This window comes from Clostridium sp. ZBS2 (genome assembly GCF_023845855.1).
Classification (GTDB): Bacteria; Bacillota; Clostridia; order Clostridiales; family Clostridiaceae; genus Clostridium; species Clostridium aquiflavi.
On record NZ_JAMQIF010000010.1, the window covers coordinates 96,015 to 153,685 of the forward strand.

The 57,671-nt window shown below is 26.4% G+C and carries 63 protein-coding genes, 1 tRNA gene and 1 riboswitch (1 of these 65 only partly in view); of the genes, 15 read left to right on the top strand and 49 right to left on the bottom strand.

The features are described from left to right. The first annotated feature begins 208 nt into the window (after positions 1-208). Positions 209-832: a sporulation membrane protein YtaF gene (gene ytaF, locus NG918_RS06800; protein WP_252213851.1), complete on the top strand. Its 624-nt coding sequence runs from the start codon at positions 209-211 to the stop codon at positions 830-832. A 67-nt stretch (positions 833-899) separates the two neighbouring features. Here the strand turns inward: ytaF and NG918_RS06805 are convergent, their stop codons facing one another. The 24 genes from NG918_RS06805 to NG918_RS06920 all read right to left on the bottom strand — a co-directional run bounded on the left by NG918_RS06805 (position 900) and on the right by NG918_RS06920 (position 22,999). Beyond that, positions 900-2,405 carry a cobyric acid synthase gene (locus tag NG918_RS06805; protein ID WP_252225456.1) on the bottom strand — a complete coding sequence of 502 codons (1,506 nt, stop codon included), beginning with the start codon at positions 2,403-2,405 and terminating at the stop codon, positions 900-902. A 111-nt stretch (positions 2,406-2,516) separates the two neighbouring features. After that, positions 2,517-3,593 (bottom strand): threonine-phosphate decarboxylase CobD, encoded by a 1,077-nt coding sequence (gene cobD, locus NG918_RS06810; protein ID WP_252213855.1) that lies wholly within the window; start codon positions 3,591-3,593, stop codon positions 2,517-2,519. Beyond that, a complete protein-coding gene (gene cbiB / locus NG918_RS06815) occupies positions 3,586-4,536 on the bottom strand; it encodes an adenosylcobinamide-phosphate synthase CbiB (RefSeq protein WP_252213857.1) in 951 nt (316 codons plus the stop codon). Before cbiB ends, cobD begins: the two co-directional genes overlap by 8 nt. Before the next feature lie 35 nt (positions 4,537-4,571). Continuing rightward, positions 4,572-5,180, bottom strand: coding sequence for a histidine phosphatase family protein (locus NG918_RS06820; protein WP_252213859.1), 609 nt, complete (start codon positions 5,178-5,180; stop codon positions 4,572-4,574). Continuing rightward, the gene (locus NG918_RS06825; protein WP_252213861.1) at positions 5,173-5,553 is read right to left on the bottom strand and encodes a bifunctional adenosylcobinamide kinase/adenosylcobinamide-phosphate guanylyltransferase; all 381 of its coding nucleotides are present in this window, start codon (positions 5,551-5,553) and stop codon (positions 5,173-5,175) included. The genes NG918_RS06820 and NG918_RS06825 overlap by 8 nt, the downstream gene beginning before the upstream one ends. A gap of 257 nt (positions 5,554-5,810) precedes the next feature. Further along, positions 5,811-6,569, bottom strand: coding sequence for an adenosylcobinamide-GDP ribazoletransferase (locus tag NG918_RS06830; protein WP_252213863.1), 759 nt, complete (start codon positions 6,567-6,569; stop codon positions 5,811-5,813). Positions 6,570-6,577: 8 nt separating this feature from the next. After that, positions 6,578-7,132 (bottom strand): bifunctional adenosylcobinamide kinase/adenosylcobinamide-phosphate guanylyltransferase, encoded by a 555-nt coding sequence (locus NG918_RS06835; protein ID WP_252213865.1) that lies wholly within the window; start codon positions 7,130-7,132, stop codon positions 6,578-6,580. A gap of 1 nt (position 7,133) precedes the next feature. Further along, the gene (locus NG918_RS06840) at positions 7,134-7,664 is read right to left on the bottom strand and encodes a cob(I)yrinic acid a,c-diamide adenosyltransferase (RefSeq protein ID WP_252213867.1); all 531 of its coding nucleotides are present in this window, start codon (positions 7,662-7,664) and stop codon (positions 7,134-7,136) included. 291 nt (positions 7,665-7,955) lie between these two features. Beyond that, the gene (locus NG918_RS06845) at positions 7,956-9,527 is read right to left on the bottom strand and encodes an ABC transporter permease/substrate-binding protein (protein WP_252213869.1); all 1,572 of its coding nucleotides are present in this window, start codon (positions 9,525-9,527) and stop codon (positions 7,956-7,958) included. A 2-nt stretch (positions 9,528-9,529) separates the two neighbouring features. Beyond that, positions 9,530-10,657 carry an ABC transporter ATP-binding protein gene (locus NG918_RS06850; protein ID WP_252213871.1) on the bottom strand — a complete coding sequence of 376 codons (1,128 nt, stop codon included), beginning with the start codon at positions 10,655-10,657 and terminating at the stop codon, positions 9,530-9,532. Between the two features lie 105 nt (positions 10,658-10,762). Then, on the bottom strand, positions 10,763-11,389 hold the full coding sequence (locus NG918_RS06855) for a GntR family transcriptional regulator (RefSeq protein WP_252213873.1): 627 nt from the start codon (positions 11,387-11,389) through the stop codon (positions 10,763-10,765). A 178-nt stretch (positions 11,390-11,567) separates the two neighbouring features. Beyond that, positions 11,568-12,068 (bottom strand): hypothetical protein, encoded by a 501-nt coding sequence (locus NG918_RS06860; protein ID WP_252213875.1) that lies wholly within the window; start codon positions 12,066-12,068, stop codon positions 11,568-11,570. A gap of 176 nt (positions 12,069-12,244) precedes the next feature. Beyond that, positions 12,245-13,333, bottom strand: coding sequence for a nicotinate-nucleotide--dimethylbenzimidazole phosphoribosyltransferase (cobT, locus tag NG918_RS06865; RefSeq protein WP_252225457.1), 1,089 nt, complete (start codon positions 13,331-13,333; stop codon positions 12,245-12,247). Positions 13,334-13,477: 144 nt separating this feature from the next. Then, on the bottom strand, positions 13,478-14,242 hold the full coding sequence (locus tag NG918_RS06870; protein WP_252225458.1) for a cobalt-precorrin-6A reductase: 765 nt from the start codon (positions 14,240-14,242) through the stop codon (positions 13,478-13,480). Beyond that, positions 14,242-14,979: a precorrin-3B C(17)-methyltransferase gene (cobJ, locus tag NG918_RS06875; RefSeq protein WP_252213881.1), complete on the bottom strand. Its 738-nt coding sequence runs from the start codon at positions 14,977-14,979 to the stop codon at positions 14,242-14,244. Before cobJ ends, NG918_RS06870 begins: the two co-directional genes overlap by 1 nt. A gap of 12 nt (positions 14,980-14,991) precedes the next feature. Continuing rightward, positions 14,992-16,050, bottom strand: a complete 1,059-nt coding sequence (gene cbiG / locus NG918_RS06880) for a cobalt-precorrin 5A hydrolase (RefSeq protein ID WP_252225459.1) — start codon at positions 16,048-16,050, stop codon at positions 14,992-14,994. Further along, a complete protein-coding gene (gene cobM / locus NG918_RS06885) occupies positions 16,047-16,805 on the bottom strand; it encodes a precorrin-4 C(11)-methyltransferase (protein WP_252213884.1) in 759 nt (252 codons plus the stop codon). Before cobM ends, cbiG begins: the two co-directional genes overlap by 4 nt. A gap of 36 nt (positions 16,806-16,841) precedes the next feature. Continuing rightward, a complete protein-coding gene (locus NG918_RS06890) occupies positions 16,842-17,504 on the bottom strand; it encodes a cobalt-factor II C(20)-methyltransferase (RefSeq protein ID WP_252213885.1) in 663 nt (220 codons plus the stop codon). A 1-nt stretch (position 17,505) separates the two neighbouring features. Beyond that, complete coding sequence (gene cbiT, locus NG918_RS06895; RefSeq protein WP_252213887.1) at positions 17,506-18,087, bottom strand: precorrin-6Y C5,15-methyltransferase (decarboxylating) subunit CbiT; 582 nt, start codon at positions 18,085-18,087, stop codon at positions 17,506-17,508. Positions 18,088-18,143: 56 nt separating this feature from the next. Beyond that, positions 18,144-18,758 carry a precorrin-6y C5,15-methyltransferase (decarboxylating) subunit CbiE gene (cbiE, locus tag NG918_RS06900; protein WP_252213889.1) on the bottom strand — a complete coding sequence of 205 codons (615 nt, stop codon included), beginning with the start codon at positions 18,756-18,758 and terminating at the stop codon, positions 18,144-18,146. Positions 18,759-18,765: 7 nt separating this feature from the next. Further along, entirely contained in the window at positions 18,766-19,911 is a 1,146-nt protein-coding gene (gene cbiD, locus NG918_RS06905) for a cobalt-precorrin-5B (C(1))-methyltransferase CbiD (protein ID WP_252225460.1), read from the bottom strand. A gap of 119 nt (positions 19,912-20,030) precedes the next feature. Continuing rightward, positions 20,031-20,654 carry a precorrin-8X methylmutase gene (locus tag NG918_RS06910; RefSeq protein WP_252213893.1) on the bottom strand — a complete coding sequence of 208 codons (624 nt, stop codon included), beginning with the start codon at positions 20,652-20,654 and terminating at the stop codon, positions 20,031-20,033. Positions 20,655-20,794: 140 nt separating this feature from the next. After that, positions 20,795-22,108 (bottom strand): cobyrinic acid a,c-diamide synthase CobB, encoded by a 1,314-nt coding sequence (locus tag NG918_RS06915; RefSeq protein ID WP_252225461.1) that lies wholly within the window; start codon positions 22,106-22,108, stop codon positions 20,795-20,797. 54 nt (positions 22,109-22,162) lie between these two features. Beyond that, positions 22,163-22,999 carry a sirohydrochlorin cobaltochelatase gene (locus NG918_RS06920; protein WP_252225462.1) on the bottom strand — a complete coding sequence of 279 codons (837 nt, stop codon included), beginning with the start codon at positions 22,997-22,999 and terminating at the stop codon, positions 22,163-22,165. Positions 23,000-23,177: 178 nt separating this feature from the next. Further along, positions 23,178-23,376, bottom strand: a riboswitch (cobalamin riboswitch). A 126-nt stretch (positions 23,377-23,502) separates the two neighbouring features. Between NG918_RS06920 and NG918_RS06925 the strand changes: the two genes are divergently transcribed. Then, entirely contained in the window at positions 23,503-24,075 is a 573-nt protein-coding gene (locus tag NG918_RS06925) for a hypothetical protein (RefSeq protein ID WP_252213898.1), read from the top strand. An 86-nt stretch (positions 24,076-24,161) separates the two neighbouring features. On the opposite strand, the gene NG918_RS06930 is transcribed toward NG918_RS06925, so the two are convergent. Together NG918_RS06930 and NG918_RS06935 are read right to left on the bottom strand one after the other, a co-directional pair. After that, positions 24,162-25,475, bottom strand: coding sequence for a sodium-dependent transporter (locus NG918_RS06930; RefSeq protein WP_252225463.1), 1,314 nt, complete (start codon positions 25,473-25,475; stop codon positions 24,162-24,164). A 267-nt stretch (positions 25,476-25,742) separates the two neighbouring features. After that, entirely contained in the window at positions 25,743-25,907 is a 165-nt protein-coding gene (locus NG918_RS06935) for a hypothetical protein (RefSeq protein ID WP_252213901.1), read from the bottom strand. A gap of 223 nt (positions 25,908-26,130) precedes the next feature. Between NG918_RS06935 and NG918_RS06940 the strand changes: the two genes are divergently transcribed. Then, positions 26,131-26,205, top strand: a tRNA-Glu gene (locus NG918_RS06940). A 163-nt stretch (positions 26,206-26,368) separates the two neighbouring features. Here NG918_RS06940 and NG918_RS06945 read toward each other — a convergent pair. The 4 genes from NG918_RS06945 to NG918_RS06960 form a co-directional block, all read right to left on the bottom strand. Further along, positions 26,369-27,445, bottom strand: a complete 1,077-nt coding sequence (locus NG918_RS06945; RefSeq protein WP_252225464.1) for a ComEC/Rec2 family competence protein — start codon at positions 27,443-27,445, stop codon at positions 26,369-26,371. A gap of 27 nt (positions 27,446-27,472) precedes the next feature. Further along, the gene (locus NG918_RS06950; protein WP_252225465.1) at positions 27,473-27,718 is read right to left on the bottom strand and encodes a hypothetical protein; all 246 of its coding nucleotides are present in this window, start codon (positions 27,716-27,718) and stop codon (positions 27,473-27,475) included. Between the two features lie 144 nt (positions 27,719-27,862). Further along, positions 27,863-28,351 (bottom strand): cell wall-binding protein, encoded by a 489-nt coding sequence (locus tag NG918_RS06955; protein ID WP_252225466.1) that lies wholly within the window; start codon positions 28,349-28,351, stop codon positions 27,863-27,865. Between the two features lie 327 nt (positions 28,352-28,678). Continuing rightward, positions 28,679-29,380 (bottom strand): N-acetylmuramoyl-L-alanine amidase, encoded by a 702-nt coding sequence (locus NG918_RS06960; protein WP_252225467.1) that lies wholly within the window; start codon positions 29,378-29,380, stop codon positions 28,679-28,681. A 115-nt stretch (positions 29,381-29,495) separates the two neighbouring features. On the opposite strand from NG918_RS06960, the gene NG918_RS06965 reads away from it, so the two are divergent. Continuing rightward, positions 29,496-30,086, top strand: a complete 591-nt coding sequence (locus tag NG918_RS06965; protein ID WP_252225468.1) for a sigma-70 family RNA polymerase sigma factor — start codon at positions 29,496-29,498, stop codon at positions 30,084-30,086. 62 nt (positions 30,087-30,148) lie between these two features. On the opposite strand, the gene NG918_RS06970 is transcribed toward NG918_RS06965, so the two are convergent. From NG918_RS06970 to NG918_RS06985, 4 genes are all read right to left on the bottom strand, one after another. Continuing rightward, the gene (locus tag NG918_RS06970) at positions 30,149-30,922 is read right to left on the bottom strand and encodes a hypothetical protein (RefSeq protein WP_252225469.1); all 774 of its coding nucleotides are present in this window, start codon (positions 30,920-30,922) and stop codon (positions 30,149-30,151) included. Beyond that, the gene (locus NG918_RS06975) at positions 30,912-31,286 is read right to left on the bottom strand and encodes a hypothetical protein (protein ID WP_252225470.1); all 375 of its coding nucleotides are present in this window, start codon (positions 31,284-31,286) and stop codon (positions 30,912-30,914) included. Before NG918_RS06975 ends, NG918_RS06970 begins: the two co-directional genes overlap by 11 nt. Further along, entirely contained in the window at positions 31,234-32,340 is a 1,107-nt protein-coding gene (locus NG918_RS06980; RefSeq protein WP_252225471.1) for a hypothetical protein, read from the bottom strand. Before NG918_RS06980 ends, NG918_RS06975 begins: the two co-directional genes overlap by 53 nt. 1,102 nt (positions 32,341-33,442) lie before the next feature. After that, complete coding sequence (locus tag NG918_RS06985) at positions 33,443-33,685, bottom strand: hypothetical protein (RefSeq protein WP_252225472.1); 243 nt, start codon at positions 33,683-33,685, stop codon at positions 33,443-33,445. 404 nt (positions 33,686-34,089) lie between these two features. Here NG918_RS06985 and NG918_RS06990 point away from each other — a divergent pair, with 404 nt between their 5' ends. Together NG918_RS06990 and NG918_RS06995 are read left to right on the top strand one after the other, a co-directional pair. After that, positions 34,090-34,569 carry a hypothetical protein gene (locus tag NG918_RS06990; RefSeq protein WP_252225473.1) on the top strand — a complete coding sequence of 160 codons (480 nt, stop codon included), beginning with the start codon at positions 34,090-34,092 and terminating at the stop codon, positions 34,567-34,569. A gap of 439 nt (positions 34,570-35,008) precedes the next feature. Beyond that, positions 35,009-35,209, top strand: a complete 201-nt coding sequence (locus NG918_RS06995) for a YvrJ family protein (protein WP_085294453.1) — start codon at positions 35,009-35,011, stop codon at positions 35,207-35,209. Positions 35,210-35,486: 277 nt separating this feature from the next. Here the strand turns inward: NG918_RS06995 and NG918_RS07000 are convergent, their stop codons facing one another. Beyond that, positions 35,487-35,840 carry a hypothetical protein gene (locus NG918_RS07000; RefSeq protein WP_252225474.1) on the bottom strand — a complete coding sequence of 118 codons (354 nt, stop codon included), beginning with the start codon at positions 35,838-35,840 and terminating at the stop codon, positions 35,487-35,489. A gap of 156 nt (positions 35,841-35,996) precedes the next feature. Between NG918_RS07000 and NG918_RS07005 the strand changes: the two genes are divergently transcribed. Continuing rightward, entirely contained in the window at positions 35,997-36,512 is a 516-nt protein-coding gene (locus NG918_RS07005) for an antirestriction protein ArdA (RefSeq protein ID WP_252225475.1), read from the top strand. A 1,545-nt stretch (positions 36,513-38,057) separates the two neighbouring features. Here NG918_RS07005 and NG918_RS07010 read toward each other — a convergent pair. Then, complete coding sequence (locus NG918_RS07010; RefSeq protein ID WP_252225476.1) at positions 38,058-38,324, bottom strand: hypothetical protein; 267 nt, start codon at positions 38,322-38,324, stop codon at positions 38,058-38,060. A gap of 243 nt (positions 38,325-38,567) precedes the next feature. Here NG918_RS07010 and NG918_RS07015 point away from each other — a divergent pair, with 243 nt between their 5' ends. Next, positions 38,568-40,298, top strand: a complete 1,731-nt coding sequence (locus NG918_RS07015) for a hypothetical protein (RefSeq protein WP_252225477.1) — start codon at positions 38,568-38,570, stop codon at positions 40,296-40,298. Beyond that, positions 40,291-41,349: a 4Fe-4S binding protein gene (locus NG918_RS07020; protein ID WP_252225478.1), complete on the top strand. Its 1,059-nt coding sequence runs from the start codon at positions 40,291-40,293 to the stop codon at positions 41,347-41,349. The genes NG918_RS07015 and NG918_RS07020 overlap by 8 nt, the downstream gene beginning before the upstream one ends. 23 nt (positions 41,350-41,372) lie before the next feature. Here the strand turns inward: NG918_RS07020 and NG918_RS07025 are convergent, their stop codons facing one another. Both NG918_RS07025 and NG918_RS07030 read right to left on the bottom strand, forming a co-directional pair. After that, positions 41,373-42,194 (bottom strand): DNA-methyltransferase, encoded by an 822-nt coding sequence (locus NG918_RS07025; protein ID WP_252225479.1) that lies wholly within the window; start codon positions 42,192-42,194, stop codon positions 41,373-41,375. Beyond that, positions 42,178-43,290: a DNA methyltransferase gene (locus NG918_RS07030; RefSeq protein WP_252225480.1), complete on the bottom strand. Its 1,113-nt coding sequence runs from the start codon at positions 43,288-43,290 to the stop codon at positions 42,178-42,180. The genes NG918_RS07025 and NG918_RS07030 overlap by 17 nt, the downstream gene beginning before the upstream one ends. Before the next feature lie 503 nt (positions 43,291-43,793). Here NG918_RS07030 and NG918_RS07035 point away from each other — a divergent pair. Then, positions 43,794-44,018, top strand: coding sequence for a DUF1659 domain-containing protein (locus NG918_RS07035; RefSeq protein WP_252225481.1), 225 nt, complete (start codon positions 43,794-43,796; stop codon positions 44,016-44,018). Positions 44,019-44,062: 44 nt separating this feature from the next. Beyond that, positions 44,063-44,281, top strand: coding sequence for a DUF2922 domain-containing protein (locus NG918_RS07040; RefSeq protein WP_252225482.1), 219 nt, complete (start codon positions 44,063-44,065; stop codon positions 44,279-44,281). A gap of 144 nt (positions 44,282-44,425) precedes the next feature. Here NG918_RS07040 and NG918_RS07045 read toward each other — a convergent pair whose 3' ends face one another. The 4 genes from NG918_RS07045 to NG918_RS07060 form a co-directional block, all read right to left on the bottom strand. Next, on the bottom strand, positions 44,426-45,595 hold the full coding sequence (locus tag NG918_RS07045) for an SH3 domain-containing protein (protein ID WP_252225483.1): 1,170 nt from the start codon (positions 45,593-45,595) through the stop codon (positions 44,426-44,428). A 147-nt stretch (positions 45,596-45,742) separates the two neighbouring features. Further along, on the bottom strand, positions 45,743-46,573 hold the full coding sequence (locus NG918_RS07050; protein ID WP_252225484.1) for a hypothetical protein: 831 nt from the start codon (positions 46,571-46,573) through the stop codon (positions 45,743-45,745). Positions 46,574-46,799: 226 nt separating this feature from the next. Further along, complete coding sequence (locus NG918_RS07055; RefSeq protein WP_252225485.1) at positions 46,800-47,051, bottom strand: MerR family transcriptional regulator; 252 nt, start codon at positions 47,049-47,051, stop codon at positions 46,800-46,802. A 115-nt stretch (positions 47,052-47,166) separates the two neighbouring features. Next, positions 47,167-47,364 (bottom strand): DUF739 family protein, encoded by a 198-nt coding sequence (locus NG918_RS07060; RefSeq protein ID WP_035793886.1) that lies wholly within the window; start codon positions 47,362-47,364, stop codon positions 47,167-47,169. Positions 47,365-47,567: 203 nt separating this feature from the next. Here NG918_RS07060 and NG918_RS07065 point away from each other — a divergent pair, with 203 nt between their 5' ends. Both NG918_RS07065 and NG918_RS07070 read left to right on the top strand, forming a co-directional pair. Next, the gene (locus NG918_RS07065) at positions 47,568-47,906 is read left to right on the top strand and encodes a helix-turn-helix domain-containing protein (RefSeq protein WP_252225486.1); all 339 of its coding nucleotides are present in this window, start codon (positions 47,568-47,570) and stop codon (positions 47,904-47,906) included. Positions 47,907-48,107: 201 nt separating this feature from the next. Continuing rightward, positions 48,108-49,274 (top strand): tyrosine-type recombinase/integrase, encoded by a 1,167-nt coding sequence (locus tag NG918_RS07070; RefSeq protein ID WP_252225487.1) that lies wholly within the window; start codon positions 48,108-48,110, stop codon positions 49,272-49,274. A gap of 529 nt (positions 49,275-49,803) precedes the next feature. Here the strand turns inward: NG918_RS07070 and NG918_RS07075 are convergent. The 4 genes from NG918_RS07075 to NG918_RS17195 form a co-directional block, all read right to left on the bottom strand. Continuing rightward, the gene (locus tag NG918_RS07075; RefSeq protein WP_252213903.1) at positions 49,804-50,250 is read right to left on the bottom strand and encodes a hypothetical protein; all 447 of its coding nucleotides are present in this window, start codon (positions 50,248-50,250) and stop codon (positions 49,804-49,806) included. A 261-nt stretch (positions 50,251-50,511) separates the two neighbouring features. Beyond that, complete coding sequence (gene mntA / locus NG918_RS07080) at positions 50,512-50,805, bottom strand: type VII toxin-antitoxin system MntA family adenylyltransferase antitoxin (RefSeq protein ID WP_252225488.1); 294 nt, start codon at positions 50,803-50,805, stop codon at positions 50,512-50,514. 112 nt (positions 50,806-50,917) lie between these two features. Continuing rightward, positions 50,918-51,598, bottom strand: a complete 681-nt coding sequence (locus NG918_RS07085) for an RpnC/YadD family protein (protein WP_502801309.1) — start codon at positions 51,596-51,598, stop codon at positions 50,918-50,920. 27 nt (positions 51,599-51,625) lie between these two features. Next, positions 51,626-51,763 carry a hypothetical protein gene (locus NG918_RS17195; RefSeq protein WP_502801310.1) on the bottom strand — a complete coding sequence of 46 codons (138 nt, stop codon included), beginning with the start codon at positions 51,761-51,763 and terminating at the stop codon, positions 51,626-51,628. Positions 51,764-52,191: 428 nt separating this feature from the next. On the opposite strand from NG918_RS17195, the gene NG918_RS07090 reads away from it, so the two are divergent. Continuing rightward, positions 52,192-52,392: a YvrJ family protein gene (locus NG918_RS07090; protein WP_252225489.1), complete on the top strand. Its 201-nt coding sequence runs from the start codon at positions 52,192-52,194 to the stop codon at positions 52,390-52,392. Positions 52,393-52,643: 251 nt separating this feature from the next. Here the strand turns inward: NG918_RS07090 and NG918_RS07095 are convergent, their stop codons facing one another. From NG918_RS07095 to NG918_RS07110, 3 genes are all read right to left on the bottom strand, one after another. Further along, positions 52,644-53,447, bottom strand: coding sequence for a hypothetical protein (locus tag NG918_RS07095; RefSeq protein ID WP_252225490.1), 804 nt, complete (start codon positions 53,445-53,447; stop codon positions 52,644-52,646). Between the two features lie 727 nt (positions 53,448-54,174). Beyond that, positions 54,175-54,717, bottom strand: a complete 543-nt coding sequence (locus tag NG918_RS07105) for an SUKH-3 domain-containing protein (protein WP_061313642.1) — start codon at positions 54,715-54,717, stop codon at positions 54,175-54,177. 1,311 nt (positions 54,718-56,028) lie between these two features. Further along, a complete protein-coding gene (locus NG918_RS07110) occupies positions 56,029-57,234 on the bottom strand; it encodes a DNA-methyltransferase (protein WP_252225492.1) in 1,206 nt (401 codons plus the stop codon). Positions 57,235-57,377: 143 nt separating this feature from the next. Between NG918_RS07110 and NG918_RS07115 the strand changes: the two genes are divergently transcribed. Beyond that, a protein-coding gene (locus NG918_RS07115; RefSeq protein WP_252225493.1) for a PDDEXK family nuclease crosses the window boundary here: on the top strand, positions 57,378-57,671 show its beginning. The gene runs 309 nt beyond the window's last position; only the first 294 of its 603 coding nucleotides appear in the window; it begins with the start codon at positions 57,378-57,380; its stop codon lies off the right edge, out of view.

Consider the following 57,671-nt stretch of genomic DNA (forward strand, 5'->3'; position numbering starts at 1 on the left):
TTAGCATTCCTAAGTTCAATTACTCCGCTCACTTTGCTTATGCATATATCAACACTCTGCTAAAACAGAGCCTAAATAAAAAATACTAATCTTAGATAAATTTAATCATGTAATATTTATTACATTTCACTCACATTTTGTAACTAATATCGTATTTCTTCATAATATAAAATATATATAAGTATGTATTAGTTATCGAGGTATTACTATGCTTGAATCAATTTTATTAGTATCATCTATCTGTATAGATTCTTTTGTTGCAAGCATTGCTTATGGTACATCTAAAATTAAAATCCCGCCAATATCTGCTTTAATAATAAATTTGGTATCTACATGTACACTAGGTATTTCCTTATTACTTGGAGCTATCGTAAAAAAATTTTTACCAGGTAATCTGCCTATGTTGATAGGATTTGTTCTTTTAATGGGACTGGGTATATATCGTTTATTTGAATGCATATTTAAATCTTATATATCTAAGTGCTCTCAAATAGATACCCCTTTAACATTTAAATTATTTGATTTTAAATTTGTACTTGAGGTTTATGCTGATGAGACAAAAGCTGACTTTGATAAATCAAAAACTTTAAGTCCAAAAGAATCATTTTATCTAGCTCTTGCACTTTCATTAGATAGCTTAGCAGTTGGATTTGGTTCTAGTTTGACAAGTATAAATTATATTCAGGTCATAATTCTTAGTTTCATAATTGGCTTTTTAGCTGTATCAATTGGTGTTATAATTGGTAAAAAATTAGCTGACAATATAAACGTTGAACTCTCCTGGCTATCTGGCGTGCTTCTTATAATACTAGCTATTATAAAATTTCTATAAATCCTATCTATGAAAGAGCTATATCAAAATAATTCATAAAATTATTTTAATACAGCTCTTTTATATTTTAAATACCCATTATTTCTTTTATTTTGTTTACATCTATATTTTCTGAAAACACTTTTGCTAATTTTTCATATTGCTCATTTTTATAATCAGATATCTTATTTAATTCATCATCTTCTGATAAATTAAAATTGTTATTCTTCTTTAATGCATTAATAAATGCATTAGTAAATTCCTCCGAATCAAAAATTCCATGCAAGTAAGTTCCTGCAACAGATCCCTCTTTATCACAAACTCCAATGACTTTTCCTTTAGAATCCTTTATAAATGGTTTTACATTTTTTCCAACTTTACTTATCCCATTGTGTATTTCATATCCTACTAATGATTTATTTTCTATTTCATTAATATCTTTTAAATTTGATACTACTTGAGCCTCAACTTGCTTAGTTACTTTTCTTTCATTAAATCTAGTCTTTATATCAAGTAAACCTAATCCTTCTTCTTGAAAAGTATTTCCTTCTACACCCTGTTGATCAAGAAGTAACTTTCCTAGCATTTGATATCCGCCACAAATTCCCAATACTAATGTGCCATTATCATGCAATTTAATTATCTCATCTGCAAGTTTACTTTCCTTTAAGATTCTCAAATCTTCAATTGTATTTTTAGTTCCTGGTATAATAATCACATCTGGATCTTTTAAATACTTTGTACTTTCTACATACCTTATATTAACTCCATTTATTCTGTTAAGTACATTAAAATCTGTAAAATTAGACATATGAGAAAGTCTTATTATAGCTATATCTATATTTTTTCCTTCAGTAGATTCTTTATTACTTATCTTTTCTGTAACACTATCTTCATCCTCAATATCAAAGTATTCATATGGCATTACTCCAAGAACAGGTATTTTTATTATGTCTTCCAATTGTTTTACACCAGGTTCAAAGTATTCTTTCTTTCCTCTAAATTTGTTTATTATAACACCTTTAACTCTTTGTCTTTCATTTTCTGTTAGCAACTGAAGTGTACCAACTATTGTGGCAAACACTCCACCCCTGTCAATATCAGCAACTAATACAACTGGTGCATCAACACTTTCAGCCATATTCATATTAGCTATATCACTGTCTTTTAAATTTATTTCAGCACAGCCTCCAGAGCCTTCTAATACTATTAATTCATACTCATTACTTAGTTCATCATATGATTCTTTTACAATACCTTTTAACTTCTTGTTTAGTTCTTTGTATTTATAAGGTTCTATATTATCATAAACTTTTCCATTTACTATAACTTGAGTATGTCCTCCACTTGGTTTTAATAATATAGGGTTCATTAAAGCACTAGGTTCTATTTTAGATGCTTCAGCTTGTACGACTTGAGCTCTTCCCATTTCCGCACCATCTTTGGTTACATAGGAATTCAACGAGATATTCATTGCTTTAAAAGGAGCCACTTTAAACTCTTCATTTTTTAGCACTCTACATAGTGCTGCTACTAAAGTACTCTTTCCTACTGAAGATGCTGTACCTAAAAACATTATATTTTTTTTATTCATACTACCCTCCAAAAACATCTTTTGCAGTTTTTAACATAATACTTTAACTGCTTATTTTATTATTAAATATCCATAGTTATCTAAAATCTACTTTTCTATTATTTAAAAATTCTATTCATTATTACCAAGTATATTTTTTATACAAGAAATTAATTTAGTATTATCTTCTCTACTTTTAACTGCTACTCTATAATAATATTCATTTAAACAATCGTAGTTACTACAACTTCTTATTAAAATATTGTGTTTTAGTAGTTCTGATTTTAAATTAATATCTAAATTGCTTTTAAAAAATATAAAATTCACACTAGGCTCATATACCTTTAAGCTTTTAAACGTCTTTAGACTATTATATAGGAAAGCTTTCTCTTTTTCCATATATTGTATTGTTTTTCTCATATAATTTTTATCTTGTAAAGAAACTCTCGTTGCTACATCTGCCAGTGTATTTATATTCCAAGCTGGAGTTATCTTATAAACTTCACTTGTAAAATCCTTATTTGAACATAAACCATATCCTATTCTCAATCCCGGTATAGCAAAAAATTTAGTAAGCGACTTTAGTATAATTAAATTATCAAAAGCCTCTATAGTATTAACCATTGAAAAATCTCCTATTGTAAAATCCATAAAAGATTCATCAATTAAAACTTTACTATTGTTCTCTTTAGACTTTATTAAAATTTTCATTAATAATTCTCTATTCGTTAATACTCCTGTTGGATTATTAGGATTACATATAAAAACCAAGTCAATTTCTTCTGTAATTTTATCTAAAATATCCTCACATATTTTAAAAGAATTATTTTCACTCATTTTATATAATTCAACTTTTGAATTTACACATTCTACAGCTTCTTTATATTCTGAAAAGGTTGGCACAGGTATTAATACTTTTTTAGGATTTAATGCTTTAACTATATTAAATAGCACTTCAGCAGCACCATTACCTAACATTAAATACGATTTATCAATTTGTTCATATTCAGATATTGATTTTTTTAATTCCATGTAACTTATATCAGGATATTTTTTAATATCATCCATTGAATCTATTATAGCTCTCTTTACTTCATTTGACATACCTAAAGGATTAATATTAGATGAAAAATCTATTATATTATTATAATCAATTCCCTTTTGTCTTGCTATTTCTTTTATATTTCCACCATGTCCTATATTAGCCATAGATATGTCCTCCAATAAAAATTAATATGATTGATAATATGTATGATAAAATAGTACTACAATAAAGTACTTTTGACGTTTTATCTACATCCAAAATCTCTATTTCCTTAATACTATCTCCTATAGTTTGTTTTTTGACTAATTTTCCAAAATAATAGTTTGCTCCCCCAAGTTGAATTCCTAATATGCCTGCCATTGCAGCTTCTGGATGAGCGCTATTAGGACTTGAATGATTATATCTATCTCTTTTATATATTTTAAAACTACGTTTATAATCATATCCTAAAATCATAGCTGATAATACTATTAAAATTCCTGTAATTCTTGCTGGAATATAATTAAATACATCATCTAATTTTGCAGAAAAGTATCCAAACTCCATATATTTATCATTTTTATATCCAAACATAGAATCTAAAGTATTTACTGATTTATATGCCATAGCTAATGGTGCGCCTCCAAGTCCTGCATAAAAAATTGGTGCTATAATCCCATCTGACATATTTTCTGCAATTGTCTCTATCACGGCTCTTATAATATCTTGTTTATCTAAATTTTCAGTGTCTCTTCCTACTATAAAGGCTAATTGCTTTCTAGCAGCATTAATATCATCTTTCCTTACTAATGAAATAACCCTATATCCTTCTGTCACTAATCCTTTAGCAGAAATACAGAAATATATTACTACTCCACCTAAAAGTATACCTAAATACTTATTAAAATCACTTACAATCTTTAATATAAAAAAGTTAAATAAAAATGTAGTACTTATAATTATTAACCAAGTAATAAGGCCACCTATCTTTAAATAATTCTTAAATAACTTTCTAGATATTTTTTCTAATTTACTGGCAAAATTTCCAATTATTCTAACGGGATGTATCGGATTTTCTGGATCTCCAATTATTAGATCCAAAATAAATCCAATAGTTAATTCTATCATTCTATAAACCACCCTTAATCTTTTGAATTTTAAAATTACATCTTAAAAATTTCTTTAACACTTGTTATTTCTACATCATTTTCTAGTGATATTATAAGTTTATATCCATCTCCACCTTGTGGTTGCCACTCTATAAAGCTTTTTTTATTGTCATATAATTCTTCTAATAACATTCCTATAGTGCCTCCATGCAAAACAGCTAATGCACTTTTAATATTTTCATTACTCAATTCACATATTAAATTAAAAAAGCCTTTTAATATTCTTTCTTTAAATTCTTTTTTACTCTCCCCATTAGGACATTTAACTTCTCCAACCTCATCCATAATCCATTCTTGATATTTAGGATTTTCTTTTAAATCTTCATAAGATTTTAACTCAAATTCACCAAAATTATATTCACACAATTCTGGTACTAAATAATATTCTTCATTTGGATATAAAATTTCAAAAGTTTCATTAGCTCTCTTTAAACCACTAGTAAAATATTTTTCACATAAAGGATATATATAGTTTTTCTTCTTATCTATAAGATCTATAATACCTTCATCACATAATGAGACATCTGTTTTGCCATAATATAATTTTTCTTTATTACAATATGTCTTCCCGTGTCTAATTAGGTACAATTCAATTTTACTCATCTTTTAATACTTCCTCCAGTCCAAAAAATATTCTACATACCTTATTTGAATTTTGTGATAAAAATTGTAGTACTTTTCCACATTCTTCTCTCCATAATCTATCTTCTCTATTTAAAGGTACGATTCCAGAGCCTATTTCATCGCATACAATTATCTTATCCTGAAGAATATCTAAATTTTCTTTTATTATCTCTAAAGTATCAATTTTTTTTAAAACACAATCTTTTATAAACATATGTAATCCCATTATAACTTTATATGAAAAATCTAAATTCGAATTATTGCAATAAAATAAATCTTTATTTTCTAAGTTATATTTCTTTTTAACAAATTCATTTTTTCCATTATATGCTCCACCATAAATTAAAATCATATCTCCTATTTCCTTTCATTGATACCTTATATAAGTATTCACATAATGTTAGAACAAAGTGGCTGTACCAACCTTTTTTTAGTTAAGAGTGGATAATTGAAAGTTGAAAGTTTTTGTTGAAAGTCCTAAAGACTTTCTGAAAAAGTATTATATTTGAAAAATTCCATCAAAGAATTTTTTTCCTCAACTCTCCACTCTTCACTCTCAATTCTCAACTCTTATTTACTTTAACTTAGATTTTATCAGCTTTTCATTCTTTAAAAAAATATACATGCTGAAAACAGTCCTACTAATTCTCCAACAACAAGAGAAAATCCTGCTACATCACCAGATATTCCACCAAATTCATTAATGCATTTTTTCACACATAAGCTTATAGCCACTGCAACAATTAGTAAAATTGCTATTCCAGTATATCCAAGTATAATTCCAAACAATATACATACCAAGACTAACTCTAATATTAAAATAACCTTGTCTTTAATGTTTGTCCCTTTTGTAAAATAGCTTCCTAATGTACTTTCTTTAATTGTAATTATAGTAATAAAAAAATATGCTACTATATTTCTACTTATTATAGGTAAAAATATCAATATATATGGATTTTTATTATATTCTAAAAATGAATAAACTGCACCAAATTGTATAAAAAATAAAATAATAACAGATATAACTGAAAATGCTCCTGTTGTAGAATCTTTTAATATTCTTAATTTTTCTTCTTTATCTCTTCTTGATAAAATAGCATCACATACATCCATAAATCCATCTAAATGTAACATTCCAGTAATTATGAATGGTATTATCATTATTAATGCACTTTTTAAAACTATAGATATATTTAAATAATTTATTAATTTATATCCTAGAAACCATACGCATCCTACAATAAGGCCTATAATTGGATAACACTTCATCATGTTTTTAGCTCCATCTTCATCCCATTCTACATATGGCATTGGAATTATAGTAAACATACTTAAAGACATCATAAACCCTTTAAATAAATTTTTCATCTCTTTATTTATCCCTTCTTAGCTAATTCACTTAATAAATTATTTCCTTTATGTACTTTTACATTACTAAAGCTACATTCAATAACTGTATCACATATCTTAGCTAGTTCTTTATTTATTTTACCAAGTTCTCTCTTATAATTTTCACTTATCTCATCATATTCTATAGAATCATTAAATATGTAGTCTGATATAATTACAACATTTTTAACAGTATCTATTATTTCTTTAATATTACTTATTATTTTTAATGAAGGACATTTTATTATATCATTTTTTATAAACATTTCATTAGTTAAAAGTGAAGTTATACTATCAATTAAGATTGTATCTTTTTCATTTATATATTTTATTGTTTCATTTAAATCTCTAAATTGTTCTAAAGTAACAAAACCTAATCCAAATCTGCTAATAATATGTTTTTCTATTCTTTTTTTATCTTCATCATCATAAGGACTCATAGTAGCTATATATATAACCTTATCTTTATTTAAAGATAAAGCTATTTTTTCACCTGTGTTAGATTTGCCACTTTTAGATCCCCCTATTATTAAACAATTCATATTACTTTTCTATTCCTATTCTTGATTTAATACCTTTTTTATAAGGATGTTTTATTGCTTGAATTTCAGAAACATAATCTGCAAGTTCTATTAATTTTTCATTTGGATTTCTTCCTGTTAATACTACTTCAAGACCTTTAGGTTTACTCTTTAAAAAATCTATAACAATATTTAAAGGTATCAATTCTAAATTAGTGGCTGCAATAATTTCATCTAATATAAGAATATCAAAATTTTCTTCTATAGCTTTTAAAGTTAAATCTTTAAACCTTTTTTCATGTTCTAATTTTGTGTGTTTTTGTTCTTCCTCTGTCATAAATTTAAAAAACTTTTTAACAGGTTCTCCCTTTACTATTTGAAAATTTTGTCCAATTTTATCTATAGAAATTAATTCACCTGTATTATTATCTTTTAAAAACTGAGTAAGAAGTACTTTTTTATCTCTTCCTGCACCTCTCATACCGAGCCCCATAGCTGCTGTAGTTTTTCCTTTTCCATCTCCACAATAAATATGTATCAGTCCTAAATCCATTCTCTTCATTCCTCACTTTTTGTTATAAGTTTTAAGTACTTTATAATTTTAAGTTTTCTATATAATGAAAAGTTCTTATATCTAAAATAGTCTTTTAATAGAATTACCTAACTTTTAACTATACTCACTTAGCATTTATATATTAGATATCTTATCATTATATTATATAAATTATATGTATTAAATTCAAAATAATTATAACATAAGCCAATGATATATTAATTAATATCATTGGCTTATTTATCTTTTCCTTAATCATATTATTTTATTATATATGTCTTTATAAAAATTTTATAGCAAATTATTTTCTTTTAAAAACTCTATTGCAACATCTTTTGGATCTTTTCTTAACTCATCTACTTGATAATTTAAATCTATCATTACTTCATTAGTTAATAAAGGTGCTATCTCTTCAACTATAGGAGTTATTTCTGGATATTTTTCTAATGTTTCTCCTTTAACTAGTGGTATAGCATAGTATGGTGGAAAGAACTTTTTATCATCTTTTAAGACAGCTAAATCAAATTTCTTTAATAATCCATCAGTTAAAAATGCATCTATAACATCACTTTCATTATTCATTAATGCTGTATATTTGGGACTTCCATCAATTCCAATTTCATCTTTAAAGTTAAAATTATATGTTCTTTTTAATCCAATAATTCCATCTTCTCTATTAAGAAATTCTAGACTTGGAGATATTGTTAACTCATCTCCTACTTTTGCAATATCACTTATTGTTTTTAAATTATATTTTTCAGCAGTATCTTTCTTAACTGCTAAAGTGTAAGTATTATTAAATCCCATTTGGTTTAATACTTCAATATTAAACTTATCTTTAAAATCAGTTTTAACTGTGTCATAAACCTTTTCTACATCAGATATAGGTGTATATTTTAATGTATCTCCATAGCATGTACCACTATAATCCACATACATATCAATATCGCCACTTTTTAACGCAGAAAAACAAATTTGTGTGCCTCCAAGAGCACTTTTACGTTTAACAGAAATATCTGTATTTTTCTCTATAGCTTCAGAAAAAATATTACAAAGTATCTCTTGTTCTGTGTAATCCTTACTTCCAATTGTAATGGTCTTACCATTGCTTTTAGCTGATATATTAGTTACTATAAATATTCCTAATATTATACAAGCTGTAAGTGCAAGAATACTTTTTTGTCTTTTATTCTTTTTTACTTTGGAAATTCCTTGTTTAGAATTTCCCTTTTGAATACTTACAGGTGTAACTAAATTTTCAATTAATCCAAATAAAAAATCAACTGCTAATGCTAATATACACGCTGGAATTGCACCTGCTAAAATTTGATAATTATTAACTGTTCTTATTCCTGAAAATACTAAATATCCTAGTCCCCCTCCACCAATGAAGGCAGCCATTGTCATAAGACCCACTGCTGTAACAGCAGATATTCTAACCCCTGACATAATAACAGGTAAAGCTAACGGTAATTGAACTTTTACTAAAATTTGAAACTTTGTAAGTCCAATTCCTCTAGCTGCCTCTAGTGTCAGTGGATTTATACTTTTAATTCCTGTATTTGTATTCTTTATTATTGGCAAAAGTGAATATAAAACAACCATTACAATGGCTGGTGTTGTTCCTATCCCTAAAAACGGTATTGCAATCCCTAAAAGTGCCATGCTAGGAATTGCCTGAATTATATTAGCTATTGCTATAACAGGCTTGTTCATTTTCTTTATATAACTTATACATATACCTAATGGCATTGCAATTATAATTGCTAATCCTACAGATACTGAAGTAAGTTTTATATGCTCAATCAATAACATAAAAATTTGAGATTTAGCTTCCATTAAATAATTTAAAAATCCCATCATTTTTATTCCACCTCCTCAGTATCTAAAAATTGCTCACTTAGCGTTGTAACTAAGCTACTTTTCGTTATTATACCTTTTAAGCATCCACACTCATCAACAACTGGTAATCTTGATATTTTATTTTCTTTAACAAGTTCCAATATATCTATAATTGTATCCTCTGGAAATGCCTTTATAAAATCAGAATTCATTATATTTTCTACTGGTATACTTCTATCCATATTATTTTGTATTTGTTTAGCTGTAACAATTCCTAAAAGATGATTAAATTTATCAATTACCATTAAGCTATCAACTTTTGAACTCCTCATCTTTTCCATACACTTTAGTAATGATATATTTTTATAACAGGTAATAGGATTATCAATCATTATATCTTTTACCTTTATAAATTCTGGTGAAGACCATATTCTGTTTTTTCCAATAAATTCACTTACAAAATCATTGCATGGATTTTTAAGTATGTTTTCTGGAGTATCATATTGAATTATTCTTCCTCCATTCATTATACAAATTTTATCTGCTATTCTTATAGCTTCATCCATATCATGTGTAACAAAAACAATAGTTTTTCTTAATTTAGATTGTAAATCAATTAATTCATCTTGAAGCTGTAAACGTGTTATAGGATCTAATGCACTAAAAGGTTCATCCATTAATATTATTTCTGGATTTGTTGCAAATGCTCTTGCAACACCAATTCTTTGTTGCTGACCACCACTAAGTTCTGTTGGATAACGATCTAAATATTCCTCAGCATTCAATCCTACCATATCCATTAATTCATAAGTTTTCTTTTCAATATTAGCTTTTTTTACTTTTTCTAGACGCGGGATTATTTCAATATTTTCTCTAATAGTCATATGAGGAAACAATCCTGTTTGTTGAATAACATATCCCATATTTCGTCTTAATTTTATGACATCCTTGAATCCAATATTTTCACCATCAATTAAAATTTTACCTGAAGATGGTTTAATAAGGCTATTTATCATCTTTAAAGTGGTAGTTTTACCACAACCGCTTTCACCAATAATACTTACTAATTCTCCTTTATCTATTTTAAAAGATACATCCTTTAAAACAGTTTGATTTTTAAAAACTTTACTCACATTTTTAAATTCTATCACTGAAAAACCTCCTCTTTTTGCAAAGTAACAACTTTATTGTATCATAAAGTTGTTACTTTTGGCAAAAAAATAAAGACAACAGAATAATTGTCTTTATTAAAATCCTTATGGATACATAAAATTTTGTACTCTTTCATAACAGTCTTCATCACCCACGAAATAAAATATATCTCCTTCTCTAAAAATTGCATATGGCCCTGGAGACATCACTAAAGACTCCCCTCTCTTTATTGCAATTATAGTTGCAAAAGTATTATGCCAAAAATTAATTTCAGATATATTTTTTCCTATATATGGCGTATTTTTATTAATATTTATTTCAAATGGTATGAATGGATTTATAGATTTAAACCTATCTGTTTTATCTATTAAATCTAATAAATGTTCTTTGAGATATTTATTTTCTTGTGTTTGACGTTCTATACTTCCTAATATTTCTTTTTTTAAGTCATTCACTGTTTGAATATCTTCATATTGCTTTACAAATTTAATTGCATTTTGACATGATTTTATTGTAACTCCACTACCCTTAGCTGTATCTACAATTTCCATATCAGATAAAATACAAATAGCTCGTCTAGCCGTTTCTGATGAAACACTATATTGAGCTGCTAATGCTGAACGTGCATATATTTTTTCTCCAACTTTATAATGTCCATTTGCTATTTTTGAAGCAATATCTGCTGCTATTTGTTGATATACAGGGCTTACTATTTTTAAACTTCTTTTCATTTCCATATCCTCTTATTAAGTGTATTTAGCTATTAAATACACTTAATAAGAGATGTTGTATTTAATAACTTTTCAACATGTATTCTACCATAATAAATTTATTTATTCTATTTATAAAAGTATTTTGATTTATATTTTAATAATTTTTTAAAATTACATATCATAATATAACCTTATATTATGGAATAAATGTATAACGACTAATTAAAGCAGCAATAAATATCAATAAACTAGATATAAAACTATCATATGCTCTTGTAATTTCTTTTTTATCTTTGCTTGTAGATGATATTTTTTGAAATTGTTCCCAATTAATACATAAGAAAACTGCCGATGCATAAATATTTAACATGTTTGCATTCTTAGGATTGTCAGTTTTATCAAGAAGATTTTCAGCATAATTAGTACCATTTATTTTATCTATTAGTTTAGCTCTTTGCCAAAAAAGGAAATCCATATTTTGGAGTATAGCTATAATAATAACGAATAGTGCATTTATTGATAGATTAATAATCTTTAATTGTTCTAACAATTCAGGAATGTTAATATCTGAAGTTGTATCCTCAGTTTGATTTGTACTTGAATCATTATTATTTTCGTTATATTCATTTGTATGTTTAAATTTAATGTCAGATTTATTTATATTATTGGAATTTGTTTTCTTATTATTTCTGATCATTATCTCACCCACATTTAAATACTATTAATCCATTAGAATTTAATAATTAATCTATATTTTAAATGAATGATGATATTTTAAAACACAGACATCAATTAAATTTGGTACTATATTATTTAATGTATGTTTAAGTAATAAAAATGATTTTATTACTTAAACATATTTTTACACATATTTTAATTTAGTTTTCTTAACTCATCTAAATAACTATCATTAATTTTAGCTTCTTCAAATGTAGCCATATTATTCATCACAGCACATGAAGAGTCCATTATAGAAAAAGCTAAAGGACAACCACTTCCTTCGCCAAGTCCCATATCTAAATTTAATATAGCCTCTAATTCAAGTTCCTTCATTGCAATCTTAAAACCAATTTCTTTTGAATCATGAGAAGTAAACATATATTCTTTAGTTTTATGATTTAATCTAAATGCTACAAGTGCTGCAACTACTGATATAAATCCATCAATTACAACAGGTATTTTATAGTATGCCGCTCCTAAAAATACTCCCACCATTGCTGCTATATCAAATCCGCCAACTTTAGATAGTATATCTATAGGATCATCTTTTTTAGGCTTATTTATCTCTATTGATTTTTTTACTACCTCTATTTTCTTTTTATAAGCCTTCTCTAAAAGTCCTCCGCCATAGCCTACAACATCTTCTACTTTGCAACCCGTTAATGATGATAAAACAGCGCTACTTGTTGAAGTATTACCTATTCCCATCTCTCCAACTCCAAGTATTTTATAGCCTTCTTCTTTTGCATTTTTCACTGCTTCAATTCCAACTAATATTGCCTTAATAGCTTCTTCATAAGTCATTGCATTTCCTTTAGCTATATTATTAGTTGATTTCCTTATCTTCCTATTTAAAACTGATGAATGAGTAAAATCACTATTTATTCCTACATCAATGACTTTTAAATCTGTATTATTAGCCTTAGCAATTACTCCAACTCCTGTTAATCCTTTAGTAAAGTTAATTGTTTGTGCTAATGTCACATATTGTGGTGTAGATGCAACACCTTCTTCAACTACACCATTATCAGAACACATTATAATTATAGCTCTTTTATCCAAAGTATTTTTTATATATCCTGTTATTCCTGAAAGCCTTATTGACATTTCTTCCAGCTTTCCTAAACTATTTAATGGTTTTGCAAGAGAATTCATTCGTTCCTTTGCTTTTTCCATAACATTTTTATCTACACTATCTATATTCCTTATAATTTGTCTAAGAATTTCTTCCTTACTCTTCATAACTTTCCCCCCAATTTATTATAATGTTTCTTGTAATTTATCATTCATTATTTTATTTATAATAAAATAATGAGTTCCTATCTTCACTATAGATAATCTCTATTTGAAGCTAAGAACTCTAATTATATAGTAACAACATAGCTTTTATTTTAATTCATTTACTAAAAAAGAAATCAAACTTTCTTCATCATTAAATTCTAATTCATATTTAAATTTTGGTTTTTCTATAACTATTAACTTTATATTATATTTCTGTACTGCTTTAAATTTTTCTAGTACGCCACCTTGCAAACCACTATCTTTTGTTATAATACCTTTAATATCATATTGCTTAATAAATGCTTCTTCTAATTGTGCTGATATTGGCCCTTGCATGCCAATTATATCTTTAATCTTAACTCCACCATCTATCATTTTTTTTAACACTTCATAAGATGGCAAAACCCTATGAATTATCCTATGATTAAAATCTATATGTAAAAACTTAGAAAAGTTATTGCTACCTGTTGAATTTAATATATTTCCATTTAAATTACTAATTGCATCAATAGCTTCTTCATAGTTTTTAACTCTTATGATTTCACCAGCGTTTATATTCTCTAATGCACCTAATCTCTCATATCTTATATATTTTACATTAAGCTTCTTAGAACATTTCAATGCTGTTTTAGTAACTTCCTGTGCATAAGGATGTGATGCATCAACTAAAATATTTATACTATTTTCCTGAATCCACTTTAACATTTCTTCTTCATTTAATGGCTTTGTATTTAAACTTTTAATATCAAGTTCTTTTAAAAGTTCTCCACCGTATCTTGTTGCTGTACTAACTGCAATATCATTTGTATGTTTGTTAATTAAAGATACTATATTTTTTCCTTCAGAAGTTCCTAATATAAAACCAATCATTACTTTGCTACATCTCTTTTCTTAGATGCATATCCTCTAGGTGTTATAAAACATCCATTTTTAATAAAACTTTTTGAGTTTCCTATAATAACAATAGACATCATATCAACAATTTCATAATCAAAATCTTTAAGTTCAACTAATGTATAGCTTTCATCATCTCTTAAAGCATTTCTGACTACTGCAATTGGTGTATTATCTTGTCTAAATTCTCTTATTATATCAATACATTCTTTTAAGTATTTATCTCTACCCTTACTTCTAGGATTATAAAGAGAAATTACAAAATCACCTTCTGCTGCTAAACTCACTCTTTTTTTAATATCTTCATAAGGCGTCATTAAATCACTTAAGCTTATATTACAGTTATCATGCATAAGAGGAGCTCCAACTACTGACCCTGCCGAACTTGAAGCTGTTATTCCCGGTATTACTTCAACGTCCTCATCACTTCTCATTTCAAGAATTAAACCAGCCATCCCATAAATTCCTGAATCTCCAGTACTTATTAATGCTACATTCTTGTCTTTTGAAAGTTCTAAAGCCTCCTTGCATCTAGCTTCTTCACCCATCATTCCAGTTGAATAAATTTCTTTATCCTTAACTAGATCTTTTACCATATCTATATATTTTGTATATCCTACAATTATATCGCTTTCTTCAATAGCTTTTTTAGCTCTTATACTCATATTGTCTATTGAACCTGGACCTATTCCTATAACTCTAAGTACTCCCAAAGTCTTTTCCTCCTAAAATTCATCTTTATTTATTCCGATGCATAACGTAATTCCATTATCTTTTATCTTATTTATTAGTATTTCAGCACCCTCTAGATATACACAAGGCTCACATACAGAAGTTACCCCTACACTTTTTAATACAAAATTGCTACCTTCAAACTTATGTTGAACTTTTCTTATTTCATCACCTGAAAATGTATTAAAATCGCACTCTAATTTATTACTTAAATTAATTATTGCTTTTTCATCTTTTTTTACATCAATAGATACAATTTTCTTTACAGCCTTAATTTCTAAATTATTAAGTAAAAGATGTTTTCTCACACACTCTTCTAACTTTTCACTAGGTGTATCTCTTCTACAACCTATTCCAAGTATTAAATCCTTCTTTATTAACCTTAATATTTTTGAATAATCTAAATCTGGATTTTCTATTATCTTATTTGTTATCCATATAGAATTTTCTTCTAAGCTGTTTAGGTTTTTATATCCTTTATTAATATTTATCTTTTCATAATCATCTTTTAAACCAATAATTTTTTCATTCACTAAAATAGCTGATATATATTTAGCTTTTTTTAAATCCTCTATAATAAGATTGTTTTGCTTTGCTAATATATCAGGTGCTACTATTCCTAAATTATCAGTAGCTGTAGTTATTATAGGTATATTATTTAATATTTTAGATACCTCTAATGTTAGTTCATTTCCACCACCTAAATGACCTGATAATAAACTTATAGTATACTTATTAGCTAAATCTACAACCACAACCCCTGGATCTTTATCTTTACTCTTAATAAATTGAGCTATGGCCCTTACTGCAATGCCAGTTGATGATATAAATATAATTTTATCGGAATATCCAACTGCATCTTTTGTTACATCATATAAATTGAATCTATCTGTTTTAAATATATTATTAACCAGTTTTACTTCACTATTGTTGTATAACTTTTTTGTATCTAGATTAGATTCTTCTTTTATGTATAAATTACATCCTAACTCTTCTTTAAGAGTATAAGCAATGCCCTTCCCCTTAGGTGATGGACATATTATACTTATCATTTTTGTGCCTCTGCATTTCTAAACATATGAGAGAAATTTTTATCATATAATAAACTTTTTTCAAATTCATTGCCTATAAAATCTCCCACTAATATTTGAGCACATTTAGTTATATTATTTTCCTTTACCTTCTCAACTATGTCATCTAGTGTTCCCATTAATATTCTTTCGTCATCCCAAGTTGCTCTTTCAACAACTGCTATTGGCACGTTCTTCTTATATCCTCTTCTTAACTTATCAACAACCTTATCAATCATAGATACTGATAAGAATATAGCCATAGAAGCACCTATTGATGCTAAAGCTTCAAGATCTTCTGTTTCAGGTACTGGTGTTCTTCCTTCAACTCTTGTTAAAATAACAGTTTGTGTAACACTTGGAAGTGTAAATTCTTTTTTTATTGATGATGCTGCTGCTGTAAATGAACTTACTCCTGGAACAACTTCATAATTTATATTTTCCTTATCAAGTTCAACCATTTGTTCTCTTATAGCACCATATATTGATGGATCTCCAGTATGTAATCTAACTATCACACTATTTTCACTTTCTTCTGTCTTAATTACTTCAATAACATCATCTAAAGTCATAGATGCTGAATTATAAAACTTAGCATCTTTTTTGCAGTATTTTAAATGCTCCTTTGATACTAAAGATCCTGCATATATAACAACATCTGCTTTTTCTAAAATATCTCTTCCTCTAACTGTAATTAAATCTACTGCTCCTGGTCCTGCTCCTATAAAATAAACCATATTTTACCTCTTTTCTTAATATTTGAATGTGCCTTATTATCTGCTTGCTATAACTAATGACATATAATCACAAAGCTTTAATATTTCTTCTCTGTCTTTTAATATAGTTTCTCCTTCTCTTCCAACTCTACTAATATAAGTATAGTCAAATCCCTTTTCTTCTAATACATCTAGAACCTCTTCTTCGTGCTTGTACATCTTCATAATTACTATGTATTTTTCATCTGTTATTTCTTTTATCTTGCTTGCAGGTAATATAACTAATTTTTCATCTCCAATTACTAATGTTCTATCTATTAAACTTGCTGCTGCACAAAATGAAGTTATTCCTGGTAGTGTCTTTACTTCAAATCCATGTTCTTTTACATGACTTAACATATGAATATAAGTACTATATACATATGGATCTCCAATAGTTAAGAATGCAACATTTTTACCTTCTGCTAATTTCTTTTCAATAAAGTCATAAGCTTCTCTTGATTTTTTTAATCTATCTTTTCCCCCCATAGGAAAATGCATAATTGCAACTTCAGCATCTTCTCTAACATATTCTCTTGCAGTTTCAAATGCGATACTTTCTCCACCTTCTGTAGCTGTTGGTGCAACTATAACATCACACATATTTATAGTTTTTGCTCCCTTTACTGTTATAAGTTCCTTATCCCCTGGTCCTACACCTATTCCATATAATACTGCCATTTTATTCTTCTTCTCCTCTTCTACATTTAATTATATATATTGGGTTAAGAGATATCATCATTAATGTATCTCCTTTATTTTTACTTACATTAACCATAGAAACTTCTACTTTATAATTTAATGATTTCATCTTTTCTATAGCTTTATAAGCATTATCTAAAGTGATAAAATTCATAACAATTGTTCCATCACTACTTAAAAGTTCATTACAAATTCTTATTATTTCCTCTAACTCTCCTGAACTTCCACCTATAAATATAGAATCAAACTCTAGTTCTTCATCAACTAATGTATATAATGCATTAGTTCCCTTTTTATTTAAAACCATAACGTTTTTACATTGAAATTTTTCCACATTACTTTTTGTAATATTATAAGCTTCCTCTTCTTTTTCTATAGCTAAAACTTTTCCGTGTTTCGCAATCTTAGATGCTTGAACTGTAATACTTCCAGTTCCACTTCCTATATCTAATACAAATGAGTCTTCTTTTAAATCCATCTTACTTATTGAAAGAACTCTGATCTCCTCCTTTGTCATTGGACATTTGCCTCTAATAAATTCATCATCTTTTATAAATATCATAATATAACACCTTTACTCTCTATTAATTACTTCGTCCGCCTTTGCTTATACATATATCAACACTTTGTTAAAACATGGCTAATTATTAAAATACTCAGTTCACTAAATTGTTTATTTATAAACTCTTCAGGTTTTCCTATATTTATAATTTCGTCCTCATAAGAAAGATTTTGACCTATAATTACATTACAATCAATAGATTTAGAATATAAAATTTCACATAATTTACTTGGATTGTTTTCTTTATCAGTGAGCCATACAGTCATATTATTTTCTTTTACAGTATTTAAAAACTCTTCATTTCTTCCATGTAAACTCCCTAAATGCGCATTATTCCAAGGTAATTTAACCTTTGAAGATAAGTACTGAAAAGAACTTATTCCTGGTATTACTTCAAAATTATTAGTGATATTGTTTTTTAAATAATTTACTATTCCATAAAACATTGGATCACCTGAAGCTACTAATGAAATATTAAAATTTTTATTTTCTTCTAATATTCTTTCTAAATCTTTTAAACCCTTTAAATAAATTTTTTTAGTATCAATAAAATCAAGAGAATCTACTGCTCTTTTAAACCCTATAATTACATCTGAACTTTTTAATACATTTGTTGCTTTTCCTACAATATAATCTTTATGTCCTGGACCAATTCCAACTACAAATAACATCTCTTTATCACTCCAAACATGAACTCCAAAGTAAGATTGGATTTGATGCTCCATAATACATGATTGCATCTATATTTAATTCATCATAAACATAATTTTTCATACTCTTTAATATTTTTTCACCTATATTTTCATATAATTTTTCATAGCCTTCACCTAATAATTTCACAGCACCTTCACAAGTTTTTTCATTTAAAACTTTATTTACTAAAGAAATGTCGTATCCTAAAAGTGCTAATTCTAAAGCTAATACTTCAAGCCTTACTCCACATACTCTACTATGGGTATTAAAACATCCATAAGCTATCTTGCTCATCTTTCCTATATGACCAACTATAACTATATTTTTAACATTACAAGAAACACAACATTCTAATGCAAATCCTATGAAATTTGAGCATATAATAATTTCTTCTTCTTTGTAACCTAATCTCTTACAATAATTCTCACCTAAATTTCCAAAAGTAAGTATCAGATTTTTAAATTTTAAAGACTTTTGATTTATTTCTAATTTTATAGAAGCTTTTAATGCATCTTCCGACATAGGGTATACTATTCCAGATGTACCTAATATAGATATTCCCCCTTCTATTCCAAGCCTTGGATTAAAAGTTTTTTTACCTATCTCAATGCCTTGAGGAACAGAAATTATCACTTTTACATATTGATTTTTGGGTAAAATGCTCCCGACCTCTTTTATAATCATTTCTCTTGGAACTGGATTTATAGCTGGTTCACCCTTTGCTACAAATAGTCCATCTTTTGTAACTCTTCCAACACCAATTCCACCATCTAATAAAATAGTCTTGCCTTCATTACTTATTAACTTTTTAGATAATTCTTCTGCTTCTTCTTTACTTATTTTTTCTACTCTTGCTTGTATCTCGAGTCCCATTGTAATGTCTTTATCATCACCACTAAATTTTAATATAGTGCACTGTACAAAGTTTTCACCTATAACTACATCATCAATAGGCATTCCAACTTTTATACCCTTGGGAGTGTCTATTTCTATTTCATTTAACTCTTCTTCATCGTCTAATATGTTAAAAAGTAACATTGTTGCTGCTTTAGAAGCTCCTGTAGCACATGATCCTGTTGTGTACCCACATCTCAACTTATTCATTCCACTTTCAATATACATTTCAAACATAGAAACTTACCTCCTAATTTCGGTACATGAAATGCACTTACTCATTTATATTTTCCCATAACAAGTCAAAAAAGCTAATTCCAAAAGCCAATGCTAATGGAGTATAAATATTACCGCCCCTATCTTTTAACAATCATATACAAAAGTGCATTTACAATTGCAGCTCCAACTGTACTTCCACCTTTTCTTCCCTTTACTCTTATATAAGGAATTCCTAGTTCATCTAAATTTTCCTTACTTTCAGCTGCTCCAACAAAGCCTACTGGAACTGCTATTACAAGCTTTGGATTTGCTTTCTTTTCTTTTATAAGTTCTTTAAGTTTAAATAATGCAGTAGGTGCATTTCCAAATACAAATATATCTACATTATCACTGCAAGCTTTTTCAACAGCAGCCATACTTCTAGTAATTCCTTTTTCCTTTGCTTCCTTATGAACATCTGGTTCATTTACATAACAAATTACCTTACTATTTGTTTTAGCTAACGCCATCTTGTTTATTCCATTTAAAGCCATATTAGTATCTGTATATATCGTAGCCCCTTTAGATAACACCTCTTTTCCTACACTTATAGCATCATCACTTATTTCAACTAAATCTTTATATTCAAAATCAGCAGTTGTATGTATAACTCTTTTAACTATTAAAAGTTCTTCATCTGTAAAAGAATGCTTACCTAACTCCTCACCTATTATCTCAAAACTCTTTTCTTCAATCCCCATAGGATTCTTCAAATAATCCATACGCTCTCCTTCTCTTCTTATAAAATTTTCTTATTTACAAATGTTCTTCTACAATTAAATGAAGTTGTGATATTTTAGTATAATTGTAAATTTCTCACTCCACTTTACTTATGTATATATTAACACTTCATTAAATTTATTTATCTATTTATTAAACTTTCTATTAATTTAATATTTCCCAAGAAATTAATGTGTGCATATCCTGCTAACGTATTATTTTTTAAATATCCACACTGCCAAGTTATCTTTTCTCCATCATATTGTGTTTTTTCAACATTATATATTTTATTTTCATTTAAATTAACATCTGACTTATGAAATTCATGAGCATTTATTTTAACTTTTTGCCCAAAATATTTTTCATTTATATTTACTGTACAATATCCAAATCTTTTAAGACCTTTAGTCATTTCACTTTTTCCATTAAAGAATCCAACCATATTATATCCATCAATTTCTTTTGTTAAATACATAAGACCACCACATTCTGCATAACATTTTAGTCCAGAATTTAATGCATTTTTTATGCTTTTTCTCATAGATATATTGCTTTCTAATTCTTCTTTAAAAACTTCTGGATATCCTCCTCCTATGTATAAAAAATCTAAGTTATCTGGTAATTTCTCATCATTCATAGGACTAAAATAAATAACATTTCCTATAGATTTTAAAAGTTCTATATTATCCTTATAATAAAAACTAAATGCCTTATCTAAAGCCACTCCAATATTTAAATTCTTATTCTCTATACTAATCTCTATTTTATTATTACTATCACAATTAATTTCTAACATACTCTCTAAAATCCCATCTAAATCAACATGTTCATTTATTAGTTTACTACATAATGATAACTTATCTTGTAAATTATCTATTTCCATGCTTTGCACTAGACCTAAATGCCTGCTAGAAATTTTTAATTCTTCATTTTTAGGAATATATCCAAATACTTTTGTACTGCAATTTTCTTCTATAGCATATTTTAAAAGTTTATAATATTTTTCACTTACACAATTTAATACAACACCAATAATATTAGCATTTCTATAGTTCTTAAGACCGTTTATTTCTGCACATAGTGTTGAACTCTGTCCTTTAGGTGAAAGTACTAAAATTATAGGCATATTTCCTAATGTATTAGAGATATCATAAGTTGAAAATTTTGTTGTTACTCCTACACCATCGTATAATCCCATTACACCTTCAATTATTCCAATGTCACCATTTCCTTTAAAGTAACTTCTTCTAACTCCATCTTTTCCCATTAAAAATGTATCAAGATTTCTAGATTCTACTCCTGTAGCTTCTTTATGAAAAGCTGTATCTATGTAATCAGGGCCTACCTTATAACCTTGTACACTTAAACTTCTATCTTTAAATGCTTTCATAAGACCTAAAGTAAATGTTGTTTTTCCTCCACCACTACAATTAGACGAAATAATTATAGATTTCATATTATTCACTCCTTTCTTGATTTAATTATGATAAATAAAATGAATATATCCAAACTACACTAAATCGCAGTGTAATTTTTTCGTACTTCCTACATTTAAATATCTGTCTTCTATAAGATCATAAATTCTTGAAATATAAAGATTTGTAAATTCATCTATTTCACCTAATCCATGAATATATGCTTCAGCATTTATACCTTCATTTAAGAACATACTTTTCCAAGAATCTTCTTCTTCTGATGCCATATCATTTTTAACATGATCCCCTGCAACCACCATTAATGGAACTAAAGTAACATTATTAATATTTTTTCTTTTTACTCTCTTTAATACTGTTTCAAAAGTAGGATACCCCTCTACAGTTCCAACAAAAACATTATCGTATCCTTCGTCAACTAAAACACTTTGAAGACAACCATATACAGAATTACAGCAATGTGGAGTTCCGTGACCAAATAATATAGTACATTCATTTTTCTTTAACAAAGTTTCTATGCTATTTATAAACAATGTATAATCCTGTGGTGCATCCTCTATGCCTTGATAATAAAATATTGGTCTACCAAGTTTAAGAGAAGAAAATTTATCTTTATACATCTTAGCAACACCTTTTATATAATCAAATTCCTCACCTGGAATTATATGTAATGGTTGAATTATTACTTCTTTAAATCCTTTTTTATATAAATCTTCTAATGCCTCTTCAGGTGTAGCTATATCTATGTTATGAACATTTTTTAATTTTTTTATTATTTTATGTGCTGTAAAAGCTCTAAATATTTCATAATCTTTAAATTCATATTTTATTTTATTTTCTATTCTTTCAATAGAATTTTCTAATGCATCTAAATGACTCGTCCCAAAACTAACTACTAAAATTGCTTTTTTCATATTTCTTTCTCCACTCTACTAATTTATTTTTTCTTATAATAAAACACAATTATTTTCTCAAAATAAAAAATATCCCTACTAAAATAATATACATTAGTAAGGACTTACTTAAACACATAACAAACTAAAAAAATAATTTCTTATTTTCTTTTACCTTGCTATTGTCCCTCCCTCCGAAAGATAGCATGAATTTTAGGCAGGTCTCCTGACTCAGGGGTCATCCTAAAAATTCTTTTCCTTCCCAGATAAAATTCCAGTGGATACTAAAAGATTTAGTCACCCTTTACAGTAGCGGGGGCTGTAGTGGATTTTAACCACTTTCCCTATTAATCTTAAGCAATTTAAATGCCTATAGAACCTAAAAAACAAATATTTTATTATGGATAAATTATAAGGTACTACTTACTTTTATTCAACTAAAAATTATATCCAAAACTTTTAATGTTCACTAAATGTATTAATTGAATACTATATTATAGGTATAATTACATAGGAGAGGTAAAATGGATTTTAATAATTTTGATTTTAACAATTTTAGCTTTAATGATTTTATTAACTATATTCAAAATAGTGGAAACACCTCAAATTGTGATTGGAATTGTAAGAATGAACAGTGTAATTCAAATACAGAATCCAATAGTACAAGCACAAATTGTAATGATATTCCTGGTGGATTTCAAGATTTAGCTCCACAACTTTTTACATTGATAGCTCAAATACTAGGTTTGGTTATGGCTGGCAACTTGCCCTTTAACTTACAAAATGCAATTGGAAATTGGTTTGAATTATTAGGACAGGTTATACTAACTTTTAATTCTCAACAACAATATTTCCAAGGAGGACCTGGTAGGTACTATAATATAAAATATAAAAATGTAGCCAATCCTTTCTGTCCAAATCCACCTACTCATACTGATACTAATCAAACTGGTGATTCCTATGAATCTTCTTCAACTAATACCTCTAATAATCAGAGTAATAAATCATCAAATAAATATGAATCTGAAATTAAGAATCTAAAAAATAGCATTGAAGAGTTAAGAAAAGAAATAGCTGCATTAAAAAATAATGAATAAAAAAAGTCACCTTTAAATAACATATATATTATCAAGGTAACTTTTTTTATTTTATATTTTTTAATATTATATAGATAAAATGTTATTTAACCAATTCCACCATATATAACACCAAGAATTATTATAATTATTGTTGCTGGAACAAATATGTATTTACCAAATTTAATAAATCCAATTCCCAATTTATATTTTGCACCTTTATTTACTTCATCTAATGCTTTTTTATTATCAACTATATAATAGAAAATAAATGCCGTTATTACTGCTCCTATTGGTGATAATATTATTGTTATGAAGTTTGTAAAATTATTAAATAATTCTCCATTAAGGCCTAGTGGAATTGCAAAAATAAATGCTACACTAGCTATAATTATTGTTGCTTTTTTTCTACTCCACTTAGTTACACTTAAAGTAGCCTCTACTGGTCCTTCAAGCATTGCTATTGATGAAGAAATTGACGCAAATATTATACTTAAAAAGAATAATGCACTTAATAAACTGCCTAACGGCATTGTTTGAAATATACTTGGTACTGTAACAAACATTAATGCAGGTCCTGCTGTAGGGTTTAGTCCTAATGCAAAAACTGCTGGCATAATCATAAATGCTGCTAATAATGCCGATAAAGTATCAAATGCTGCTGTATTTATAGCACAGTTCGGTATATCAAATTTATCATCAGCGTAACTTCCGCATGCTACCATACAACATCCAGTTATAGATACTGTGAAAAACGCTTGTCCCATAGCCATAACCCATGTACTTGGTTTTAATAAATATGCCCAATCAGGTTTTAATAGATACTGAACTCCTTCAACTGAATTAGGTAAACTTAAAGACTTGATTATTAAAACTATAAAAATAATAAATAATAACGGAATAATTATTTTATTAATCTTTTCAATCCCCTTTGTAACACCAAAACTTACTATTATAAGTGTTATTAAAACAGCCAATGCATGCCATACTATTACACTAGGCCCATTAGTAAAGTTTGCAAAATATGTTTCAGTGTTTATTGATGATATTTCTCCAGTTAAACTTATAAAAAAGTACTTTAAAACCCATCCAATTACCACAGTGTAGAACATGAATATTCCTGTTAATCCAATAGTAGGAATTATAGATATTATCTTTCCACCTTTTATATTCTTATCTTTAAAAGCTTGTCTTATTCCTCCTAATGATCCTTGTTTGTACATTCTTCCAAATGCAAACTCTCCCATTAATCCAACTACTCCTAAAATAATAACAAAAAGAAAATATGGGATTAAAAATGCTGCCCCACCATTTTCACCCAGCTTATAAGGAAACATCCATACATTTCCTAAACCTATTGCTGCTCCAATACAAGATAGTATAAATCCTAATCTACTTGAAAAGCCCTCTCTTTTACTCACTATATTCCTCCTCAACTTGTTAAATTTCAACATTTAAATTAACATACATTAACTATTATATGGAAAAAATATTATTATGTAAACAAAATATGTGGTTTTTTTATTTTTTTTCATTATACAGTTAAATATTTTAACACTTTATCATATTTAAAGTAATTATTTTAAAAACAGTATTCGACTAATTTATGCGTAAAAGTAAAAAAAAAGTGTTAATATTAATTTTTATTTATTAATATTAACACCATTTTCTTCTATAATTTAATAAAATTAATTTCCAGCTCTGTTATAATGCTGACTTGAAAAACCTTCTCTTTTTACAGATTTATGTTTTGCATTAGGATTATGATTATGACCTTCTTCTGTTATTGGAGTTTGATAATTACATTTTTCCATTCTTGCTGTTTTATTATCTGGTTGACTATCTTTAGGCATTAAAATCCCTCCTAACATTCAATTTATAATTAGTCTAAATTTAGTATGTCCAACATAATTTTATTTATTATAAGTGTGTTAATTAATTACTTTTACAATTTAAAATACTAGTTCCTATTTAGGTTAATTTTAAATTTTAATTTTATAATTTTTGTAAAATAAATTTATTTACAGGAAATATTGACATAAAAAAAATAAAGGCGTATAATCAAACTTGTTGTGAGGCCCATTGGTCAAGCGGTTAAGACGCCACCCTCTCACGGTGGAATCATGGGTTCGATTCCCGTATGGGTCACCATTGTAGTAAACATCAGTGTTTAAGGTAATTAAATCACTGGTGTTTTTCTTATTTTCCCACACTTTTCCCACACTAGTTTTCAATAGATAGTATATACTTTTTTTCATGTTAAAAACGTCCATGCTTAAATTTTGAATTATGCATAGACGTTTTTATTATATATCTATTTACTACATTTTGAACATGGGTTTAAGCCCTTTGTTTGTGCATCTTGCAAAGACATTTCAGTTGGAGATTTCATATTACTGCATTCCTTACTGCTGTGATATACCTTTGCTGTTTTATTAGCTACCCATACTGTATTAGTTTTGTTGTTGGAATCATCTTTAGATGTATTTTGATTACTATTTGTAATATTTACTGAATTAGTATTAAAGCTAATATTATTTCCATCACAAGTTGCTATTATAGTACCATTAGTATCAGTTCTAAAGATTTCAATTCCTTTTTTATTTAATTTATCTGTTGTCTCCTTATGTGGATGACCATAATCATTATTCTTACCACAAGAAACTATAGCGTATTTAGGATTAACCTTATTTAAAAATTCGTTACTTGTTGAAGAATAACTTCCATGATGACCTAATTTAAGCACATCTGATTGTATATCTAATTGCTTTGCTAAAATTTCACCTTCTGATAAACTTTCAGCATCACCAGTAAATATGAAGGCTTTATTTCCATATTTCAATCTAGTAACTATAGAATAGTTGTTTAAGTCCTCATACTTATCACTATTAGGTGCTAAAAATTGCATTGTAGCATTCCCTATTGTTAAAGTATCTCCTACTTTTGGAGCTGTAATTTTTAAACATTTATTTTGAAGTGATTTCACCATATTTTCAAAAGTCTTTGTTGTATGATTAACTTTTGGAGCATAAAATTCTCCAATTTCAAAATTATTTATTACACTTGTCATTCCACCTATATGATCTTCATGTGGATGTGTTACTATAACGTAATCTAACTTATTAATTCCTATAGATTTTAAATAATTTAATGCTTTACTATCATTGCATCCTGCATCAATTAAAATGTTTTTATTATCGACTTGTATTAGCTCCGAATCACCTTGTCCTACATCTATATAATGTATTTTCATATTAGATAAAGATGCGACTTGAGTATTAGTTGTATTTGTATTAGTTGTGCTTATAGCATTAGCTTGTTTACATCCTAAACTAAATGTCGACAATAATATTGCCATAGATAAGCTAAGCAATTTTTTAGTAGCTTTCATTTTTAATCCCCTTTCTTATTTATAATATTATTTTATTATCTTATTACTTTCTTCAGTATTACTTTTATTAATTTTATTTTCTTTATTTGAGTCTGTCCATAAAATTTCAGATGAAACAACTAAAGCCATACTAAAAACAATAAAAAACATTAATATTTGTTTAGGTTTATACTTACATTTTGTGCTATACCTAGAATAAAAACATAATCCACTTGTAATTATTATCCCCATAAATCCTATGAATCCTAAAATAAGTCCAAATATTCCCAACATTACTCCTCCTATTTTTATAATTATAATTGCATATTATTACTAATATTCATCAATAAATTAATTAAGACGTTAAAATTACCTAATAAACTAGCGGTGTATAGATTTTTCTATATTACCTATATTTTTATTATGTTTAATTAAACTTTACCAACATTTTTCACAAGGTTGATGGTTTTGACTAGCTTTATCAACTGTAGTTTTAGTTGCAGTATTAGGATTCATCTTACCACAATTAGGAATTCTATGATATTTACTTCCTGTTGCTGATAAATAAGCTGTTTGACTATTTGTATTATATCCACTACCACTTGAATTTCCTGTACTAGTAGTATAAACACCATTACTATTTAAATAATAGTTTCCAACATAACAATCCTGAGCCATTTCACCATTTGACCAACAATAATACCAAGTACCATTGTCATTAATCCAACCTGTTTTCATATATCCAGTAGAATCAAAGTAATACCATTTTCCATCTATTTGTTCCCACCCTATAGAATGAGAACTTCCTTGTGTATACCACCAACCAGTATTATTTTGTTTCCATGCTGCATTAGCCTGTACAGGATTTAAAATTGCTAATCCACAAAATACAAGTAATGCTGAAAGTAGCTTTTTAAAGTTTTTCATGTACTTTTCCCCCTATTTTTTTAATTTCCATTCACCGTATTATTTTACCTATTATTACATTTAAATTCAATATTTAAATAAAATTACTATAATACTTTATTTTTTCATTAATTTTACTAATTGCTAATATATTTTATTTATATTTTTCTTAAGTTGTATAATATTTATCAAATCAGTCAATTATTATAATAAATAATAATTTTTTTAGTATAAATTTAAAATCTAACTTTAAATCACCTGTTATATTTTAAATTTATACTTACCTTTTCTCTCGTAAATTAATTAAAGCCATATGAACTTAATGCTCATATGACTTTAATTTTTTATCTATTTTATTCTAATATCCTGTCCAATATAAATCATATTTTTATCTTTAATACCATTAAGGTCCACTAATCTATCTACTGTAGTGTTAAATTTACTAGCAATGTTACACAAAGTATCACCCTTTACTACATTATAATAAACCTCATTTTCATTAAATCCAACATCATTATTACTATAAATATCAAATACATTACATATTCCTTTAAATATAGAATTAGCAACACTTTCTGGATTATATCCATTCATATCATTTGCACTATCACAAAAAGCACACTCAATTAATAACGCTGGCATAATAGTTTGATTAATTACAAATAAATCTCTTCTCCCCTTAACCCCTCTATTATAAAATCCAATGTTAGAAAGTTCATTTAATACAGAATTTCCAGCTTTCTCGGCTATTCCACCAGTAAGGCAAAGAACTTCTGCGCCTCTTCCACCACCACTATTATGATGTATTGATATAAACAAATCTGCCTTTCCTTTATTAGCTGCAACTATTCTTTGATTTAAAGAATCATGTAAACTTACTGCATTATAAGGAGTACAGTTAATAACATTAATATTAGTAGATTTAAATTTATTAATTAACGCTTCTCCCACTAATTTATTAAGTTCATCTTCCTTTCTAATTCCAACAGCTCCACCATCAAAATTAACATTATGTCCAATATCAATTGCTAAAGTTTTTATATTTTTCATTTTTATACACCTCCATATGGTATATATGTTTCATAACCATATATACTATATATAGTGTTTATTTTATTAGGTAAATTCTATATATAGTACTTTGAAATATATTCAGGAGGTATATATGGACTTAAAATATGTTGAAATGTTAGCTAAAAAATCTAAACATGGGGATAATTTATCTAAAGAAAAACTAATTGAAGAATTTAGGCCTTTCATAAAAAACCTTTCAAGAAAAACCTTCATACATGGATATGATAAAGATGATATAGAAAATGAATGTTATAAGAATTTATTCAAATGCTTAAATTCTTATAATTTAGAAAAACATAGATTTGTAGCTTACGCAACTAATGGAATAAAGAATAATCTCAATGATCTTATAAAAAGATCTAAAAATAGAGATAATTCAGAAGGATCTTCTGCTCTTACTCTAACAGATAATCTTGAACATACGCTACCTTCAAATAATGAAAATTTAGAAGAGATACTTTGCAATCAATGTGATTTAAAAATGCTAAAAGCAGCTATTAAAAATCTAACAGAAGAGGAGCAGGAACTTATTGATTTTATATTCTTTAAAAATAATACAATTAGACTTTATTCTAATTTAAAAGATATATGCTATTCTACTGCAGCTAAAAGGAAAATAGATGTGGTTAAAAAGATTGGTAGAATTATTGATATTTTTAATAATAATACTTATATAAACTAAAAGAACAAGGTGAATTTAACCTTGTTTTTTACTCTTTCAATATATTGTTAGCTATAAAACTATTATATTGATATTTCTTGAATCAATGTTTTTATTTTATTTTCCGCTTCATGTTTATTATCATATAATAATTGTTCATGCTGAGTTGCTATTGTCATTGCATTTATTTTAGCTTCAACTAAGTTAAAAAAATTAATACCACTTGCTATTTTTTCATAGTCTTTTATATTAAATTCAATGATATTAAATCTTCTATTATGTCTATACTTCTCAATCATATTAAAAACTCTAATTAATCCAAAGGAATTTCTCCACTCATCTTCTTTCCCCGTTAATCCCTTTGCACTAAATATAATTCCAAAATTGCAATCACAACTATTTAATAATCCATAAAATTTTCCTATCCATGTAACACCAAGTGAACTTTTATAATTTTTGCATTCACATAAAAATAAATCACTATATATAGGAATCAATTCTCTTGATATTTGAAATTGCTTCAATGCTTGTTTTCCTTCTTCGCTAAGTATAACAACCTGATCTATTTCATTAGTTCCAGTCGTTACATTACCATAAACTTTGAAAAAGTAAGTTTTTCTTATTATAAATCTAACAAGTATTTCTAACTTATCCCCTTTCTCAGTACTTTTAATATTATGTGTTCCATTTACGTCTTTAAGTTCTTTAAGTAATTTTTTAAACTCTAAATAATCATTTTCTTTCCACGCAGTCAATTCATTAAAAGTTTTAATACTATCTTTTATAATAAACTTTAAAAAATCACTAGTTGAAATAGCTCTTCCTTCATATTCTATATTTAAGTTACTATTTTCCATTATAAATCACCTTATATAGCGTAATAGTATCTTTTAATGCATCAAATTTATAATTGCAAAAATCACAACATAAATCTTCCTTTATGTCTGTTAATGTATCTAAAAACACTCCCTTACTTTTAGAACATTTACGGCAATATACCTCATATACATTATCTAAGATTCCCATTAGCTTAATTGTTTCTAATATTTCATATGCAGAAATAATTGATATATTTAATTTTGATTTTATGTGTCCTGGGTAAATATAATCTCCAGTTTTCCAAAATTTCATACTTTTTGATAATTGTTTTATCTGATAATCTGTTAAATTATGTTTGATTTTCAAGTTCTCTATGACAATTGATAAGGTATTCTCTAACATGATTCATCCTCTCCTTGCCTTCATTTAATTCATCATAATACATAAAGAAACTATATTCCCTTCCTTTATATTCATGATCAATCCCAACTCTTATATTTTCATTAATCCAAGTTATTTTAACTTTGGGTAAATCTGATGTTATTTCTATCTCTTCAATTAAATTTTGAAGTTTTAACTTTATCTGCTGTGTATCATTAGTTTTATTTAAAAGTTCACTATTATCTTTAATAAATGATTTAAGCTCTCCAAGTATAGGAATTACTAAATCTTCATTATTAATTGTTTCTTTATTATTTACTGCCTCTAAATATGCTACGCTACCATTTCTTGTCATTTTTTGTGCATAAATATATACTTCATCTTTTTCATCCTTCATATAATTTACTACAGCTTTAAAGTCTATATTAATTATATTTATAGAAAATAATTTTGATACTACTTTTTTTGTATTGTCAATCATAGTAGCATAAAAATCATTATTAGGATTTTTATACTCAGCTCCCACTCTGTCCAATCTTATTTCTAGTATCTTTTCTTTAATGTGTATTATTGCCATAATTACATATTTTATTTCTTCTGCATGTCTATTTTTTAGACTGTGATTAAATTTTATGTAAAGATCGTCTTGTGTTTCTTTAATAGTTGGATTTATAAACTTATCATTAATATCGTCATATATATTACAATTCTTTATATATCTTTTAACTAACCCACTTTCAATTAATTTTTCTAGTCTATTTGTAGAATACCCATCTATTTTAAAAAATGAAGTATTTCTATATTCTTTTTCATATTCAAATTCTTCTATATATTTATATATTCCCTTACAAAATTCGTTCTCACTATTTTTTAATATATATCTTAATTTATCATCTATAGATTCAATATCTGAAACATTAATCATCATACTTATTTGACCATTTAAATTTTTTCTTTTATCATTTATTATTGCTCCATCTTCAGACATTTTTCTTAAAATCTTTTTCTTAAAATATATAGGATATATTTCTTGCAATGTTTTATATAAACAATTCTTATACTCTATTAATTCCATAGTTTCCCCCATTTTTTTCTAATATATATATAATACATCAATTAACCTTTTTGTTAAAGTTTGTTATATTAATAAACTAATATTTTTTTCATCATAATAAAATAGTTTATTCTAAATTGTTCATTAAATAATTAACAAATATAATTATAACTTTATAATGTAAATAATGTTTTTTGAGTTAATTCTCATGTATAAGCTCCGCAAAAGAAAATCCACCCCCTCCCATTCTAGCCACCACTATTCCCTTGCGCTTTTCATTTGCTCCGCCACAGTCCACCTATTCAGTGGACAGAAAGGAATACTTAGACAATCTTTAATAAATGCTCCAAAGTCGCCTTAAATAAAACTTGTCTAAGTAAATGCCCCTCTTCTATCATCATTCATTTAACTTCATCTAATTTCTTGCTATAACACTTACAACTCATATAAATTAATTTTTATAATCAAATATATACCTTCTTAAATAATCATTCTTTAGTTTTTATCTGCATCTAATACTATTAATTAATCTTTTTTATAAATCTAATATTAATTAATTTTTTATTATTGTATTCCTACTATCACTACTACCTCTATACTATAAATTAATACTTTAGGCACTTATCCCAACACCCAAAATAGTACAGGATATTACCTGTTATTTCTAAGCATCTATGAGTTTTACGGCAAGCTGCAACCTCATATATACTAAGAAAATAACTAGGATTAATCTAGTCCTATGTTTAGGTACCCGTTGGAGTGCATATGTATAACGCTGCGCTAACTAAACATTTACTAATACCCTATTCACTTTAGACCTCCACAATGGAGTCCACTTATGGACAAATAAATTGTCCAAAGTCAGTTCATGTTCTAGGAGCTGCACTTGGACTTCCCCAGGGGTGTCCACCTTAGACAACCTATTGTCTAAGGACGTTTCTTGTATTTTAAAATCATTATTTCAGCATTTTTCTGCAATAAAAAAAGAATTAAAAATATAATACGAGCTTTGCAGTATCATATTTAAAATTCTTTTATGTTCTTAAAATATTCAATTACTTAAAATTCTATGTCCATGCCATAAAGGCAAGGACACCTTGTACTACCCTAGTGGTGTCCAAGGTTAATCAAAATTAAATGTACTTACTACTTTAGTAGTATGCTCAATATACTCATCTGATAGATCCTCAATACCATCACATATAAACTTTAAGCTGCAGCTTTCACAGCCACTTATAATTCCATCTTCAATTAAAGAACACTCCATAGAGTCATCAAGAGTAGCATTTCTTATAGCTAAAGCTATTTGCTTTTTATCAAAACAATCATTACCCTCTGAACAAATTTTAATATTATTTTTAATCATAAACATACACCTCATAAAAAAATATTAACAATAAAAATTAATTGTTAAATAAAATATATGTTTATATATTTAAAATTCCAACAATTATGAAGTTGAGAGTTGAAAATTGATAATTGAAAGTTTGGGTTGAAAAGCTCAGCTTTTCTAAAAATATATTTTTAAAAATTCCTCAAAGGAATTTTATCCTAAACTCTCCACTATCCGCTCTCAATTATCAACTCTTTATCTTCCACTTTTCATTCTGAACTATCCCTAAAGGCGCATTTTATAAGCAAATTCTTAAGTTCTTAAATTCTAATATTCTTAAGTTCTAAAATTTATTTATTCTTTTCTTCTTAAGAATTTTAGATTTTTAGAATCTAAAACATATATATTTTTTAAATAAATATAAGGAGAAAAATTTAATGGCAAGAAAAAAAGAATTTAAAATAGATAAAGATGATATAGCATATGAAGAAGAGGTTGAAGAATGTGGCTTTACTGATTACATACCAACTGGTGAAAACTCTATTCAATTATTTTCATTTGAAGATGATTTAGTTCCTGAAAATAAAAATATTAATGATAATAACTCACTAATAGAAACTAAAGAAGAGGTTAATGAAGCAATAAAATCAAACCCTAATAACATTAATAATAATAGCATTAGTTCCAATCCCCTATTATTTGATAATAGAAATACACCTATAGCTAATGGAGCTGCACCACCTATTGATGGAGAAGCTGCTAATATAAAAAGAAGTTATACTCTTCGCAATTCTACTGTTAGAAAAATAAATGAACTTAAAAGCATACACCCAGATATAAATGTTTGTGTAAGCACTATTGTTGATATTGCTATAGATTATTACCATAAGCACATAATAAATGATGATATATACTAATACTTGTTTAAATAAATTTCATGTTGTCAATATTTTAAGATGAGGTGATGATATGAAAGCATTTATAAAAAGCTATAATTTATCCAATGTAAAATTAAAATACAAACTTATGTATATATCCTATATGTCAATTGTTATTTTTTACTTTATCCTTAGTAAAATAAAACTTTATAATATTGAGTATTCACCATTATTAAACTTAAATGCTAATTCAATTTTTTCATTTACTACTATGATAATAATTCCAGGAGCTTTATTATATTATTTATATAGTAAACTTAATAATAAAACAGATAAAGAGTTGAAACTATGTAATATATTTAGTAATTTAAATTTATTTATGATTTTAATAAGTTTTATTCTTATCATTAGATTATTATTAATAATCTAAATAAAATAATCACCCTCTACACATATATTCTATGTAGGAGGTGATTTCATGGATATTAATGAATTAGTAAGCCTTATAGGTAATGTTGGCTTTCCAGTAGCAGTAAGTGCATATCTACTTATACGACTAGAAAAGCAACTAAACTCTTTAAGTGCTTCAATTAATAAATTAAATACCATAATTTCAACTAAACTTGGAGTTGTTATTGATACTAATAAATCTAATGATGATTCTAATAATGTTGCATAAAAATAAGGCGATAAACATAATTTTTTCATGTTTATTGCCTTTTTACATGGTCCTTTTGGACTAATATTGTATCATCTAAAAATAAGAAATATTCAAGAGGTCAAAGCTCTTAAGCAGTTTGAATATTTTTATTTTAGATTATGCACAAGTGGTTGCCAAAATTACTTTTATAGCTTGTCCTTAAAATTTATTTATTTTATCATAATGTTGTTTTTTATTTTGCATCTTAGATAGTGTGGACCATTAGAGCATGGCTCCAATGGTCCGTATTTATGTATTAAAACGGTAATTCTTCTAATGGTATATAAGGTTGAAAAATTATAGATTCATTTTTTTCTTTCTCCCAATCTATTATCGTATATTGATTCGGAAATTTCTCTTGCATTTTAAGTGAAGTATTTTTCCAAAAATCAATCTCATATTTATTTATAGAATAACTTCCTTCCCCTTCTTTATACTCTAAATAAGAAATTTTAACTGCATATTCACTATATTTTCCACCTATAAAATGTATAAAATATTCCCCATCAATATTTTTATATAATTGCTCATATGTATAGTTTTCCTTTAAATTTAAACTTTGAAATCTAACCTCATACAATAATTCTGATGTTTCTAAATCAAATCTCATTTTCTCAATACTTCCTTTCCTAATTTAAATCCCCTTTTAATAAATTTCCCTATTAATATTATTTCCATTTAATTTATTTTATATACACTTTATTGAATAATATTTTTAATTATTGGCAATAATAACAATATAGAGATAAGAAAGGTAGTGTAAAAATTGGGTAATGTTGATATTAATGTTTTTGTTACTAATTTAGGAAAATATAATGAAGGTGAATTAGTTGGAAAATGGATTTCACTTCCATTTACAGATGATGAGTTAAAAGAATGTTTTAATGAAATAGGAATTGATAATATCAATTATGAGGAATATTTTATAACTGATTTTGAATCAAGTTTGGATCATGTTTGGAGTATTTCAGAATACGATAATTTAAATACTATAAATGAAATAGTTCTTGATCTTGAAATGCTTAGAGATTATCAAATTGATATAGTAAAAGCAGCTTTAGAATGTGGATTTGAAAATAATATTAAAGATGCAATTAAAAATGTAGATAATTACAACTTAGATTGTAATATTAACAGCTATGAAGATTATGGCTTGTACATACTTGAAGAATGCTATTCTATCCCAGATGCAATAAGAAATTACATAGATTATAAATCATTTGGTGAGGATTATTTAAATGTAGCTGAATTTACAAGCTATGGATTAATTACATATAACTAATAATATAAAGGCATAGCCTTTATATTATTATATTCCTAAATTAGTACAACCTTAAAATTATTTAATCACTATAAAATCAACTACTCAATTATGTGACAAGCCTTAGGTATTGTTTTGCCTAAAGAAAAAACCTTATAAAAAATTAATAATGTCAATCTGCTTAAAAAGCTTAGCTCCTTGACATTATTAACTTTTTTTATGATAGAATCTTAGCTGCCAAAACAAAGAACATGATAAAAGAAAATATAATTTAGGGGTGGCGGTCGGGGTAGTATTAGTACATGAAAGCACTCGTTAAAATACGTTAAATTTAGTGCTATCAATTTATCGGATTTTATCAAGTGCGGTCTTTAAAGAATAAATATTAAAACTTAGATTATTAAAAATCACAATACATTTAGCGGTGGTAAAAATTCTAGAACAAAATTCGGTAAAGGTTAGTTAATGTTGTGCTTCAAGATTAATCAAGCTTTATCGAATGCTAAGAATATTATGTTTAATGGTATAGGTGCTGCTCTCCTTGAATCTTCTTCTTTAGCACCAGCACTTATACCTAGAATATAAGAAGATATATGACCTTTCTTTAATTTTTAACTTACGGAGCAAAAGGTCTTTTATCTTCTGCACCCAATCGGGTACCTAAACATAGAACTAGATTAATCCTAGTGATTTATTAGTATATATGAGGTTGGAGCTTGCCGTAAAACTCATATATGCTTAGAAATAACAGGTAATATCCTGTACTATTTTGGGTGATTGAATAGGTGCCATTAATAATTAAGTTAGATGGTATATACGGTATAGCTATACTACTAATAATAACTACTATACTATAAACTTATAGTTAAAATATTTTATAAACTTTAAATACCATAATATAATTATCCATATAAAAATTATATTCTTCTAAAAAATGTTAATAACTAAGTGCTTATTAAATAATTGAAATAATAAACTAAATAAAAGATAAGCATAGGTTAATAAATGGACTAGCATTTCGCTTGTCTATTTTTAACTTATGCCCAGAAGGTAAAGTTTGAAGCAACCTTGATTCATTATATTTTTAGGTTGGACTAGCTTAATTAAAAGCAGCACCAACTATAAAATCACATCTATACTTAATCTTTTTATTAAGATTGTCCATACCGTTCCTTGACCACAGAGAAATACTTAGACAGTATATGAGCTGTTCTTCTTTGCCCTTCTTCTTTAGCACAGCTCTTATACCCAACATCTATAAATTAGCTACATAGGAATATAACAAATTGGAGATAGAATAGCCATAAATAAAGTATGAATGGCTTGGATATTCTATCTCCTGGTTGTTTTATTCCCTGAAGAATATCATGTTTAAATCCAACTAAGTTTACAATCAAGGATTTTTTTAATCTTAAATATATATATTTCTAAAAGAGTAATGCCCCCGTAAGACGGGTGGTTTGCTCTGCAGCTATAAGCCTAAAAAATATATAAGAGCGTTTTTTTAATTGTTGAATTTTATTTATGTAAAAAATATAACCTTGAAATTTAAAATTTACATTAAACTTAAATTTTTTGTATTATCAGTATTAACTTACTAGTAATACAAAGTTTGTGGTAAAAACATTGTTTAAGAATGTTCATAACTTTTAATGGTATAACCACCAGCATATCAGACGGTTTTCTTTTAACACTAAAGTATTCTATTAAATCAATATATTCAGCTATTATATTTTTTAATATATCTTGTTTAGGTACTTCAATATCTAAAATATTTTCAGCTATAAGTACATATCCACTTAAATCATGCTCAACATTTTTTAAATTTTTCAATTATTATTAATGTATTTTTGGTCTCATTTATATTTTACTACAAGTAAGAGATTTTATTATAATAGTAATTCATATTTATAGATTATTTTTAATTTCTTTATATTTACCAAAATATCATTTATTATTTTCTTTATTTATAAAATTATTCCTAAATTAAATGAAAATGTATCCATTTAATTGTATAATTAGAAATATAAATTTATGTAATTTATATTAATAATAACTTTTACGGAGGATACAAAATTGATTAGATTTCCAAATCCAGGGACTAACCCTAATAACTTTATTCAAATTTTTAAATTAACATATAATGCTTTGCATGATAGATATTTTTTTACATTAGATGATATGACAGAAGTTTTAGCTTGCGAAAGCTATATAACTTGTAGAGGTTTTGCTGGTAAACGTGCAATTGAACAGTCAAATGATTCTTCAAAAGCACTTCAACCACTCTATAATCAATGTAAAATGTACTCTGAATTATTTAGATCTTTAGGTTGGATAAAATCTACTTCTGGTAAAAACCTTAATTTTTCATTTACATTTATAGGACAGCATGTTGCAACTGCAATTGATGCATTTCCTCTTTTTAAAGAATGCTTGTTAGGAATTAACTACCCTAATAATGTAATAAAAAATAAATCTCAAAATATACGTCCTTTTTATTGTATTTTAAAATCTCTAAAAGATTTAAACGGTATATTAACTCGAGATGAAATGATACTTGCACCTATGAGTATTGATGATACAGATGTTAAGGATTATAATGATAAAATTAATTATATAAAAGATTTAAGACAAACCAAAAATTATATTGAAGTTAAAGATGCATTAAAATTACTATCTGCTAATTTAGAGATATCAACAGTTACATTAGGTAATTACACTCGTTTTCCTATTGCAATGTTATCAGCTTGTGGTTGGATAGAAAAGACAAGTCTTAAAAGCATTTATTCAAATATAGGTGCTACCAAATTTTTAAAATTAACTACTGAAGGTGAAAAGATATTACTATCTATGGAAGATTCATTGGATATTCGCTGTTCGGTTCACTATACATCTAACGATAAATTCTTAATTTTTGATAATATTCAAAATACAAAAAAAGAATTAATTCGTACATCAATATTTTCAATGTTAGAACGAAGTGGATTTGATATTTCACCATTAATTGATACTCTAAAATATGATTTTGAATTAGTTAAGAGTAACTTTAATAATAGTTCAATATTATTTTCACCATATCAAACAATAGAAAGCAAAATAGTTGATGAAGCTTTATCTGATTTTTTATCTAGCGTAAAAAACAATGTAACTGGTACCTATACTATTACAAAACCAATAGATTCGGTAAAAATAGATTACTGTAATTTAAATACCATATTAAAATTTTCCAACATAGAATCTACAAACAAAATTTCTAATATTGCTGAAGAAGAATTACAAAAATTATATACTGATAATGAAGATATTTATAAAGTGGTTGATTTATTTTGTGAAAAACATTCAAGAGATAATCAAGATGTATTCTATCCTCTAATTGGTTATTTATTTAATATTTTAGGATTAACATGTAGGGTATCAAGACAAGGTGAAAACTATCAAAGATTTGATGCACTTATTATAGATAATGAATTTAGTATTCCTATTGAGATAAAATCTCCTGGAGAAGAAACCAACATATCCACAAAAGCAGTAAGACAAGCTTTAGAAAACAAAATAGTTTTACTATCAAGGAATAGTGAACAATATAAAACTGATTATGAAACAATATCAATAGCACTTGGATTTAATCTACCAAACAATAGGTCTGATGTTCTCAGATTGATAACAGATATAAAAACTACATTTGATATAAACATTTCACTTATTGATTTTAAAACATTAACTATAATGGCAGTGAACTCATTATTTAACAATAAAACTATAAATATAAATGCTTTAGCTAAAGCAGGAGGAATAATTAATGTCTAAACTTTTAAAACAAAATATAACTAGATCTAATCCATTATTTTTGAAGAATGTAAATTTAATATCTAAAATTAAAGTTTCTCCATCAAAGCCATCTATTATTTATTTTGAAAATGGTAATTGTGTTAATTCATCTTGCTTAAAATGTCCCAATACACCCTGTTATCAATTTTCTGATTCAGAATTATCTTTGAAGGCTCTATCAGATTTTTCTTATGATAGATCTAAAATAGTCTGTCCAGTAGATGCTATTTCTATAGACACAAAGAAATATACTCCTATTATAAATAAAGAAAAATGTATTAGTTGTGGTCTTTGTTCTTATAGATGTCCAATAAAAGCAATCTATATAGATAATAACTCTGCTGTATTAAATAATACAATTTCTAAAGATGATAATAAATTTTATAAAGATATTGATATAGATGAATTCTATGATAATTTTCAAAATTTATTTAAAATAACTTTTGAAGGTGTAATTATCTGTGAAAGTGATCTAGCTTTAGGTAATTTATATGATAATATTTCAAAAATTAATAAAAAGAATCCTAGTCTCCCTAATAATCTAGTAAGAAATGTATTACTTTCATTAGGTACAACCTATAATTCAACTAGAATTGGTGACAACAACTTTAGAATGGATGGAATTATGGGTAATTCAGAAAAATTAGGTGTATGTGAAATAGAATTTGGTAATGACCTTTTAAATTCACCTAGAAATATTTTAGATGATATTGCGGTAATATGTTCTCGATATTCTAAACATTATAGTGATATATACCCATTAATTATAAGTTTAGAATTACCTAATACACGTAGTGAATATTGGAGAGTTATACAAGATATAAAAAACGTATTAAATATAGAAATTAATTCCATTTCAATAGGTGCCTTATTTCTATTAATATGGAACTTAAAGAAAATTAATCTTATTACACTTAGTTTCTATTCAGACTGTAATAACTTATCTATTAGACAATATATAGAAAATATTTTAGATAAAAATATAAACTTAACTCAAGGTTTTAAATCAGTTCTTGAAGTCAATAAATAAAAAAATCAGAGCAATTAATTGCTCTAATTTTTTTTTGCTATTCTCTCTTCACTTATTTCTACCCATTTTTCTTCTAACTCTATACCTATCCATTTTATATTATGCCCTTCTCTATTAAGCTTTTCACAACATACTCCTAACGTACCTGAGCCATGAAATGGATCTAAAATAATTCCATCATAAAACCCTTCTTCATTTTTTGGACAAAATGCTTTTATAAGTTCTTTTATTAAACTTTCAGGCTTCTGAGTTGGATGCTCTGTTCTTTCATTTTTAAATATCTTACCTGCTAATGTTGGAAATTCCCATATATCACTTCTCATTGCGCCTAATGGATTAGGTCTCCACTCTATCGTTTCTCCCTTTGAATTCTTATAGTATACAGGATTTTTTAATCTTTCCTGACTTTTGTATGGTACTCTAACATCATCTACATTATAAGTCCATTTTTTATCTGATTTAGAGAACCATAAAAAAGGTTCATATTGTGCTTGAGGTACTTTCTTAGAACGAGAAAACCCATTTTCATATCTCCATATATTCATTCTTCTATAAAACAGTCCTAATTCATACATTATACACTGAATAAAGCATATGTAATGATGTATTCCAAACCAAACTATACTACCATTCTTATTAAGTAAATCTTTGCATATTGATAATCTTTTTTTATTTATTTCAATAAATTCAGAAATGGATAAATTATCACTATCATTCCCAAAATCTTTTTTTAAGTTATACGGAGGGTCTGTTAATATTAAGTCAAATTTTAATTCATCCTCTAACATTTTAGGCAATATATCATCACTATTACCCACATATGTTCTATTATAATCCCAATCCATTTTTATTCTCTTCCTTACTATTATCCTTAGTTTTTTTATTAGCTTTCTTTACTTGCTTTTTAAATATTAAAATATATTGATGATGTATATTTTCAACATAAGAAAAAGGATAACCATAAGGTAATAAACTTTTATGATTTTGTAATAACACTTTTACGCCTTGTAACATCAATTCATGTTTACTATCTACTTCTGACTTATTCATAATTTGAATAAGGTCGCTATGAAAGCTTACAAATTCTGATTTATTTCTAAAATCAGATACAATAACACATATATATTTATTTTCCTTTAATACTTTAGCACTCTTGATAAATACATCTTTTAACTCATCTAAGAACTCATTGTAATCATCAATATTAGCTAAATCTTTCTTATCATCAGAATAATTTGTAGCTAATCCTTCTTCAGCTCTCTTTTTAGTTTTGTGGTCTATTTTTTTATTTAATATAGACCAATATGGAGGACTAGTAACAATTAAGTCTATACTTTCTTTATCCATATTATCCAAAGCTTCTCTACAATCTTGATTAATAAATGTATGCTTTAATGATTCACCTTCACCAACTTCATATTCTATTCTATACTTTGATAAATCACACCAATGCTTTGATAATTCAATTCCTACTCCAATACGTTCTGAAACGGCACATGCTTTTACTGTAGAACCTGTTCCACTAAATGGATCTAATACTTTTTGACCTTTCTTTGTAAAAAATAATACTAACCTTTGTACATCTTGAAATGAAAAAGGAGCTGGATGCTGTCTTTCTATTTGAGCATGTGGATGACTTGCACCTAATCCTTTTTGATACCAAAAACTTTTTGTTTCTGGTAACCATTCTTTACCTGTTAACTCATTCATATTATTTCTTGCATCTACTGATGGCTCTAAACTATCCCCATGTTCTTCTTTATATTTTTCTATTTCTATTTTAGAAAATTCATTCCTATTTTTTTCATTTTTATATACATTTATCTTTCCATCTTTAATCATTTTGTTTAACTTATGCTTACTAACACCTAAATACTCTATTACTTCAGAAGTTTTTAATACTTCCTTTTTTTCATCTATTCCGTCTAATAATGTTTCCATTTACCTCACCTCGTTTTACTAGCATAACATAGTTGTTTTAGACTATCAACTTCTATAAATTACTGATTTATTATATATGAGTTTATTTATAATAACAATAAAAATTATATATTTCACTAATAACCTATCCTATAAAACCATACCCTAAAATAGTAAAAGTCTCATTTATTTATGATATAGCTCTCCATTTATCAGTCTAAAGTCTATTCTACACACTAACTTCATACTCACTTGATTTACTTTATCCTAACTATTTTAATTTTTGTAGCTTTTATATACTTATAATTTCTAACATCAAATTATTGTATATACAAATAAAAAACTCTTAAATGTATTCATTAATATACCTCAATCAGCTTATTTAGTTACATGACTCTCAAACAACATATTCTCTAGCTTTAAAATTACAAAATATAAATTTTAAAAAATTTTCTCTCCACCATGTAATTCCTCCTCCAAACACATATATCCTATATGAAATCAAATTAAAGGAGGTAAACATTATGGCTATTAACAAATTGCAAACTGGTTGTACTCTTGCTATTGAGGTACAAAAAGGAACTGATAAACTTGGAGATCCAATCTATTCTAAAAAAAGTTTTTCTAATGTAAATCCAAAGAAAACACCTGATGAAGTATTTGAAGTTGCAGAAGAAATTGAAAAGAACTTAGCTGCTGACTGTAGGAATTTCTTTATAACTGATACTTCTAAGCTAATGAGTGAGTAATTTCAAATTATCAAGTCAACAAATTAAAAAGGAGGTAATTCAATATGGAATACATTTTATCAATGACATTCGTAAATCAAGCTGATTCTAAAACAACACTTACTATAAGTGGTGTTAAACCAGATATATCAGCAGAAGAAGTAAAAGCTTTAATGCAGCTTATAGTTGATAAGGAATTTTTCTTAACAAGCAAAGGCTTGCTTACTAACGCATCTGCTGCTCAATTAACACAAAGAGAAGTCACAAAATTTGAAGTAAAATAATCGTTTTTTAAAACACTCTTTCTTTCTAAAAAAATCACTCATGTATAAGCTTTAGCTTTATACATGAGTGATTTTTTACATTTATATTTTTAACTATATAAATCCTATTATGATAATTAAATATTTTATTTAAATTTAACATTATCACTTAAATTCACCTATATATCTAGTATATACCCATCCTTTAATTACTACATTTTCATCAACTATATATTCTATTAAAGACCAATTTTTATTTTTTTTTAATATTTTTACTACTTCGCCAAATCTTAAATCATAAATTGACCTAGAATTTATAGAATTACTGGTTCTAACATTCAAACATTCCACTTTAACAAACCTATATTCATTTAATGCTTTTTTAAAATTATTATTTTTACAATAATTTAAATTAACTTCAGCTGATATTTCTTTCTTTATCTCTTTAATAATTTTATGCTTCTCAGTACTTGTATTATAACTAATTTCTATTTCCTTCATTTTATTATCTATTATAGTTTTTGCATGGTCAATATAGTATTCATAAAATGGATTTATTAAAAACATTAATGTTATAAAAATAACTATGGGATGTTTAATTTTTATTTTTGTAAATAATGAATATAGTTTCTGTTCATATAAAATATCATTGTTGTCTAAATTAATTTCATCTATAGGCTCTATTATTTCATCCTCTATATTAATTGTTTTATCTAAATAACTTATTGTTCCATTTGTATTTAAATGCACTGAGTTAAAGTCTATTTTACTTATTTCCTCAAAAACATTATAATCAAATGCTTTACTACTTATCTTCATAATTTTTGATATACTATCCATGTATTTAGGTTTTTCTAATATACTTGATATACTTTTATTATAATCAAATGCTTTACTATTTATATTCATAATTTTTGATATACTGTCCATACATTTAGGTTTTTCTAATATACTTGATATACTTTTGTTATAATCAAATGCTTTGCTACTTATCTTCATAATCTTTGATATACTATCCATGTATTTAGGTTTTTCTAATATACTTGATATACTTTCACTATAATTAAATGCTTTACTACTTATCTTCGTGATCTTTGATATACTATCCATATATTTAGGTCTTTCTAATATACTTGATATACTTTCACTATAATTAAATGCTCTACTACTTATCTTCGTAATCTTTGATATACTATCCATGTATTTAGGTCTTTCTAATAAACTTGATATACTTTTATTAACATCTAACTCACTACTATTATAATTAACAGTTTTTAATTCACTTTTTATTGTTTTTAATTTTTCTATTTCATTTTTGTCATTATCACTTTGCAAAAATATCACCTCTAAAATATCTTAAATTTCCACATCCAATTAATTTATATTTTCTCACATTATACCATGTTTATAAAAGTGCAAACTATTAAATAATTTAGATATTATAATAAAAGATACTAAAAATAAATTTATTATTTTATTTCACTATACCAACAACAACCCTCTTCCCAAAATTCCTTCCAACCTTCCAACATACTTTTTCTCAACCACACTTTTTTTAAATTCGTCATCAAGCATTATTTCAATAGTTTCTGCCCTTTCAATTATGTCCGAATCAGCAAACCATGTCCTATATGCAATATCACCAACTTCTTTATAAATCAACTTATGAATATCTGTTGGAAATAAAAGAAGAGGTAATTTAGTTTTCTTCCCTTCTTGTCCTTTTTTACATTCTTTTAATTCTTTATCATTATTGTTTGTGTATACCTCTCGGTTCCTTTGTAGTTCCTGCATGGTTCTAAAGTGGTTCTTGCACGGTTCTTTTGTGGTTTTTTCTTCTTCAAAATTATCCTCTAATCCATTGTTATTACTAGAGTTTTTAGTAGTTCCATTTTTCACTTCATTATCTTTAAAATTATTTTCACAAATATTATTATCTTGAAAATCATCAATTTTATGTGGTTCCAAGGCAGTTCCTTTTTCCTCATTATATCCTTGATAATCACCATATTTACTAACTTCAATGGTGGTTCCTTTGAAAGATTTAACCATATTTATCATTCCATCATTTTGCAATAAACCAAGGAATGTTCTTGCAGATTTTTTGCTAGTACACCATCTTTTAGCTAACTTTAATTCAGATGTATGAAAAGACCCTCTTCTTACTAAAATTATTTCATTACCAAGTGCAACCTTTTTATCATGATGATTTGCTTGAAGTAACATATCAATCCACCATCTTAGTTTTACTGGATCTTCCCATATCCAATGTTCTCTTAAATTTCTGTAAAGTTTTATCCATCCTTCACTCATATCTCAACACCTCTTTTAGAGATTGAAAACTTTTACATTAATTTTTCTATCTAAAACCCTCATAAATTAAATATTCATAAAATCACTTAAAAGCTTTTTTAAAAAACTTAACTCCAATCCATGTAGGGTTTTTGTCCCACTTTTTACATAACCTAATATATTCCTTAAACATTTTTAAATTCATAACCTCTCCTTTTAATAATTTTCTAAATTAAACTAAATTAACTTATCCTCTTCTTAATTCCTCATGAGTTTTGGAAATATTCTGGAGCCACTGATGAAATAATTTTCTGTCTACCATTATTTTTTTTCCTATTTTAAAGAATGGAAAATTGGAATTGTCTTTTGCTACCTCTTCTTGTAATGTATTTAATCCTATCCCCGATACATAAGAACACTCTTTAAGAGAATAGGTAAGTTTATCTTCTGAATCTTTTCTTTTTATTTCATCTAAAATTTCTTTTAATAATTCCTCCATAGCTTGTCCCTCCAATAAAATTAAATATTAATTATTTATATTATTTTCGCATTATATGGTATCTTATACATCATATAATCTATATCCACACCATGTTTTTTACCTATTAAGTAACTTATTTAGCAAAAAAAATATCTATTGGATTATCTATATCTAAAATTTCTATCATTTCTTCAATTTCATTAGATCCAAATATACCTTTATTAAATTTATTGCTTAAAGTCTTTGGAGAGATTCCAAGCTCCTTAGCTAACTTTTCTTGTGTATATCCTTTTGCTCTAATCCTTCCTTTTAATTCATTAATCAATATCATCTAATCACCTCTTCGTTACTTATTAAGTAATATAATATCTCTGTTGGGTATATATGTCAATACTTATTAAGTAACTTTTACCATTAATTAGGAAATATATGTTGCATATACAGAAACAAATGGTATAATAAGTAGTAAATTATATTTTTATTTTGTTTTTATAAAATATTCTATTGTAAATTATGAAAAGGATGATGGTGGCCATGGGATTAAAAGAAAATATAAAAAAAAGACGATTAGAACTAAATATGACTTTAGATGATGTTTGTAAAAAATTATCCATACAAAAACCAACACTTCAAAGATATGAAAGTGGCGTAATCTCAAATATTCCTTCTGATAAAATAGAAAAATTAGCAGTTATACTAGATACAACTCCAGCTAAATTAATGGGATGGGAAGAAAAAGAAGATCATACAAAAATATTATTATCAGATACTGAAAAATCCCTACTAAATAAATATAATTCATTAGATTATGTAGGAAAACATACCGTAGACACAATATTAGAAATGGAATTTAGAAGATGTAATTATAATTAATAAATTGTAAAATTTCTAATAAATAATAAAATTTAGCAAATACTAAATATATACTTTACTATATTTTTATAAAAATTTAAATTAGTGTTATTTCCTAGTTTAAATTTTTATATATTGTTTTAAGAATTAAATTAAATTTAAAGTTTAAAAGAATATATTACTATAAATATAAATACAAAATAAAAGATTGGAAGTGATTTTATGGCTGTAAAAACCAACTGTAAAAAAAACGGAATATCTTATTTTAGAGCTACTGCTTCAGTTGGTAGAGACAGTACTGGTAAATTAATACGAAAAGAATTCTATGGCAAAAGCAAGTCTGAAGCTGAATCTATGAGAGATGAATATCTACTAGGGATTAGGAATGGCTTAAATATAGATACTAAATCTATTATACTTGGAAAATTAATGTACACATGGCTTTTTGAAACAATTAGAGTTTCTGACAAAATAAAACCTACAACTTTTGAAAAATATGAAGGTTTGTACAGATTATATATAAAAAATAGTGATATATACTCACTAAAAATTTGTAATGTAAAAGCACTTCCAATTCAAAGATACTACAATAAACTATATGAAAAAGGGAAAAGCAGAAACCTTATAGAGAACTTAAATAAATTATTAAAGCAATTTCTAAATTATGCAGTTGATGAAGGTTATCTTGCTAAGAATCCTTGTATTGGTAAAAAAATAGTTATTCCTGGTGAAAAAAAAGCTAAAGAAGAAGTGCAACATTTTACTGATGATGAATTAAAAATTTTAAAAGAAAATTTAGCTAATAATCTTTATAAAGAACTAATACTAATAGCATTAGGAACTGGACTTAGAAGAGGTGAATTATTAGCTTTAACTTGGAGAGATATTGATTTCAAAAATAATTTTATAAAAGTAAATAAGTCATTATCAAAAGTTTATATAATTGAAGCTGATGGTTCTAAAGAAAGAAAACAAATAATACAAGTTCCAAAGACAAGGGGCTCAATAAGAGAAATTCCCTTTCCTTATAGTTTAGTTCCAATATTTAATGATCTAAAATTACGACAAAAGAAATATAAATTAAAATGTGGCTTATCTTACGAGAAATCTGATTATATATTTACAACATCAAGTGGTTCCCTAATTGACGTAACTAATCTATCTCATGCATGGGAAAATATACTCAAAAAAGCAGAACTTCCGCATAAAAAATTCCACGCATTAAGACATACATTTGCCACTAAGTTGTTTGAAAATGATGTTCCATTAAAAACAGTATCTGAACTTCTTGGACACAGCTCTATTGATATTACTGCTAATACTTATACACATGTCATCCCTAAAGAAAAAAGCATTGCTGTTGATAAATTGAATTATATTTTTAATTAGCTTATTAATTCATAAATGTCAAGATTAGAAAAAACATAAAATGTATTCTCTAATCTTGACCTTTATTATATTTAGTTAAATAACTTAATTTCTTTTATAAAACTTTCCCACACTTTTCCCACACTAGTTCTAAATAAAGATGAATTACCATAATGAACCATATGATTTAAATGGCTATTTTACTAACTTTGTAGATAATTATAAAGAAATATAAATTGTTATATTTCTTTATTTATGGAATCATGGGTTCGATTCCCGTATGGGTCACCATTTTATAAAGAATGACTTAAACACTAGGTTTAAGCCATTCTTTTTTTGTGCTTGTATATTGAGTTTTTTATATTTTACACCATTTTTACACCATAGTTTTTCATTATATATTATCAATTTATTTTTTCTATTAAAAGATGTGTGCTACTCTACTTCTTTTAATAGAAAGACTAGTGCTTTAAGAAAAATTTATATATATATTAGTATGAGTATGTAAATTAACCCTAAAGGTATTTTTTACCTTTAGGGTTTTGTTTTTTTACTCTAATAATCTTCCTTCTAAATATGACCATTTTAAATAATCTGGATTACTATAATAAACTGATGAATTAAAGTCTGAAATTTCATCACTTATAAATGAATTAAATACTTCAAATAAAACATCTGCTAAATTAGCTTTTTCTGAAATTATGCTTAATATTAATCTTTGATATACTTTTCCTATAGATTGAACACTTGGAACATTGTATTTACATAATCCAACTGTATCAAAGTTACCTTCTTGTATATTAAAATACTCTATTATTTCATCTGAAACTTGCTCAAATGATAGACAATGATTAACCTGAGCAATATCTAATTGCCTAGCTAATTCTTTCCTACCTAATATTTCAACAATTGTTGATCTTCTATTTTTGCTTTTTCTACTTATAAATTCTATAAGACAGCATACATAAAACAAATCATTTTTTTGAGTATCATTCATTAATAATTTCACCTCTTTCAAACTTAAGGCAATCAAGAACTTTTAATATCTTAAATGCATGAAATTCTCTATTCTATTATTTATTTTATCATATCTTTTAAGAACTGTAATTATACTTTGATTTAATAATATGCATGTAAATAAACCTCTAAGATTGACATCCTACCTTTAATGATTTTTACTTTAAATTACTAATTATATAACCTATTTATTTAACAATTTTATTTTCAATTGTTAAATAGAAAATAAACAATAATTTTATTAAATAATAATACTTCTACCCTCATCTATGACCTTAAATTGTAATGTTATAGGTGCAGATAAAAGGTTAATAGTATCAATATTATCAAAACCAAGGACTTCACTAATTCTACATGATATATCCATCTCATCCATGATACCAATTTTTTTGTCTAATAATAATGCAATATCAATATCACTATCTTCTGTTTGATATTCTGTTCCATATGAGCCTATAAACCATGCTGCCACTATATTATCATTAGATTTAAAATAATTCTTTAAATCATTTATTTTATGATCTATATTAACCATAACTTCACCTCTTTAACTCTAAAAATAAACTTTTACAATACATAATTTATTAGATTAAACTTCTTCCTAGTTCAGTCATTTTAATCTCTAATTTTAATTAATATTAACATAATTAATTATTACTAATTGCTTTTCTTATTATCTCTATTTTTTCAATAGATAAATCTGTCAATTCGCTTATTACTTCATTACTCATACCCTTTTTAATAGCTCTTTTTGCAGTCTCTATTGCATTTTCTTGTTTTCCCTCTGACTTACCTTCTTCAATTAAGCTCTTACCTAATTCTGTCATCTTAATCTCCTCCCTTACTTTATCTAAATCTTTACCGCTTAAAAACTTATTTGCAAAAGCATACAGAATTGACTCAACATCATATCTATAAGCCTTATCAATATCCTTAACAACTCTTATTGCATTTACTATCTTATCACCTTTACTAAGCTTTCCACCCATTATAGGCGTAAAAGTTAATACTATAATATCTTGCTTGCTAAGTTCTTCTCCTGATTTCATTTTATCTAGTATATCATTAAAGATTTTATCTCCATCTTTATTAGCCATTGAAATAGCATTAACTCTATATGAATTAATTCCACTTTCATATCCACTTAAAGGGCTTTTAATATCTCCTGAATAAACTACGTAAGTTACAACATCTTTTCCAGTTTGCATATTTAATAATGCTTCATATGTTCTAAATCTTCTTAAATCAGTAACACCCTTATTAGTTGTTTGGAACTCAAAATGTATATACGTATCATCTTCCATTAAGAAAGTATAATCCATAAACATGAGTGCAAGTCCAAATTTTATATTTGGTTACTTAAACTTACTCAGGGAACGAATGTGAGTCGAGTTTCCTATATTATCAAGTACCACAATCTCAGTAGATCCTGTGTCCTTAACTTTTTTATCTATTCCAAAGAACTTTAATCCATCTTCTGCAAATATATCCATAGCTCTCTTTAAGTAAGAATCAAAATCTATGATTTTGCTCTTCGAACTTACCCAGTGAACGTATGTGAATCGGGCTTCCTTTTATATTATTTTTATGTTTTATCAGTATTCTTAAAACACCACTTCTTACTTCAATTATAACCTATATTATTTATTTTATAAACTTAATAAAAAACATACTACACTATATTTTTAGTGAAAAATTGAGAGATGAGAATTAAAAGTTATAGTTAAAAGCTCAGCTTTTTTAATAAAACATATTTTTTAAAATTCCATCAAAAGAAATTTCTCCAACACTTTCCACTATCCATTCTCAACTACCTCTATTTCTAAACATATCCATTTTCATCTCTGTTATAAATCTTAATTTCATACATAGATGAAATATTATTTCTAAATCCATATATTCTATATAGGAGGTGATCTTAATGGATATTAATGAATTAGTAAGCCTTATCGGTAATGTTGGCTTTTCAGTAGCAGTAAGTGCATACCTACTTATACGACTAGAAAAACAACTAAACTCTTTAAGCGCTTCAATTAATAAATTAAATACCATAATTTCAACTAAACTTGGAGTTGTTATTGATACTAATAAATCCAATGATAATTCTAATAATGTTGCATAAAAATAAGGCAATAAACATATTTTTTAATGTTTATTGCCTTTTATAATGGTCATTTTGGACTGATATTATATCATCTAAAAATAACAATATTCAAGAGGTCAAAACTCTTAAGCAGTTTGAATATTTTTATTTTAGATTATACACAAGTGGTTGCCAAAATCACATTTATAGTTTGTCCTTATATTTAATTCTAGCATTGAAAACAAAACAAATATCACATCGATAAATTGGAATTTGTTTATCAAATAGTATTAATAAAAAATACGTATTGCCTCTCTATCATTTAGATAATAACCTTTTGCCTTTTTTGTGATAATTTCAATATCTTCATCTAACTTAATTAATTGACCACTCTCCAAGGTCTTATTATCCATTATTAAACCAAATAAAATTATGTCTATAATTTTCTGCATTACTTCTATTTCGTACTCTATATGTACCAGCTCTATTTCTAATTTATTGAATATATTTAATCCTGTTGTAAAAGCTCCTATTTTCCCATCTTCTTCTCTAACATAATTAATATTTATCCAATTTTCATATGGAAGATAATAATCATTATGTTCCAATGCGGCTTTCATAATGTTCATATAATTACGATAACTATTTTTTTCAATTATTAAGCCAGAATCTGCATTATACATACATATTCCATTAGACATTCCCATAAGTGAGCAACAGACTTGCGTAAATATAGAGCAAGTTTTAATCTGATTTAAACATTCATTTTTTAAAATACCAACAATCATAAATGCCTTATGATTGTTAACACATTCTTCTGCGTCTCTCCAAAATGGATTTCTTTTTGCAGCTTCAATTGGTGAATCATCTGGATATATTGCTTTCATAAATGAACATACAAACTGAATTTTATCTATATCAAAATTAACATGTGTAATCATATCATCACTTCTTATTTCTGCTTCTAATTTTATTCCCCAATCTTTTTCAAATATATCTATAAATGATTCTGGATTAAATTCAATATTATTAAACATCCCATACTGCACACATTTATATCCTTCTTTTTTCTTTCCTAATTTAAATAATTCCATTGCTAATCTCCTTACAAATTGCTATTTATCTTTCAATTAATTATATCATATTTTGTAAATATAGTAATTTTAATCAAATATATTTAAATAATTTGGATTATAACGGTACCTTCTTAACAATCTAACAATTGTTCCTTATACAACATTTTTTTCTTTAATACCTTTATAATTATTCTGTAGTATACATTTATTTAGCTATCTATAGAAGAGTGTACAGGTTCNNNNGAACCTGTACACTCTTCTATCTCATCATACGCAAAAAAATGATAACCATCACGAATTGCATATAAACGTAATGTAGCTGATGCTTCAACTCCAAATTCTTTCCCCTCATCTAAAGACATTAATATATCAAAATTCTCATTCGGAAATTTATCATTTAAGATATATTTCCAACATTCTATTGCAATTAATGCAACATTTAAAACAGCTAAAATATCATTATTATCTTCAAAACAAATATAAATTTCATTCCCGTCAAATTCATAATCAGTTAATTCCTTTCCTGAATATTCGCATAAAGACTTAGTATTAAATCCACAAAAATTATTTATACAATAATATGGTTCTCCTCTACTATTTATCCTTTTATAAATAGTAGGCGAAATTTCTTTTTTAAACTCTAATAAATCTATTAAATTTTTTTTTAGTTTTTGTTCTTTCAATTTCTCTAAATATACTTTCATGCCCTCGTTGATAATCATTTCATATTTCCTCCTTTAATTCATCACCACTTAGGTGCATGTAAATTATTTAAATCTATAACTATATCATGTAATTCGTATACCATAAATTCAAGAAAATTATTAAAAATTAATACGTCATCATCATAGTCATGTAAGCAATATAATTTTCCTGAAATACCTATAAAAATTTTAGCTTGATAATATATTCCCGAATCTCCAACACAAATATAATCTTCATCCGTACATCTGCTAATTAATTCAGCCCATTCATTTTCTTTATCAGAAATTGGATAAACTATTTCTCTAAAATTTTTATCAGTGCATAAACGGTTAGTAAAAAATAGAAAACTAAATGACTTTTTTGACAAAATGTTTTTTTTATCATCCATTACATAAAATGAAACACCTCTTTTTAAATCAGAAAACTCTTCTAAAAATTCTTTAGCACTTTTAAATAAATTTATATTATTTTCTTTACAACTTTTTGTAAATTGTGATATATCATTTTTTCTATTTTCATACCATCCAGCTTTTTCTAATATCTTAATAGCTTGTTTCTCCATAAGTATTCTGCTATTTTTCATTATTTTCACACCTTTTTATTCTTTAATAATTTATTATTAATAATCTCCATTTCATTATACCGTATTATGTAATTTTATATATTTGATTCTCACTATCTAATATTATGAATTATATAAACCTTTATGAAATATAGCTCTCAGAAGTCTTCATGTACTAAAAAGGTAACTCTTCTATTGATTAATAATGTCAATCTGCCCCAAAGCTCTGCTCCTTGACATTATTAACTTTTTTTATGATACAATCTTGATTTGCGAAACAAAGAATATGATAAAAGAAAATATAATTTAGGGGTGGCGGTCGGGGGAAAAATAGTACATGAAAACACTGGTTAAAATACGTTAAATTTAGTGCTATCAATTTATCGAATGCTAAGAATATTATGTTTAATGGTATAGGTGCTGCTCTCCTTGAACCTTCTTCTTTAGCACCAGCACTTATACCTGTAATAAGGAGATATATGACCTTACTTTATATAATTACTTACGTAGCAAAGGGTCTTTTATCTTCTGCACCCAATCGGGTACCTAAACATAGGACTAGATTAATCCTAGTGATTTCTTAGTATATATGAGGTTGGAGCTTGCCGGAAAACTCATATATGCTTAGAAATAACAGGTGATATCCTGTACTATTTTGGGTGATTGAATAGGTGCCACTAATAATTAAGTTAAATGGTATATACGGTATAGTAGTAATAACACTAATACTGATACTACTATTAACTACTTCACTACAAACTTATAAATAAAATATTTTATAAACTTTATATATAATCTTATAAACATAACTATCTATATAAAAATATTAATAACTAAGCACTTAAACAATTCAAATAATATATTAAATAAAAATAAGCATAGAGGAATACTTAGACAGTATATGAGATGTTCTTCTTTGACCCTCTTCTTTAGCACAGCTCTTATACTTTTACACGATATGTTTAAAGATAGTACAAAGGAATATAACAATTAAATATATATATACCATAAACGAAGTAGACTTCGCTTGGGATATTTATATTTAGGTTGTTTTATTCCCTGAAGAATATCATGCTTAATTCCAACTAAGTTTACAATCAAGGATTTTTTTATTTTTAGTAAATGTATCTTAAAAGAATAAAAAGGCATGTACATTTAGGTAAGCACTTTTTGCTGAAATTGTTACTAAACTGCTCAATTAAAGGAAGGAATTTTAATTCTTCCTTCCTCACATTAAAATATATCAATATATTCAAAAACTGTTTCCTTGAATACCTATATTTTTAGTATTTCCATCTAAAAAGCTTATATCCATGTTACTATAAATATATATTATTCATTTTTTTCATCAATATTTTTTTCTAGTTTTTCATATGTCCAAAAGTTATTTTTTACTCTTATTTTAACTTGGTCTTCTGTAAACAAAACATTACTACTATTTTCTATATCTTTTAATAACTTCAAGTCCATTGATTTATTATTAAATCTTTCTACAATGCTTTCTATACTGCCTAATTCACACCCTATCCAATTTCTCTTTAAATATTCAGCTACAACATATGTTGTTCCACTTCCACCAAAAGGATCAAAAATTGTATTTCCCTCATTTGATGCTAAAGATATTATCCTATATAATAATTTTACTGGTAATTCATTAGCCTCTCTATTCTTATATTTCTTGTGCCTTACAGGATTAATGTCCGTAAATATATCAGATAACGATAACCCATTAGGATTCAATCCCTTTTTCTTTCCACCATAATCTCTAATTTCTCCTCCACAATGTCTGCACGTTTGCATTGAGATTCTTTGTTTGTTAAAAACTTTAGGACGTTCACCTTTGATATAGTATAATAAAGAATAATGCTCAGGCTGTAACTTTTTCGCTACAGGCAATAATCCTTTCATTGAAATAGCTATCCAATGCCTAAAATTAGCATATTTGTTTAATATATTAGCCGTATATGTATTCCAATATGGAATATTATAAATAAATATTGCTCCACCTGGTGATAATATTCTTAAACATTCTAGTACCCACTCTTCAGTCCAGCCTATGTATTCCTGTTCAGATACATAATCATTTATTCCATCACCATATACCTTATTTAAATTAAACGGTGGATCCGCAAATACTAAATCCACTGATTCATCTGGAATACTTTTCATTACTTCTAAACAATCGCCCTTAAATAGCTTCCCATATGAGGTTTTAAACTGTTCTTTATTATCTGTGCTATGTTCCTCAATATTACTTTGAAAATTATTAGTTATTACTTCCGAATTTCTAGATATCCAATCTATTAACTTGTTGTCTATTATACCTAACTTTAATTTAAGTTCTAATTTAGAATATCCCTTAAAATCTAAAATCCTATTAAGTATATCTCCTTGTGGGAAAATCATTTTATTATTATAATACATTAATTTGCTAGCTTTTACATTTAATTGTTTTGCCATTAATTTCAAATCTTCCTTATTATAAATATTAAGTTCTTCAAATAATCTATTTACATGAAATTCATTATTAATTGACAAATTTATCACCTCTTAATACTATTTATTTTACCATAGATCCGATTAAATATAACTATTAAAAGTCTATATCCATCATTGTATTTTATTTACTTGTCCAAACAATAATTGTATAATATTGCTAAGTAAAAAAGGAGGACTTTTGAATGAAAATAACTAATATTGTTACTTTAATATCAAATGGCAAATTTTCTAATAGTGTTGAATATAAGAAAATAGAAAGTGATGTTTTTAATGCTATTTATAGTATGAAAAATCCTATTGGTAATGGAACTTTTATTTTAAATTCAGGTAAACACGCAAATGGTGTAAAACCGATAAAAAATACTTTCATATCTTATTTAGATCAGCATGGTTGGTATGATGAACGAAAAATAACTGATCCTGACATGAAAAAACGAAGAATTGACACAGCGCATAAAATAGGACAAACTAATACT

Excerpts from the sequence above, each read along its gene's own strand:
- ytaF (WP_252213851.1), top strand. The coding sequence starts at position 209 with ATGCTTGAATCAATTTTATTAGTATCATCTATCTGTATAGATTCTTTT.
- NG918_RS06805 (WP_252225456.1), bottom strand. The coding sequence starts at position 2,405 with ATGAATAAAAAAAATATAATGTTTTTAGGTACAGCATCTTCAGTAGGA.
- cobD (WP_252213855.1), bottom strand. The coding sequence starts at position 3,593 with ATGGCTAATATAGGACATGGTGGAAATATAAAAGAAATAGCAAGACAA.
- cbiB (WP_252213857.1), bottom strand. The coding sequence starts at position 4,536 with ATGATAGAATTAACTATTGGATTTATTTTGGATCTAATAATTGGAGAT.
- NG918_RS06820 (WP_252213859.1), bottom strand. The coding sequence starts at position 5,180 with ATGAGTAAAATTGAATTGTACCTAATTAGACACGGGAAGACATATTGT.
- NG918_RS06825 (WP_252213861.1), bottom strand. The coding sequence starts at position 5,553 with ATGATTTTAATTTATGGTGGAGCATATAATGGAAAAAATGAATTTGTT.
- NG918_RS06830 (WP_252213863.1), bottom strand. The coding sequence starts at position 6,569 with ATGAAAAATTTATTTAAAGGGTTTATGATGTCTTTAAGTATGTTTACT.
- NG918_RS06835 (WP_252213865.1), bottom strand. The coding sequence starts at position 7,132 with ATGAATTGTTTAATAATAGGGGGATCTAAAAGTGGCAAATCTAACACA.
- NG918_RS06840 (WP_252213867.1), bottom strand. The coding sequence starts at position 7,664 with ATGGATTTAGGACTGATACATATTTATTGTGGAGATGGAAAAGGAAAA.
- NG918_RS06845 (WP_252213869.1), bottom strand. The coding sequence starts at position 9,527 with ATGATGGGATTTTTAAATTATTTAATGGAAGCTAAATCTCAAATTTTT.
- NG918_RS06855 (WP_252213873.1), bottom strand. The coding sequence starts at position 11,389 with ATGAAAAGAAGTTTAAAAATAGTAAGCCCTGTATATCAACAAATAGCA.
- NG918_RS06860 (WP_252213875.1), bottom strand. The coding sequence starts at position 12,068 with ATGATCAGAAATAATAAGAAAACAAATTCCAATAATATAAATAAATCT.
- cobT (WP_252225457.1), bottom strand. The coding sequence starts at position 13,333 with ATGAAGAGTAAGGAAGAAATTCTTAGACAAATTATAAGGAATATAGAT.
- NG918_RS06870 (WP_252225458.1), bottom strand. The coding sequence starts at position 14,242 with ATGATTGGTTTTATATTAGGAACTTCTGAAGGAAAAAATATAGTATCT.
- cbiG (WP_252225459.1), bottom strand. The coding sequence starts at position 16,050 with ATGATAAGTATAATATGTCCATCACCTAAGGGGAAGGGCATTGCTTAT.
- cobM (WP_252213884.1), bottom strand. The coding sequence starts at position 16,805 with ATGGTTTATTTTATAGGAGCAGGACCAGGAGCAGTAGATTTAATTACA.
- NG918_RS06890 (WP_252213885.1), bottom strand. The coding sequence starts at position 17,504 with ATGGCAGTATTATATGGAATAGGTGTAGGACCAGGGGATAAGGAACTT.
- cbiT (WP_252213887.1), bottom strand. The coding sequence starts at position 18,087 with ATGATATTTATAAAAGATGATGAATTTATTAGAGGCAAATGTCCAATG.
- cbiE (WP_252213889.1), bottom strand. The coding sequence starts at position 18,758 with ATGTTATTTGTAGTTGGAATTGGTCCAGGACATAAAGATTATATTGTA.
- cbiD (WP_252225460.1), bottom strand. The coding sequence starts at position 19,911 with ATGTTTGAAATGTATATTGAAAGTGGAATGAATAAGTTGAGATGTGGG.
- NG918_RS06910 (WP_252213893.1), bottom strand. The coding sequence starts at position 20,654 with ATGGATTATTTGAAGAATCCTATGGGGATTGAAGAAAAGAGTTTTGAG.
- NG918_RS06915 (WP_252225461.1), bottom strand. The coding sequence starts at position 22,108 with ATGAAATCTATAATTATTTCGTCTAATTGTAGTGGTGGAGGAAAAACA.
- NG918_RS06920 (WP_252225462.1), bottom strand. The coding sequence starts at position 22,999 with ATGAAAAAAGCAATTTTAGTAGTTAGTTTTGGGACGAGTCATTTAGAT.
- NG918_RS06925 (WP_252213898.1), top strand. The coding sequence starts at position 23,503 with ATGGATTTTAATAATTTTGATTTTAACAATTTTAGCTTTAATGATTTT.
- NG918_RS06935 (WP_252213901.1), bottom strand. The coding sequence starts at position 25,907 with ATGCCTAAAGATAGTCAACCAGATAATAAAACAGCAAGAATGGAAAAA.
- NG918_RS06945 (WP_252225464.1), bottom strand. The coding sequence starts at position 27,445 with ATGAAAGCTACTAAAAAATTGCTTAGCTTATCTATGGCAATATTATTG.
- NG918_RS06950 (WP_252225465.1), bottom strand. The coding sequence starts at position 27,718 with ATGTTGGGAATATTTGGACTTATTTTAGGATTCATAGGATTTATGGGG.
- NG918_RS06955 (WP_252225466.1), bottom strand. The coding sequence starts at position 28,351 with ATGAAAAACTTTAAAAAGCTACTTTCAGCATTACTTGTATTTTGTGGA.
- NG918_RS06960 (WP_252225467.1), bottom strand. The coding sequence starts at position 29,380 with ATGAAAAATATAAAAACTTTAGCAATTGATATTGGACATAATGTTAAT.
- NG918_RS06965 (WP_252225468.1), top strand. The coding sequence starts at position 29,496 with ATGGACTTAAAATATGTTGAAATGTTAGCTAAAAAATCTAAACATGGG.
- NG918_RS06970 (WP_252225469.1), bottom strand. The coding sequence starts at position 30,922 with ATGGAAAATAGTAACTTAAATATAGAATATGAAGGAAGAGCTATTTCA.
- NG918_RS06975 (WP_252225470.1), bottom strand. The coding sequence starts at position 31,286 with ATGTTAGAGAATACCTTATCAATTGTCATAGAGAACTTGAAAATCAAA.
- NG918_RS06980 (WP_252225471.1), bottom strand. The coding sequence starts at position 32,340 with ATGGAATTAATAGAGTATAAGAATTGTTTATATAAAACATTGCAAGAA.
- NG918_RS06985 (WP_252225472.1), bottom strand. The coding sequence starts at position 33,685 with ATGATTAAAAATAATATTAAAATTTGTTCAGAGGGTAATGATTGTTTT.
- NG918_RS06990 (WP_252225473.1), top strand. The coding sequence starts at position 34,090 with ATGGCAAGAAAAAAAGAATTTAAAATAGATAAAGATGATATAGCATAT.
- NG918_RS06995 (WP_085294453.1), top strand. The coding sequence starts at position 35,009 with ATGGATATTAATGAATTAGTAAGCCTTATAGGTAATGTTGGCTTTCCA.
- NG918_RS07000 (WP_252225474.1), bottom strand. The coding sequence starts at position 35,840 with ATGAGATTTGATTTAGAAACATCAGAATTATTGTATGAGGTTAGATTT.
- NG918_RS07020 (WP_252225478.1), top strand. The coding sequence starts at position 40,291 with ATGTCTAAACTTTTAAAACAAAATATAACTAGATCTAATCCATTATTT.
- NG918_RS07025 (WP_252225479.1), bottom strand. The coding sequence starts at position 42,194 with ATGGATTGGGATTATAATAGAACATATGTGGGTAATAGTGATGATATA.
- NG918_RS07030 (WP_252225480.1), bottom strand. The coding sequence starts at position 43,290 with ATGGAAACATTATTAGACGGAATAGATGAAAAAAAGGAAGTATTAAAA.
- NG918_RS07035 (WP_252225481.1), top strand. The coding sequence starts at position 43,794 with ATGGCTATTAACAAATTGCAAACTGGTTGTACTCTTGCTATTGAGGTA.
- NG918_RS07040 (WP_252225482.1), top strand. The coding sequence starts at position 44,063 with ATGGAATACATTTTATCAATGACATTCGTAAATCAAGCTGATTCTAAA.
- NG918_RS07050 (WP_252225484.1), bottom strand. The coding sequence starts at position 46,573 with ATGAGTGAAGGATGGATAAAACTTTACAGAAATTTAAGAGAACATTGG.
- NG918_RS07055 (WP_252225485.1), bottom strand. The coding sequence starts at position 47,051 with ATGGAGGAATTATTAAAAGAAATTTTAGATGAAATAAAAAGAAAAGAT.
- NG918_RS07060 (WP_035793886.1), bottom strand. The coding sequence starts at position 47,364 with ATGATATTGATTAATGAATTAAAAGGAAGGATTAGAGCAAAAGGATAT.
- NG918_RS07065 (WP_252225486.1), top strand. The coding sequence starts at position 47,568 with ATGGGATTAAAAGAAAATATAAAAAAAAGACGATTAGAACTAAATATG.
- NG918_RS07070 (WP_252225487.1), top strand. The coding sequence starts at position 48,108 with ATGGCTGTAAAAACCAACTGTAAAAAAAACGGAATATCTTATTTTAGA.
- NG918_RS07075 (WP_252213903.1), bottom strand. The coding sequence starts at position 50,250 with ATGAATGATACTCAAAAAAATGATTTGTTTTATGTATGCTGTCTTATA.
- mntA (WP_252225488.1), bottom strand. The coding sequence starts at position 50,805 with ATGGTTAATATAGATCATAAAATAAATGATTTAAAGAATTATTTTAAA.
- NG918_RS07085 (WP_502801309.1), bottom strand. The coding sequence starts at position 51,598 with ATGTTTATGGATTATACTTTCTTAATGGAAGATGATACGTATATACAT.
- NG918_RS17195 (WP_502801310.1), bottom strand. The coding sequence starts at position 51,763 with ATGGATATATTTGCAGAAGATGGATTAAAGTTCTTTGGAATAGATAAA.
- NG918_RS07090 (WP_252225489.1), top strand. The coding sequence starts at position 52,192 with ATGGATATTAATGAATTAGTAAGCCTTATCGGTAATGTTGGCTTTTCA.
- NG918_RS07095 (WP_252225490.1), bottom strand. The coding sequence starts at position 53,447 with ATGGAATTATTTAAATTAGGAAAGAAAAAAGAAGGATATAAATGTGTG.
- NG918_RS07105 (WP_061313642.1), bottom strand. The coding sequence starts at position 54,717 with ATGAAAAATAGCAGAATACTTATGGAGAAACAAGCTATTAAGATATTA.